Raw genomic sequence first — 57,671 nt, forward strand, 5'->3', positions numbered from 1 at the left:
TTAGTATTAGCTTTAGTATCATCAGTGCTAAGTGCTTGAGATATCGACATAACTAGGCTTCTCAAAAGAATTATAAGGAACGTAATTCTTTACGATAGCAATTAGCCTGTTAAGAAGACGTTAAGGTAGCTAAGCTAATAATATGACGAGTATTAGATTAAAATTATCTCGTGCTGTGCTGATAGTTAGCAAAAAGCCTTTGTATCGCTTGGCATACAAGGGCTTTTTTATATGTGAGGGGATCTGAACTTACGTTGATCTGACTTCGTATTGTCATATTTTTTTCATCGAAATGTCATAACTGACAGATACACTGCTGACCTATCCAAGATGAATAATTAGATTATTAATCATAAGCGATTAGGGAAATTGATATGTTAGAGCTAAGACAGGTTACGAAGAGATATGATGACAAGGTTATATTTGAGGATCTTTCACTTAAAATTAACAAGGGTGAGATAGTTTCAATCTTAGGGCCATCCGGCTGCGGCAAGACCACTTTACTGCATATGATTCTAGGTTTAACTGATATCAATGGTGGTCGAATTGCCTATAACGGGGAAGATATTACCCGTGTCTCTATGAGACAAAGAGGCTTTAATATTGTCTTTCAGGATTATGCCTTATTTCCCAATCTCAATGTCAAACAAAACATCGAATACGGTCTGCGTAACAATCCTAGTGTCAGTACACAACAAGAAGTCGATGAATTGATCGATTTACTCGATATTAAGGCGCATCTAAATAAGCGCATTCATCAGCTATCAGGCGGTCAAAAGCAACGTGTCGCGCTGGCTCGTACGCTAGTCATGAAACCCAAAATACTACTGTTAGATGAGCCTTTATCTGCATTAGATGGGGTAATTAAGGAAACCGTCAAAGAGCGCATTCGTGAGATTGCCGTGCGCTATCAGCTCACTACCTTAATTGTCACCCATGACCCAGAAGAGGCGATGACGTTATCTGATCGCATCCTACTGCTATCAGATGGCAAAGTGGCGCAATTCGCTGAACCCGCTGAAATCATACACAACCCTGCCAATGATTTCGTCACCAACTTCATTCTAAATCAGCTCAATATTAAACGTCGCAATATCTTAAGCTTATTTGCCAACGGTATATCTGAAGCTGATCCGCTAAGTAAATACACTCAAGCCCAAAACTATGGACAGTATGAGGCCGATATTAGCCCCCGTCATGCTGATTCTAAAGCCATCACTGTCTATGATAAGCAAAAGTCAAAAAATACTGTGAAAGGCTGATGTTGTAGAAGCTTACAGTGGCTGAATCGGCAACTGAGATACTGACTATAGATGTCTTTCAGTAAAAACCTGACCATTTGATTGTTTTGGACGTTTATGAAGCTTAGTAATCCACCCCAAGCGAAAGCCATTTGGCTATTTGTGACGATTTTATTCATCGCCTTTCTATTTATACCTTTAGGTAAAATGCTGGCGTTATCATTAAATGTCGGCAATGGCATTGGCTTAGATAACTACACCAGTATCGCAAATAGTGATAGCTTTAAACAGGTGATGTTTAATAGTTTTTTTGTCGCGACGGTGAGTGCTCTGAGCGCCACCATGCTCGCTTTCATCTTAGCTTATACCGTGCACTGGACCAACTTACCGAAGGGCTTTAAAAAGGTTATTAAAGTTGCCGCCTTATTGCCCATGTTATTGCCAACGGTGACCTATGGCTTTGCCATTATTTATACCTTTGGTAAGCAAGGTTTATTGACTCAAATACTCGGCTTTCAGCTGTTTGAAAATATATACGGCTTTCAAGGAATGTGGCTTGGCTATACCATTTACACCTTACCCATTGCCTTTTTATTACTCAATAATACCTTTCAGTATTTAGACAAAAAGTTCGTGATCGTCTCAGAATTAATGGGCGACTCGTCTCTGCGCCAGTTTGATATGACGGTCATTCGTCCGTTAATTGGCACCTTTGCCGCGGCAATGATTCAATGTTTCTTTTTAGCCTTTACTGATTTTGGTATCCCAGCGTCCATTGGTGGGCAATATAAAGTCATCGCCATTGAACTTTATACGCAAATACTAGGTGCGTCGCCTTCGTTTGAAAAAGGTGCAGTGGTCGCACTGTTTATGCTCATTCCATCGTTATTGAGCATTGCCATACTATGGTATGTCGCGCGCTTTAATATCCGCTACGATTCGGTTGAAAATATCGACTTGCCTTCTTCCAATATCAAAGACCGAGTATTAGCCGTATTATCGAGCGCTATCTTGTTCTGCTTACTGATGGTTTTTGCGGTGATATTTATCATTCCGTGGATAAAAATATGGCCTTATCAAATGCAGTTCAGTACGGAAACCGTCAGCAAGGTTTTAGAATCTGCCAATTTAATGCGGGTCTATAAAAACTCACTCATCGTAGCAGTATTGACGGCTATCTTTGGCACCTTAATTACTTACTTTTCAGCGTTATTGTGCGAGCGCTCAAGTTTATTCAGAATCGGTAAATTCAGTATCCAGAGTTCAGCATTGGTCACTAACACGGTGCCAGGTATGGTTGTGGGTATTGCCTATCTTATGATTTTTTCAGGCTCTGCTGTCGCTAATACTATTTTTATTATCGTGATAAGTAACATCATTCACTACTTCGCTACCCCTTATCTGATGAGTAAAAATGCACTGGCTAAAATGAACTTAGGCTGGGAGACGACGGCTAGCTTATTAGGTGATTCATGGTTTACGACACTGCGACGCATTGTGATTCCCAATTCATTCTTTACCTTAATTGAAGTGGCATCCTTCTACTTTATCAGTGCCATGGTAACGATTAGCGCGGTTATCTTTATCTCTGGTGCCAAAACCATGGTGCTCACCACCAAGATTGTTGAACTACAGCATTTTGCGCGCTTTGATGAGATTTTTATCTTATCGCTCATGATATTGCTGACCAATATCTGCGCCTTGATACTGTTTGCCATCATTCGTCATATACATAGCAGACGACTCTACGGGACACCGAAAGAACAAGACAGGACGCTTGTTGCGCCAACGACTGCTTAACCATAGTTATAGTCAGTTCAAAATAAAAGGGATACGTTAAAAATTGCGTTCTGCTGGTATAAATTTTTCTCGCTTGCTGTGCGCTTTGCACTCCAGAGGCTTCAAAAAATTCATCCCAGCAGTACTATGTTCTTTTTAAATTGAAACGACTATAGCTATTTAGCTATCGAAAATATACCCAAACTTTAATAATTAAAACTCAACAAAATCTATAGGATAAAAAATGTTTTCATTTAAAACGTTAATAATAGGTCTCACGTGCGGAATTATTTTGAGCGGTTGTAGCTCAGCTTCTTCAGAGGGAAATAACGCAGAAGAAGTCATTATCTATAGCAATGCCGACGAAGAAGCGGTAGAGGTTATTCAGGAAGTATTAGATAAAGCTGGGTATGAAGGTCAATATATATTTCAATCGTTTGGTACGGGTGAGCTTGGTGGGCGTTTATTGGCCGAAGGTAAGAATATAGAGGCAGATTTAGTCACGATGAGCTCGTTTTATCTAGAGAGCGCGCAGGCAAAACATTCAATGTTTAAGGATATCAGCTTTGAGGTCAATCCTCAAGTAGCAGTTCCTAGTTACTATGCACCCATTCTAAGCTTTACTGGCGCGATTATTTTAAATACCAAAGAGATGGCCGCGCAAAACCTGCCTAGACCAACCAGTGCCAAAGATTTGGCAAAACCCATCTATAAAAATAAACTTGCCATGGTAGATCCCAATGGCTCATCGACCGGTTGGTTGTTTGTGCAGAATATCACTGCTACGTATGGCATGGGTGCCGAGGGGCAAACCATCATGAATAATATTCGTGACAATGCCGGACCAAATCTAGAATTATCAGGTTCAGGTCCATTAAAAAAGGTCATGGCAGGTGAAGTGCCTATTGGGTTTGGCATGCGTCATCAAGCAGTCGTTAATAAAGCAGAAGAACTGCCTATTGATTACATCGATCCTAGCGAAGGTAACTATACGCTGAGTGAGTCGGTGGCTGTCATCGATAAAGGCGATAAAACCAATAAAAATGCGATGAAAATGGCCGAAATCATCGTCAAAAATGCGCGACCGCAACTGTTAGAAATATATCCAAATATCATCTATGACGGTGAAACTGTTGCATCTGAGAATAAAATCAAAAATGTAAAAACGTATGCTGAGCCGCTTACCGCTGAGTTATTAGATAAGCACAGGGCATTTTTCCACGGTCAAAAGCTATAAGCGTTGCAACCAGTGCGAGCTAAATTTGAAATATAAGTTCTAAGCTTCCTAAAAAAATAGCATTTAAAAGTAAATAAAATTAAGGAACATCAAAGTGCAGTTAACAAGCAAATTGTCTGAAAAAAAATACGATGTAGTGATAGTTGGTGGTGGCATTGTCGGTCTTGCCAGCGCTTATGCCGCGGTTAAAAAAGGGCTGAGTGTGGCACTGGTTGAGCGTGAGTCACAAAATAAAGATGCGTCAGTACGTAACTTTGGTTTTGTCACCGTGAGTGGGCAGCAAAGTGGCGAGCATTGGCAGCGAGCCATGCATACGCGTAATATCTGGGCAGATATAGCACCCAAAGCAGGTATCGAGGTGGAGCATAGCGGCTTGCATATGCTCATTCAGCGCCCAGAAGCGATGGATGTCGCTGAAGCATTTTTACAAACAGAGATGGGCGCGTCTTGTCGATTGCTGACGCAAGCTGAGATAACAGAAAATACGCCTTATCTTAAAAACAGTTTGGGTGTGTTATATAGTCCTCATGAGCTTAGAGTCGAATCAAAAACCGCCATTGGTAAATTAGCAAATTGGTTACATCAAGCGCACGGGGTAGATTTTTATAATAAAACCACTGTGCATTCCATCGAGCTACCTATGGTTCATACCAGTCGTGGTACGCTGCAAGCAGAGCATTGTGTCGTCTGTCCCGGTATAGATTTGCATAGCTTATATCCAGAGACTTTGGCGCAGGCTAAGGCCAAACTTTGCACGCTCAATATGATGCGTGTGATGCCGAAAAAAGCATTTAAGCTAAATGCTGCGGTGATGTCGGATTTAAGCTTTGCTCGTTATGATGGATTTGCCCAATTACCTGAAGCCCAAAGGTTAATCTCATTGCTGGATAGTATTCAGTCAGCTGAGCGCAAAGCAGGCGTTCATCTGATTGTGGTGCAATCTGCTGATGGCTCTCTCATCATTGGTGATAGCCATGATTATAGCGATAAGGAGTTGCCGTTTAGAGATGTGCGAGTTGATGATTTAATCATTAACGAGTTCCATCAAGTGATGGATATTGGCGAGATTGATATCGTCCAGCATTGGTTAGGTGTTTACCCCAGCGGTGATAACGTAGTTTTTAAAGCCTCCCCAGAAAAAGGTGTGGTCGTCGGCTCTGTCACTAGCGGCACTGGCGCATCAACAGGCTTTGCATTTGGTGAAGAGTTAATTCATTTAGTATTGGAGTCAAAATAATGAGTACAGATATTAATAGTATTAAAGAACCATTCAATCATATTCAGCTATGTGTTTTTGATATGGCAGGCACGACTGTCAATGAAGACAATCTCGTTTATAAAACGGTACGTGATGCGATCAATCAAGCGCTTAGCGATGACGATAAAGTGGATAAAGAAGTTGAGCTAGATATCTGCTTAGAATTTGGCGCTGGCAAGGAAAAACGTCAAGCGATCAGCGATATACTGAATGAATTGGATATCGCTGAGGATGAGGTTGAACCACTTGCCGATACAGCATTTACGATTTTTAAAACCAGTTTAGCGAAGGCTTATACCGAGGACACTTTGGCTACCTTTGATGGCATGCTGGAGCTGTTTAATAAGCTAAAAGCCAGTGGTAGAACAGTGGTGTTAAATACGGGCTATGACGCAAAGACTGCCAATAAGATATTAACTATTTTAGGGTGGTCAGTAGGTCGCGAGATTGATGCACTAATTACTGCTGATGATGTGGTGAATGGTCGCCCTGCGCCAGATATGATTACGCTCGCGATGGATAAGTTTGGTATTGAAAATGCAAAACAAGTGTTAAAAGCAGGGGATAGTGGCATCGATATTGAAGAAGGGAAAAATGCCAATTGTGGCTTATGTATAGGCGTGTTGACCGGCGCGCAAACCAAAGCACAGCTTGAAAAGTCTTCTCCAGATATAGTATTGGATAAATTAACTGATTTGGCTCAGTTGATTTAAAAATCAATCTATAAGGCAAGTCTATAAAGTAATACTCTGCTTAAAGCCCTTTACGTTATATACAAAATAGCGAAGAGGGCTTTTTACGATTTTAACGAACGAATAGTTGATAACTATAGTCAGGTCAATATAAAAGAGATACAGCGTGGCTGGGATGCTTAGTTTTTTAATGTTGGTTTTGCAGCCTCTATCGGTGTAGGTACAGCAAGCAAGGAAAATTTGTACCAGTCACGCATCATAGTGTCGTGTATCCATTTTATTCAGTATCGACTATATAAAGAAACGCTATTACGCTTGCTGGTCTAAAGTAATAACCGCCTGCTTTAACCACGTGCCTGCCTTACCTAACGGTTTTTCTTTATGCCAAATCAGCTCAACCGCAACGGGCCAACTGTGCTTATCAAAATCCAGTTTTGGCGATACCAAAGAGCCATCCTTTAACGCATCAACGATAATATGCTCAGGCACCAACGCCCAACCAAGGTTACGTTGCACCAGCTCAATAATCACCCACTGACTCTCAACCCACCATACATCGGCGGCAACCCGTAGGCGTGATTTTTCTTTACTCTCGTTGCGCGTTGCAACAATGAGCTGACGGTATCTTTTTAAGTCCTCCCAGCTGACCACTCGGTTTGCTATTTCATGCTCAGGCGCACAAACCATTTTAAGTGGAATCCAGCCTAAGGTATGAAAACTAATAGCCGATGGCAAATCCTCTTGGCTCCACATAATGCCCAAATCCGCGCGCTTTTCTAAAATCAAACGACTGACATCTTCCATGATGGGCAGCAGCAATTCTAACTCCACAGTAGGAAACAAGTTATCAAACTCATCGAGCAATCGCGCCAGCCACTCTGATGGATAGAGATCATCGACTGCAAGCACCAAACGGCTTTCGACACCTTCACTTAAGCTTTTGGCCACCCCGAAGAAATGCTCGCAGCGCTCCAGTATTAAATACGCTTCAGCTAGTAGCCGTTTACCTTCCTCCGTCAATTCAGGATAGCGACTATTTCGAGTAAATAACACGTTGTCCAAGTCGATTTCTAAATTTGCCACCGCCGCACTAACCGATGACTGTGCTTTGCCAAGCCGCCGTCCTGCTGCTGAAAACGAGCCCGTCTCTACCGTTGCCACAAATGCTTGTAGTTGCTCTAAAGAAAAGTTCATGTATCGGTTTTTCCTATAGACAGTAACTTTGATCTATTATTTTAACAGATACAATAGAGTCAACTAAGTAATATGAATGTATATTCTATAAGGATTAATGATGCGAACTCATAGAGATCGTATACGTCACGCTGTTGGATTTGAAATAATTGCATTAATACTATCTATTCCCATTATGAGCTTCTTTTTTGATTTTGACATAAAAGATATCGGTGTTATTGCCATCGTAGGCTCTATCATAGCGACTATATGGAACTACGGTTTCAATATTGCCTTTGATAAAGGGATGGTAAGGTTTAAACGCAGTACATTTAAGACCCCAGCGATTCGAGTGCTTCATGTACTGCTATTTGAGGGTGGTCTGCTGCTTCTATATCTGCCCATGGTCTCATGGTATCTTGGTATTAGTTTATGGCAAGCATTTATTATGGACGCGTCATTGGTTGGATTTTATCTGGCTTATACCTTCTCTTATAACTGGGCTTATGACAAGATTTTCCCGATACAATATTTTAAATATGTAAAAAATAGAGCGGTTTCTATATAAGTCGAGCTAACAATACTTTAAGTTATATCTGATGTTGATGGGTGCTAGAATAGACTCTAAATTTAAATTTTTCACCTAGATAAAATCGGTGATTAAGCCTTTTAGACTATAAAATGTATGGTTTAAAAGGCTTTACTGTATTTTAAGGCTGATAAAACACTTCTGTATTTAGAATTAATTTTGAGATTCTTAGAAACTTATTAAGGAAAGGTTATGCATATCACTGCTAATTTCGATGCAGGTAATATTGACGTTATTAATTTAGACGATAAAAAGGATATCCAGTTGGCTATTCGTCCAGACGTTGGCGGCGAGTTTTTCCAATGGTTTAACTTTCGCCTATCAGGTCAGGTTGGCGAGCAATATGTCCTCAATATTTTCAATGCAGGGGAGGCGTCATACACTGCAGGGTGGGAGAATTACCAAGCGGTTGCTTCGTACGATCGGGAATATTGGTTTCGTCTGCCTACCACTTATAAAGACGGGAAGTTAACTATCGTGGCAGATTTAGAATGTGACACCATTCAAATTGCTTATTTTGCCCCTTACAGTTATGAGCGTCATCAAGATTTATTAGCCGCCGTACAAACGCATCCGTTAGTGACTCTAGAACATCTAGGTGAAACGCTTGATAAGCGTGACTTAACCTTAGTAAAAATCAGTAATGGCGATAGCAATAGTGATGCGAATAAACGCAACATTTGGATCACTGCGCGTCAGCATCCTGGTGAGACGATGGCTGAATGGTTGGTTGAAGGATTGTTATATAGCCTATTAGATAGTGACAACGCCACTGCTAGGTTGTTGTTAGAGAAAGCGAACTTCTACATTGTGCCGAATATGAACCCCGACGGTAGTGTGCGCGGACATCTGCGTACCAATGCTGTCGGTACTAACTTGAACCGTGAATGGTCAAATCCAAGCTTAGAAAAAAGCCCTGAAGTGTTCCATGTGATTAACAAAATGGAGGCGACAGGCGTTGACCTGTTTTATGATGTGCACGGCGATGAAGCGCTGCCTTATGTGTTTCTTGCTGGCTCTCAAGGGACGCCAAGTTATAACGATCGCCTCGCACGTCTGCGTGATAAATTTTCAGACGTGTTGAAATTAGCCAGCGCTGATTTTCAGTCACAATTTGGTTATGACGTTGATGCGCCAGGTACAGCAAACATGACTGTCGCAACTAACTGGGTGGCAGAACGTTTTGATTGCCTTGCCAATACCTTAGAGATGCCTTTTAAAGATAACGATAATCTACCTGATGCAGACATGGGCTGGTCACCAGAGCGTTCTATCAAACTAGGAGAGGCATCGTTGATTGCGATGTTGGCGGTGGTTGATAATTTGCGTTAGTGAATGATTCAGACCGATGTGTAAAGCTAATAACCAGTTTATGTTGGTTTTATGGTGAATATGTATCACTTTCCTGCTTACACATTCGCAAAATAAATACTTTCTTTCAATGTTCTTATCGATAGCAATCGGCAAACACAATTTTTCTCGCTCTAATCTAATGAGCACTATAACCATAGGAATGAGATTTAAATATCTAAAACCACAAAGTTTTATTATTCTCAAAGGAGCAGCTGCTATCAATAATTGACGTTAATGCTTACGATATCGGAGTAGTTATCAGGTTTAAAATCGGCACTGGGGACAGTAACATAGACAGTCTTTAGTTGAGAGGTTCCATCGCCAGTACCTACTACACCGTTCCCTACGTTATTCGAGGTGGCGGTGTTTCCCCATATATTTCCACTTGCACCATCAGTTGAACGCAGTTGATAAGGTATCTTATCGGTATTGCCGCCCGTACCGCTCATGACACCAGCACCATCTATACTGTTATTGGAGGGCATCAAGCCAATATTATAGGGTGCACCATTTGTGCAAGTCACGCCAAGCGCGCTAGAGTTATTGCCCATGATATTGTTTCTATTTGCAGAATGAGAACCTAAATTGACATCAGTGGTAGAGGTAACTAAACAGCTTGGAATTACGGTCGCTTGAACGGTAAATGGGAATTGATCTACTCCTAAATTACCTGTTGAGCAGTCAAGGCCAGATGATATTTCGTTAGCCCTAAACGTTAATGCGGTATGACTGCCATTGAAATCGTTGATGTAGGTTCCGGATGTTGCGAGAGCGTTGTCATAGTTTGAGAGCAGAGAGATATCAATAGCCACGTTGCCTGAGATAAATGAGTTTTCGGCAATAGCGAGTGAGCCTGAGTTGAATTCAGAACCACTAGAATTGCGGGTGCCCCAATTAATACTTCCTGGCAATGTCATGGTAAAAGCCAAGCTTGAATCGACAGCCCCATTCTTCATGTAACGCGGAGGGTAAGTGCTGTTATTGTTGCCACCATCTACCGCAAGGCAGACCGATACATATCCTGCGGAGCCGCTATTGGTGCATCTGTAGTTCAATGTAGCACTAATCCTTGCGTCATCGGCGTTGGCGGGGGTGACACCATCGCTAATGTTCACGTTACCGGTACTTCCCACTGCTGTATTCATACCTGCTTCACAAGTAACATTGGGTGCGGCATAAGCATTCCCTGATGGTAACCACCATGCACCTACTATCAAAAATAGACTATATTTCCATCTTAACAATTTCATTATTCTTCTACCTTTTGACAGATGAGAGGACCGATTAGTGGAATATCGTCGCCTTGTTTATGATAATCAAAGCTGACCGTACAACTATCATTAGAGGGCATTATCACTGTTAGGATATTGTGCTCATCTAAGGTATCCAAATAGACTTCGCCATCAAATCCAATAACTGCTGAAAGTGCATCCTTGTTCGTAAGTAACTGTACTTGACTGCCTAACGGTAGTGGCTGGTTATCACTGTCTGTGAGGATAACAGAGGCAGAGCGCACTGGTGTGATGCCAAAGCTTACTAATACTCCTGCGCGGTCAGTCGGCGTGGCTTCAATATTCACCTTGTCAATCCGCAGGTCAGCGGGCAAATCCATAGGGTCAATAGCTATCTTATTGTCTTGATAAGCGTTCAATGGTGTTACCAATAATAGACCCCGTTTATTCGTTGTACCGATGGGGCTGTTTTGTAGCAGCACTGGTACATCGGCGATACCATCAGTGGAGACCACGGCAAAACCACTGTTGATTTGGCGTGCGGCAAACAATCCTCCACCCATCATAACTAGCGCGCCTGTACCGCTAGCATAGGTAGAATAGTTATCGTTGTTACTACTGATACCAGCTTGTAGTCGTCCGTATGGACCAAGATAATTCAATTCGGCTAAGCCATCGGTACTGCTGTTATTACCCGTACTATTATTACTTGTACTGTGCCTTGCTTGCGCGCGCCAGCCTATGCCGCCCGCACTTGGTGTTGATTGCGATATATCTGTTACCAAGTCATGACGATCGTTGGTGCTCTGCACACTACTATTCAGCGAGATATTACGATCTAAGGATAGCGAGGCGCCAAAAGAGACACTATTATTATCAGAGTTATGGATATCATGATTGTAGTTAGCGTTCAGGCTGAGCCGTCGCCCAAAGGACTTTCGCCAAGAGGCGCTGGCAAACTGTGAGGTCTCTTGCTGCGCAAAAGCGATCTGGCTATAACTCACACTAAAACTGCCCAGAGATTGTGTGCTATAACCTGTTGAGAGTTGTTCACTTCGGCGGTTGGGAGCATCTCCGTAACGTGTGGCGACGTCACGGTAGTCACCATGAGTACCAGTGGCATTGAGACCGATATGGAAGCGACTGTTATTCCAAGAGTAGTCTGCACTGTATTGCAATCCACCTTCACCTTGGCTGTCGCTGCCCGCTAGCGAGGCAAATAAGACACCACCTTTACTACCCAATAACCAAGTGCCACCGACACCAACATTACTAAGACCTTCAGTCACTTCAGCATGGGTTTCGGCAGTAAAGCGATCACTGACCCCATAACGCCAAGTGCCAAAGCCCGCAATATCGCTGCCGTAATCAAAAGATTTAACACCATAATTTTCGCGCACGGCACCAAGCTCTACTGACCAATCAGACAGCCCTGGTTGCAGTAAACGATGGGCATCATAAAGTGAAAAATTAAGCGTGGTATTTTGTCCTAATGCATCGGTCAATACGAGTTGGGCATTGCCCGCACCACTGAAGCTAGGCGCTGTATGAAGCTCAAACGGACCGGCAGGTACGTCACCGCTGTATTGCTTGAGACCATTCACATACAGCTCGACCGCCGAAGGCAGGGTAGCGGAACCAAAAAATGACGGCAAAGGCGTGGTGGTCATATAGGGTTGTAGGTCAAAATTAGTGCCGAATTGCAGTCCGCCTAAGCGCGTCGACCTTGTCCATGATAGTGCCCCTGTGAGTATGTCGCCAGCTCTAACAGTGAGCAACTTATCAGGAAATGATTTGCTCCAACTGCTATCCAAACGTACCGTGCGGCTGTCCCAATCATTGCTATTAGTATTGCTACCAGCAAAGCGATTGCCAGTCGTCAGGGCAGTAGAGCTTAATACACCGAGGTCATTAAACGCACGCAGTTCTGTATAAGCACTTAGGCTGGTCGCGTTGTCCTCTGTTTGCGTGCCATAAAGGTTATAATTTAACAGAAAACCAGGCGAGGCGGTCGGTTGTGGGCGTTTACTATTGCGGGTATTAACGACGGTCGTGGCAAGGTTGAGCATGTTTAGCGGTGCAATAATATCGACCGTTTGCTGGCGGGCGTCATAATCGATCTTGATATCAGGTAGGGTGTTTAGCGGTATTGGTTCGAGGGTGTCAGGCGGCACTATAAAGCCAAGTTGCTGCAATACGTTTTTACTTGCCCATAACTGGTCATTATAATATTCGAAGGACGCTAAACCCTTGTCTGCGCCGTTAAGCTTAACCTCTAAATAGAGATCAAGCTTGTCTGGATGGTCATTTTCGTCACGATTGTTACGGTTTAAATCAAGCTGTGCGAGACTGTCGCTGGGAAGGTTGGTAGAAGTAGACGTGATATCATTTAATCCGATGGCATGACTGATAGGTATCATTAAGCTTTGCAGTAAAGCTATTTTAGCGATCGGAAGTGTCCAGCGTAACGTCTTGTATTGTCTCAGTTCCATTGATCATTGCCTTGAATTTACCACCTGTCGTTAGTGCCGAGGGCGGTGTTTTCAGTGTCCAATACATGGTAGCGCCTGGCAAAACATAACCCAGCAAACCTTTATGGACATCAATGCTAGTACCAGCAGCATCTACAAAGCTTAAGCTTGCCAGTTGGGCATGACCATTGCCGCTATTGTGGACCCGTAACTTTATCTGCTTACCCTCTGGCTGCACATGCGTGCTCCATTGCAGTTTTGGGGCGGTCTTGACAACTCCAACAGGTTGTACAAATACGGGTAGGGAATAGCTCAATGCAAACTGTAAGCCACTTTTTTGGTCAGGGGATTTAATCGGTAACTCATTAACCAAAATCCGGTAGCTATCTTCTACAGCGCCACTGCCTTGCGGCGGTGCTTTGGCACGGATAATTCGAATTAATTGCTTGTCGTTTGGGTCAAGCTCAATCATTGGCGGACTGGCCAATAATCCTCGTGATAGTGTGAGCTGATCTCCTGTTTCATCCTGCGACCAGTGGTACACACGCACTTGCGCATGCACCACATTGTCACCAGTATTACTTAGGGTCAGACCACTGGCATTTTCTCGAGCTTGTATGCTTAAGGAGATGGGAGAGACCTGTAGGCCACTCGCCATCGCCCAATTGCTACACAGTAGCAAGCTTGAGATCACACTATATTTTGCAACACGGTGTAACCAGAGAGTTAACATAGCTGGCTAGTAAACGACAGAAACGCTAACCAGATCAGTATAGTCACCTACGGTAACGTCGGTGCTACCGGTCACTGAGGCATATACAGGATGTTCGAGAGGAACTTCCATGCCTTCTCCGACGCTACTAACACTATTACCGGCTTCGCCATTTAATACTCCGGTATTACCCCAAGCATTCAAGCCAGCTGAATCAGAGTGTAACTGGTAAGTAATAAGATCTGTTGGCGCTGGTCCTGTCATAACACCAGCACCACTAGCATTATCGTTCGATGGGGTTAATTTAACCACATAAGGCGCACCTGTAGAGCACATCACGGAGAGGGTGGTAGCGTTGGTTTGGTTAGCAGCCGCTGTGCCGCCCGCAGCAACTTCACCGAAAGTAATATCTTGAGTGAGAGGAGCAGCTGATAAGGTGCAAGCAGACACCACAGTCATATTGACGTTAAAATTACCTGACTCTGTACCAGCAGCATTCGCACTAGATATAGCAGCGAATCCGCCAATAGTAACTAATGTAGCGGTCATTAAGGATTTTTTAAATTGCATGGTAAATCTCCAAAGGTTTAGATCTTTTAGGGTTTCAGTAATGGAATGCACCGTAATCAGTTGAATACGATGTGCTTGCCGAGCTAGATAGCAGAAATCACGTCTTTTTGGCAATCTAGAACCCACTGGCATAAGATAGTTACCTGAGGCGAACTGACTCTTTTGGTTACAGTAACTACGACTATCGTCAATATTTGTTACTAAAGCATGACAGGGTTGCTATAGAAGTTTGTGACTAACATGTATCCACGCTAATATCCAATTTTCCACATATATTATTGACCAATGAGTCACTGCAAAAAATCTAATCCAACATGCAAATTTTTTTTTGGATAAAACTTCACAAATTAATATACCTAGCACCATCTGAACGGGTAGCTAAGTCCGCAATAGACTCACCTTTAATATGTATCAAAACTTAGTGGTGTTAGATGCAATTCAACAAGCCTCAGTTGAATATAATAAGTTCAAAAATGAGAGTAATCGAAATGATAAATGATAAATGATAAAGGAGTTCAATACTTATCTATTCACTACACGGAGAGAATGACAGAGTCGGAGGTTAAAGGTTCTTTGGTTTAATAAGATCCGTTTAAATAGTGCGGTTGGTTATGTTTAATGTTTTGAATATGAAAGACGAAATGATGATAATTTCAAAATATTAGGTTTAGCTGGCTGACTTAAGCAAGTCAACCTCCGATAAAGCGGGGCAGTTCAAGCAGAGTTATGAGTATATAACACACCCTAATACCTCCTAATTTTTTTAAAGATTTGAAAGCACTCATCGTATAAAAAAATTGAATAACCTAGAGAAAATTTTGGTAGTTTATACTCAAGTATCTGTTTTTATTTTAGATTTATAGTGTTTTGACAGGTGTTAAAAAATAGTGCTCAATATCCGACTCAGTTAGATCTTCTAGTTCGCTCGGAGCCCATTTTGGAGAACCATCTTTATCAACTAAAACGGCACGAATACCTTCATAAAAATCAGCTGTATCCATGAAATGAATGGCCATGTCCTTTTCCATCTCAAGACATTCGTTAAGCGATTTGTCTTTTCCATGTATTAATTGCTGCAAGGTGACTTTTAATGAAGTAGGCGATTTTGAAAGAATATTATTTAATTCTTGCGTTGCCCATTCATTACCATTAATTGACTCACTTCGCAGGGACTCTACTATTTTTTCTACTGTATTATATTGAAAATGATGGTTTATTAATTCTTGGTTCACTTTCAGCTCTGAAACATCTGATGAAGTTGTACCGGTTGCGGTAAGTAATTCATCTAAATCTTTATGGACTGAGGCAGATGACCAATCTTTAGTGAGTAATCTTGTTTGTAGAGTTTCCCATTCATTGCTTTCGATATAGTAATCAGCGGTACCAATATAGATAGTGTCGATTGCTTTTATAACCTTTGCAGTTAATGCAAGATAACGACCTATGTATCCCGGTAGTTGATTGAGGAAAAAGCTTGCGCCAACATCTGGGAAAAACCCAATGTTCATTTCAGGCATCGCCCATTTTGTTTTTTCTGTTACGATTCGGTGAGATGCTCCGACGGAAAGTCCGACTCCACCTCCCATAACAATGCCATTCATATAGGCCAAAATAGGTTTTGAATAGTTATGTATAAGTGCATCTAGGCAGTATTCTGTTGAAAAGAACTTCTCTGCATAAGGTATGATATCTTCAGCTTCCAAATCATAGAATTTTCGCATGTCTCCTCCTGCACAAAATCCTTTTTGACCCTCACCGTACAAACAAACAAACACTACGTTAGAGTCTTTTTCCCATTTTTCTAAAGCATTCGTTAACAGTTCAACTACTTCAGTATTAATAGCGTTTAGGACTTCAGGTCGATTTATTTTTAGCCAGCCAATACCGTTTTTTACTTCTGACGTAACAACCATTGATGTGAACTCCTAAATTTTGTAATTTAAAATTATATAAGTTTATGGATTTTTTATAAAAATATGAGTGATTGCGGTTAACTATCATAAGTAACAGCTTGATAGTAAGTTCCAAAAAATAAATTTAATAAAATTATTAGAGGGTAGTATAAGTATGAATATAGTCGTTTAATAAAAAATATGACTATATTCATGCTGTTCTCATGTATTATGCTATGAAAGTTAATCTTTAAAAGTAGGTTTGCGTTTTTCCATAAAAGCATTAACGCCTTCGATCATGTTTTCTGTCTTAAATAATTGAGCCCATTGTTCTGATTCTATTTCTAAACCTTTTTCTAAGGTTGTTGCCATACCTTCATTAACAGCTGTAATAGTTGCTTTGATAGATTCTGAGCTTTTATTGAGAGCAATTGATTCAGCCAGTTTTTTCGTTTCATTCATTAATTCTGTAAGTGGCACTGATTTATTAACGAGACCTATTTTTTCTGCCTCTTCTCCACTTAAAAACTGTCCAGTTAATATAAGTTCTAATGCTTTTGCTTTATTTGTTATACGCGGAAGTCTTTGAGTCCCGCCGAACCCAGGTATCAAACCTAAATTTAACTCTGGTTGACCCAATTTAGCTTCATTGGCTGCAATCCGTAAATGACAGCTCATGGCAAGCTCTAACCCTCCACCTAAACAAGCGCCATTAATTGATGCAATAACGAGTTTTTTAGAAGACTCAATTGTATTCATAACGGCTTGTGCATCTTGGGATAACTTCTTTCCTTTTTCTTCATCATGAAAGGCGTCAGTAAACTCTTTTATATCTGCCCCAGCAACGAACATTTTCCCTTTACCGGTTATAACAATTACCTTGATACTTTGATCTGCTTCCACATAGTTAAAACATTCAGATAATCCGCTGATTGTTGTAGTACTTAATGTATTAGCAGGCGGGCTATCAATAGTTATGTAGCCAATTCCGTTTTCTGTACTTAAATTTATGTTAGAAAATTCTTTAGTTTCCATTGCTCTTTCTACTCCGTTCAGATTATTTTTAATAGCGTGTCTATTAATAAGTATCAATTGTGAATATAACTCAAATTATCGTATCTTAATAAAATTAAAGCTTTAGCTAAATTAGATATTCTAATTATTGTAATTAAAATATTTGTTTACAGTATGAGTGTAATGTCTTTAGTTCTCAGCGTCAATAAAAATCTGACCGGATAGAATAATTTTTTCGTTTGTCATGATATACGAGTTGCAGAAATGATGTTTTTCATCACGTGGTAGCTGATTTAGCTAAGATGTATGGTGTAAGATACGATGATATTGATAATTCAACGAAATAGCTGAAATACCTATGGAAGTTACTGATACTTTTATATTCTTAAAAAAGGAGTAGATGCTTTCCCTCGGGTCATAGTCGGTTTTCATCCAATCTTTCATTATTAATTAATGTGTTTTAATGCTATGATTTTAGGGGAGATTGAATGGTTTCTATAGCATAGTGACCGTTCAAAGAGGACCTTTTTAGCATTTTACTTAACTATCTTGCTTTCAGTGAGAAATAGTAAGCAGCTATTAAGCAATATTTTGGAGTGGAACAACTGGTAGGTGGATTTAGTGACTAAGAGAGCAGAAGAAAGAAGAAAACAGGTGTTACGTGCAACACTTAGAGCAATCAATGATAAAGGGTTTAGCGAAGTTACGCTTCAAGATATTGCAGATTACACTGACTTTAGTAAAGGTGTTATCAGCTATTATTTCAAAAACAAGGAAGATGTCTTCTATCATTTACTTGAATGGATGACCGATCGCATTTTCCAAAATGAGTATGTCGCTATCCAAAAAGAAACGACGGCTATCGATATGATGCGCGCGTATGTTGATACTGTGTTTAAGAGTCCTAAAGATAACAAAATATTTTATAGTGTTTATCTCGAATTTTTGGCTCAAACGAAAAAAAATGAGAGCTTTCGTGAAGTGAACAATAACTTCTATAAGAATTGTTGGTTCTTAGGTAGTGAAATTATTGAAAAAGGAAAATCAGAAGGGATTTTTAAAAATGTAGATACGGTAGCTGGAAGCCATATGATTCGTGCTTTGATTGATGGTTGTCTTTTACAGTGGTTGATGCGCGATGACGAAACGCTGCACGCTTATTACCGTGAAACTTGTTATGAGACGATTATTACTTATCTAAACCATAAAGCTCCCTAGAAGATATAATTTCTCCTTTTTAACAATTTTTTCTACTCAATGTAAATTTCAATCGTAAAGAATCCACTAAGATTTTGTGAATTAATCACTATTCTATAAGTTTATCCAAATGGTTCGATAGGGGTCAGTTGTTATGCGACCTAGACGTAAAAGATAACAGTTATTACCTGTTATCTTTTACATATAAAACTACCTATTATTATATTTTGGTCGTTAGATACTTATTTCCCTTTTAAAAAAGCGCTTAATCCTTCTTCACGAATGATTCGTCCTGCCTCTGCAAACTCTTGTTCTTGACTTAAGAAAAACATAGAAATCGCCGTTTCAATATTATAGTCAAGTGACTGTTTCAAGTTCATCATCTCGTACGTTTTATTGATTGTCATCTTTGTTATTTTAAGTGCTGAAGCAGGCACACTGACCATTTTTTCAGCCATCTTTATCGCTTCTTCCATTAATTGCTCTTGTGGCACCACTTTATTAAAAATACCTAGACGATAAGCTTCTTCTGCATCAACAGAATCACCCGTATAAAGTAGTTCTTTTGCTTTTCTCAAGCCTACAATCCACGGCATCATTAATGTAGCTGGAGCAGCACCAAAGCGGATCTCTGGTTCCCCAATACTTGCTTTATCAGATGCGATAGCAAGATCGGCAGAAAACACCCAATCTGCTGCTACGCCATAAGCGTAACCATCCACTGCTGCAATTACGGGTTTTTTTAGATCCCATAATTTTAATCCTACCCGTAAAAAGGTTTCTAATTGTGCACGGTATACTTCTGATGGCTCATCGCCAATGGGGGAAGGCAGATCCATAGACTCTTTTAAATCTGCACCTGCAGAGAAATTCCCCCCAGATCCTGTAAGTATAACTACTCTTACATTCGAGTCCTTTTCAGCTTGATCCAATGCTTCCCATATATCTGCGGTCATTTGTTCTGTTACTGCATTTAATTTTTTGGGACGATTGAGAGAAATCGTAGCAATATTATTAGTAACTTCATATATAACTGTCTGATATTCTTGCATATTTTCCATCCTTTCAAAACTTGAGTGTAGTATTAATTGCTATAGCTCATATACTTCTTCTTTAATCTCAACAGCTGTTTTTTGCTTTTCTTTGTGCAAACTCATACTAGCCAAGTCAATAGGTTCTTCTTGCCATTGAGGATCGAGATGTGCTTCTGTTTTTAACATCTTCATTAATGAGATGACCAGTAATAGAATTACGAATATAAAAGGTATCGCTGTCAATATTGAAGCGGTTTGTAAAGTCTTTAAATCCCCACCTAAGACCATTAAAGTGCCAGGCAAGATAAATAAGGTTAATGCCCAAAATAGTCTATTCCATTTAGCAGGCTCTTCATTAATACCAATATTTGGTGTTGTTGCTGAAGCCATCATATAAGCTGCTGAGTCAAAGGTAGTGGCTAAGAATATTAAGGCGATGAAACTAAATACAGCGACTACTAAGGTCCCAAAGGGAAGGGTGCCAATGACTTGAATAATCGTTGCAGGGGCACCGACTTCTTCTAGTAATCCAGTAACTGACAATACATTTGTTAATTCCAAATGCATGGCATAATTTCCTAATATTGAGAAATAAGCGGTGCAACCTAACGTACCCCAAGCTACTCCTCCCAAAATCACTTGCCTAATAGTTCTTCCTCTAGAGATTTTAGCAATGAATAAGCCCATGAATGGCGTATAAACAATCCACCATGCCCAGTAGAATATAGTCCAACTCTCTACAAACCCTGACCCACTTACTGGGTCTGTATATGTATTCCAGCGCACAAAATTACTGAATAACATGCCAATACTATTGGTGCCCATTTTTAAAATAAACTCGCTTGGCCCGACTAATAAAATGTAGCTCAAAAGTATAATAGAGCAGATAATTGCTAAATCGCTTAACAATTTTAGACCGCGTTTTAGGCCCGAGTAGGCACTCCATGTAAATAAAGCGGTACATAGTACGAGTACAAATATGGTCATTGACATTGAAGCTTCTATTCCTGTTAGGCTGCTTAGTCCCGCTGCTACTAGCGGTGTACCAAGTCCCAAGGAAGTACCTGCAGCTCCCAAGATCCCAAACATAAATATAACATCAATCGCTTTTCCTAGTGCTCCGTCTGCATGTTTTCCTATCACAATACGGCAAATCTCACTTAATCTCAAAATAGGTACTTTTAAAATATAATAGGAGTAAGCAATAGGTATAGCGGGTAAGACAAAGAATCCCCAAGCTGAGGGACCCCAGTGAAAAATACCATATGCGGCCGCTATTTCAGCAGCTGCTATCGATTTTGGTTCAATTCCGTAAGGTGGCGCCATATAATAATAAGCCCACTCAATTGTTCCCCAGTAAACCAATCCTGAAGCCACACCCGCACAAAAAACCATGGCACCCCAACTGAAGTTTGAAAACTCAGGCTTTTCATCTTTGGTGCCGAATTTAATTTTTCCATGTTTACTAAAAAATAGATAGATTAAAAAGGCGAATCCTCCGGTCCCAGCCCACAAAAACATCATTCCAAAGTTTGAAGTCACAAATCCATTTGCTTGACTGACAATCTCACTACCTCTTTCTGGATATAGAACCAAAGGAAGACAGATAGCCACAATCAAAACAAATGTGGATACGAATATGAACCAATCAATTTTATTCTCTTTCAATTTAATACTCCTTCCTTAGAGTTAAATATCCTATGTGTCTTTTACCTTTTATCAGTGAAACGAACTAATTAGCAGGCTATAGACGGTGTACAAATAGTTAGTTCGCTAGCTCAGCATATTTTTTAACAGATGGATTCTCAACATTGATATTTTTTGCTGATGCAAGTACATCTAGGGCAACAACACCTTTAACGCGTACAGATAAAGGGTTTATCTCGAACTCGACAATTTCCTCATAGTTTTCCATCGCAGTCTTACCCATCTGTACAATAGAACCAGTGAGTGCTTCTAAATCTAGTGGTGTACTACCTCTAAAACCTTGTACACTTTTCCAAAGCATAGGTATACTTCGAACCATTTGCTCAGCTTTCTTATGGGAGATAGGTGGTACTGCTAAAACAACTTCATTGAACAGTTCGGTATAAATACCTCCTAAGCCAAATATAACTACTGGACCATAGTTTACGTCTGTTCTGTAAGCAAGAATGGTTTCAAAACCATCTGTGACCATCTCTTGAATCAGATAAAACGGAGAGTTAAGGTGCTCCATTTTTGCCCAAGCTTTCTTCAATTTCGCGTCATTTTTAATATTTAATGCAACGCCTCCCACATCGGTTTTATGAGCCAATCCTTGTGCTTTTAGAACGATTGGATACCCAATCTCATTTGCATATTCAATCCCTTCTTGAAGAGACATCACTACTTTCTCTCTTGGAGATAAGAATCCATTTTTTTCTAATAATTCTCGCCCTTCATCATCATGAAGAAGATGTAGCTCTTGAAGAGCTGCAGACTCTTCTACCGGATATATTGGTGTATGATTCGTTTTTTCTAAAAACTCTTTGTACTGAAACATTGCTCGACAAGCAACCAGTGCGTTGCGACTACCTTGTATGACAGGAATGCCAGCCTTTTCTAAGATAGACAGAACTCTAGGATCAAACTCTGTTTGAATATGGCTAAAATATAAAAATGGTTTGTCAGAATTTTCTCTTAATGCAGCAAGATCTTTGGCAGGCGTACTGGTGAAATCAAATTCATGGTCACCTTGGCCAATTGGTGCATCTATTGCTACGGTTACAATCCCAATATTAGTATCGTTTACTAAAGTGGATAGACAAACATTTGATACTTCAGAAAAATCTTTACTACTCTTATCCCAAATATCTAAAGGATTAGATATTTCACCTAATTCAGTAAACTCACTCTTTAGCTTTTGATTGGTAGCATCTGAAAAATCAGGAAAATCAACACTATAGTCTTCAGCTAAATCGAGCAATATTCCTGCTTGTCCTCCTGATACCGTTACTGCAGATACTGTGTTTTGAGTGGGTAGGTATGGATATGATAATAATTGCGCTACTGCTACTGCTTGATCAATATCTTCCACAAAAAGCACACCATGTTCTTCGAGAACAAGTTTCTCAATCACATAGTCTCCAGCTAATGCTCCTGAGTGTGCATTAGCAGCCGCTGCTGATTTTACGGTTCTGCCAACTTTAATCGCAACAACAGGCTTTTTGTTGACGCCACATAAGTCCAATGCTTCTAAAAAACCTTTGTAATTGCGTATCGCTTCTATATATAAAATAATGACAGAGGTGTCAGTATCTTCCGCTAGTAAACTCAAATAATCATGCATTTGAACATCTGCTTCATTACCTGTTGAATAAATCTTGCTGATTCCAAGTTTAGAGGCAATAAAGGCGTCGTTGACTGAACCGCTTTGAGAGATAATAGAAACAGGTCCTTTTTTTATGGGACGCAGCGGTCTATGTAAAGTACCAATGTATGGGGTGAACTGATTATGCATGTTAAAATAACCCATACAATTGGGTCCAACTATTCGCATGCCTGAACTTGAAGCATGTTCAAGAATAGCTTTCTGTATTTTTTGCCCCTCTAAGCCGCTTTCCCCATAGCCACCTCCAGGAATTACCAGAGCTTTAGCATTTATTTGGCTAGCGTTACTAGCGACTTGAATCATTAGTTTCGGATTGACAAGTCCGATCACCACATCAATCGACTCTCCAATATCTAAAAGAGTTGGGTAGCATTTTGTCCCATCAATATCTTCATATCTTGGATTTACCAGATAAACGCTTCCTTTGAATCCCATCTGGCTTAAGTTTTCTAAAAGTACACGTGTTGCAAAGCGATGATTAGCGCCAACTATAGCTACAGTGTGAGCTTCATTAGTTAATATCTGCAGATTGTCCTTTTTCATGCATATACCTCTCTCAATAATTACTTAAAAACAGCTTATTTTTTACTAAAATTATCAGTATCAGAATAGCCTATATTTTCATCGTATACTTAATTATCTGACCAGTCAATATAAAAAAATATTAGCAAGGATTTGTATTCCTACATTATCATTAAACTATCTATAACGTCATAAAATAACAAATATATCAATAGTTTAGGTGATAGGTCTTTTAAATAGTGATCACATCTAAAACTGTTAGCCAAACCTATAAGCAATATCTTAAATAATTACTTGCTCTATATAATAAAGAAGATATTGCTTACATAGGATTAACAATTAATCTTATTTAAATTTGATTGTTAGGTGGGCATAGAAAACTGCTTTTCTTCTCGTAGCACTGCACTAGGCCAACGTTGAGTAATCGTTTTACGTCGAGTAAAAAATCGTACGCCATCTGGTCCATACATAGCTAGGTCACCGAATAATGAACGTTTCCAACCTCCAAAGCTTTGAGATGCTACGGGTACTGGTAACGGAATATTTACGCCAACCATGCCTACTTGAATATTATCAATAAAATGACGAGCAGCTTCACCATCTCGGGTATAAATGCAGGTGCCATTACCATATTCATGATCATTTATAAGCTGTACGGCCTCGCTCATGGTTTGCACACGCATAACTTGTAAGACAGGACCAAAAATTTCTGCTTCATAACTGTGCATCTCTTTAGTGACGCGATCAATTAGAGTAGGGCCAACGAAAAATCCTTTTTCATGACCTTCTGGTGCAGCGTTAGAGCCATCAATGACCAAGTCTGCACCTTGATCAGCCGCACTCTTGATATAATCTAAAATTTTAGATTTATGAGCTTGAGTAATGACAGGGCCAAAGTCGTTACTCTTATCTGAGTGAACGCCAAGTTTTAGCTCTCGTATAGCGGGCTGCAATGCAGCAATCATTTTGTCAGCAGTATCATCTCCTACCGCTACTGCAACAGATAAAGCCATACAACGTTCACCCGATGAGCCAAAAGCTGCGCCTAATAATGAAGTGACTACATTGTCTAAGTCAGCATCTGGCATTACAATCGCATGATTTTTTGCACCACCTAAAGCTTGGCAGCGTTTACCTTGTGCGGCCGCTGTCGTATAGATATATTCAGCAATAGGGGTGGAGCCTACGAAGCTAACAGCTTTGACATCTGGATGATGTAAAATTGCGTCGACTGCTTCTTTACCACCGTTCACCACATTGATGACACCATCAGGTAATCCTGCTTCTTGCAAAAGCTTTGCAATAAAAAGTGTGGCACTGGGGTCACGTTCAGAGGGTTTTAGGATGAAAGTATTACCACAAACAATAGCCATAGGAAACATCCACAATGGCACCATGACAGGAAAGTTAAATGGGGTGATACCAGCGACTACTCCTAATGGATGAAACTCACTCCAAGAATCTATATCGGTACCAACATTGCGACTATGTTCACCTTTTAGCAGTTCTGGTGCTCCACAAGCATATTCGACATTTTCAATGCCACGTTGTAGCTCGCCAGCTGCATCATGAATAATTTTTCCATGCTCCTCGCCGACCAGTCTGCATATTTCATCAGCATTTTGCTCTAACAACTCTTTGAATTTGAACATGACTCGAGCGCGTTTTAATGGTGGCGTTTTGCTCCACGCTGGAAAAGCAGCTTTAGCAGCAGCCACTGCCTCACCGATAGTTTTTTCACCACCCAAAGCTACCTGCTTGCTAACCTCACCAGTAGAGGGATTGTAAATAGGTTGAGTTTCGTTCTCATCATTAACCATATTGCCATTAATAAAATGTCCGATAGTTTGCATGATATTGTTTCCTTTAAACGTTTGAATTATAAGTAGGTTAAAATTAAATGACGACTGTCTCAGTTAGGTGAACCGTCAGCTGCGTTACTGTCATTCCATAGCAAGGTATAAAGCTGAATCATTTCTTCTAGGCTGGGTATTCGAGGATTGTTATTAGGCGAACCTGATGCGAATGCTTGTTCACACATAGTGTTTATTAGCTCATCAAAATCAGCCTTTTGAACACCAAATTGTGCCAATGTAGGGACTTGAAGCTCATTATTTAGGCTTTTTAGGTAGTCAACCAAACTGACATTAGCTTGATCATCCGTTTCACTATGCTTAGCAATGCCTAATGCACGGGCGCAATCTGCATAACGATCGGGCGCGCTCGATATGCCAAACTCTGTAATAGTTGGTAGCAACATCGCATTTGATAAACCATGAGGCACATGAAAAAAAGCACCAATCGGTCGGCTCATACCATGCACCAAGGCTACTGAGGAGTTGCAAAATGCAATACCTGCTAAGGTAGAACCTAGCATCATTGCCTCACGTGCCGTCTCATCTTTGCCATTATGATAAGCTTTTTGTATGTTTGGCCCGATTAAGCGTAAGGCTGCTAATGCTTGCTGATCGCTATAGGCATTACGTTTAGGACTGATATACGCTTCAATAGCATGAGTCATGGCATCGATACCTGTGTCCGCTGTCGTACGAGGCGGTACGCTTATAGTCAGACTGTAATCAATAATTGCCGCTACGGGCATAAACCCCATACCAACACATAACAGCTTTTCGTTATTAGCTTCATCGGTAATGATTGTAAAGCGTGTGACCTCTGACCCTGTGCCTGCCGTAGTAGGTATGGCAACAATAGGTAAGCCTGCTTCATTCACTTGACGAGGAAACTTATAATCGCGAATCACCCCACCAAATTTTCCTAGAATCGAAATTGCTTTTGCACTATCGATAGGGCTACCGCCTCCTAAGGCAATCAGTCCATCATAGTCTTTCGCTTTTACCTGAGAAACACCCGCCTCGATAGAGCTTTCAGTAGGTTCTGGCACGGTATCTGAGAATACATCAGCAGTAATATTCACATCTTTTAAAATTGCTTGCACATTATCTACATAGCCTAGTTTGACCATCATATCGTCAGTAATGATAAGTGGCTTTTTTATACCTAAGCTATCTAATATTGCTGGTAGATTTTGACAAGCATCACGGCCAATTTCCATTGTTCTTGGTAGAAGAATACTGTGTGACATATTTACTCATCCTTGTATTAATAACTATAAATAGAAGCTAAATAGGTAATAAATTTATAGTACGCACTACTTACGCTATATTAACTATGTCTGATTTGTATTTTACATAACGATAAAAATCTTATCGATATGTAAATGTATCAGAATGTTTTTATAATAACAAGACGCAATGACATAAATATTATCGTTATAATGAATAAATTTATTCGCAGCTACATAGCTAGAGATATAAGGTAAGAGATGAGTAATACGAAAAAAAAGGGTTCAAGCGTTGAGCGCGTTTTACAGATAGTAGAAGTTTTAGCAAGCTCACAAAGACCGATGAGTGTTAGCGATCTAGCAGAAACGCTAGAGGTGCCTATACCAAGTATGTACCGATTATTAGATCAATTGCAGAGCCTTGGGTTTGTTCAATTAGATTTACCAGGGAAAGTAATGTGTGGGAAACGGACGTATAAGCTGGCCATGGACTTATGGCAGAACAGTCATTTTAAGACAGAAAGGTTGGCAATATTGCAGCAGCTTTCGGCGCAAATAGGGGAGACCGTAGGTATTGCAATCTTGCAAGATCTAGATGTGGTTTATGTGGATCGAGTATTGTCCGACTGGCCACTTCAAATATATTTACCAGTGGGAACTCATGTACCGGCTTGGGCAAGTGCCAGTGGCAAATTACTCCTTACACAGCTATCGGACGAAAAATGTGAACGTATTATTGAGAAAATGTCGATACATGCCCTCACTACCAATACTCAAACGAATAAAAAGCAGCTTATGCAAACGATTGCAAAAACACGTGATACTCAAGTTGGAATAGATAATGAAGAATTCATTCCAGGTATGGTAGCGTGCGCTGTAATGGTTCCAAACAATGAACAGCAAGCATTTGCTACCGTGTTTACTCATGGTCCGACAGTTAGAAAAACTTTAGAAGAATTATTAAGCTACGTGCCTCTTATGCGGGAAGCTGCTAATGAGCTATCAATTATTTTCAATCAAGACTATAGATAAAGTTGTTGACGATAGAATAGGGTGATAGGGTAAGAAAAATTATAAGTTACTCTTTATTAAATAAGATGAAATACGTTTCATGTGGCTTTAGCTAACGGGTAGTCTTTTCTTTTCATTATGGCTTGGACTTGAAGGCGTGAAGAGGTTTTAACAAGAAAGTGCGATTTTCTTGAACATTTAACAGCCGTGTAGTGCTGCTACTAGATAGCAAAAAACCCTTGTAGCGCGTGGCATACAAAGGTTTTTGGTATATGTGATGGTGCGCCCACCACGCAACGACTATTTACCTGTAGTTCCTTATTTATATAGGTCTTTTAAATTTACTTAATTATTTTAACAACATATTTAACAACTTTGTTAGACCTGTCCATTTACCATCCTATCAATATTGGCTTTTACATCATGCATAACTTGGTTTGATAATTCTTTCTCAATATCGTAGTTGTTAATAATCTTCAGAAAACCTTTGGCCACAGCTGTTACCTGCTCAATAATAGCAGTTGCTTTATTCTGCTTAATATCAGCAAGTTTGGCAAGTTTAAGTAGGTGCAGTGCAGTAGGATGCCGAGCTTCACCTGCTACATCCATTTGATGATAACCGTTCATACCTGAATTATAGGCGATATCATAAACGGGCGATAACGACCACCTGCCAGTCTCGTCCATCATAAAAGAAAAGTTCTTACTATGATCGTCTTTATTGTTAAAAATGACATTAAATACGGCATGCCTAAAACCCTCTTCTACAGCAGCTTGTGACTGGGTTAGCATACGCACACAGCGTAAATACTGCAAATAATCCAATGATGGAATCCGAAAATCGATATCTAATAAGCCAGCAAGTGTATGAATATGGACGCGCTGATTGCCCATGAGGTCAAAACGCTCAACCCCGAAAGCAGCATATTTTTCATCAATATCAAAATAATGATGCGCTGGCATGTTAAGGCCTGCTTTTTTTGCCATATCAGCATAAAGCGATTCTAATAGACAAACGGTTTTATGCTCCGACTGAGCAGGGAACTTAATAAGCCACGGAATTGCGGATGTATGTTCGCTTGTTAAGTCAGTAGTAATAAACTCAGTTGCTTCATCGTATAGGATAAGTGCTTTTGGTCTTGCGCCTTGTGGTGAGCCACCGATGACGATAAGCTCAGCCAGTATGTCACTATCTTGTCCGGATAAAATGGTTTGATTGGCAGCGGCTAGTTTGGCTAAAGTGAAATCAGTGATGTCGATATCGGCGCCTGATAGGTCTTGTTGTGGCTCAAAACTCAGCGCTCCCATGGCTGAATTACCAATATACGCAAGGCAATCTAAGACATTAACGGGCGTAGCATGAGTCATTGTTTTTCGAAAGAACCTATCCATTAGCAACATTCCCCAACCATCAGGTAAGCTGTCTGACAATAATCCACATAGGTAATGGCTCGACGCATGAGTACCATAATAAGGTGCTGCTCGTAATGGCATCTCAATTGGTGACAGCTCCAGTCCATCAGCCAGCCACGCTGCATCATAGCCAAAGGCAGGGCGTCGTCCGTCCATCGTTAATTTGCCGATAAGACGTTTGGCTCCAAATCCTTGATAGTAAATGTTAACAATTGATATCGGTTGATACATTAAAATGGCTACCTTATGTCAGCTTTTATTTGAGGCACGCAAGCGTGGATTTTGCTTAGCGATAACATCTTCTATGTTGGTAGGTGCCATATTGAACAATTCAGCAAAACTATTGACCATACCAAGGGCTAAAGCGAGCCTGATTATATTATCTAGTGTACCGCCTTGCCCTGATTCAATACGAGCTACGGTGCTGACACCGATTCCAGACCTCTCAGCTAAAGTTGCTTGAGTTAAGTTTAATGACAACCGCTGCGTTTTTAAGCGTTCACCTAAAATCTTGGCAATCTCACTTGGCGTATAAAAATCAAACCTTACATTCATAGTTTAATCAATCATATAAGAGTGTTAGATCAATATCTTAGCATTTAGTGATTCAAATATGAATGCTTATTTTTTATAATGAATAGCTAGAAAAGAATACTTGCTTTAAATAGTGAAAAGTATGAAGCATTAGATCAACCCCAGTATCAATTAAGTCATCTGAGTATTTCTAAAAACAGTAAGAACCCGCTAAGACATACCAGAAAATGCTTAGAGAGTTTTATATATATATAACCAAGCCTAGAAAAACCATAATATTGCTACCTGAGAAGTAAGGATTATGTTGTCAAGACACTTGTTCTTTATGAGTAAAAATTGAGTTTTACACGCTGACCAAAATGATTACCGTAACACTAGCTTCTAGTTCTAAATATGCTGCGCACATTCAATTAAATATTCCTTTACCGCTTGAAGGGTCAATTAATCGTCGTTCAGGACAGATCAAACCCCAATTTTGAAAACATCACCTGAGTAAAATGCTCAACTAGAAAAAGGTTGCTAACGCTATGTATAGTATAGTTTTAGCAACCTTTCTTATTGGTATTAAGATTTAATTTCTGCATACATTTGTTTATTGTATTAATATTCAAAACTACTTGTTAACGAGGTCATTAGCATCTACAAAATTGCGAGTTAGTAAATAGAAACAGTTTTCTTTAGCCACATGATCGCCATAGGAGCTAAGACTTGGGCTAGATGATGAGGTTGGTCTCAGTGATATCGTTATGAGTCACTACTGCTTGTCTAAGCTACATCAACGAGATCTGAAGTTGCAAGAAGATAGTGTGGATTCGCTAAAATCTGGCAATGGCAGTGTTTGTAAGGCTAAAAACAAAAAAGAGGACTGACTATCGAAAATAGTCGTGCGATTGAATGAGTTGTTTGATACTGAGAGCTTGACTGATAGCGACCTTACCAACACACTACTCAAGGTTTGTCATCGCCGGTTAACTGGCTAACTAGAGCAACCGAGCTGAGAACTCTTTGGACCTTGCACTCGGTCTCAGTATTCATTCAGGCAATCTCATGTACGCAAAAACTCCGCCCACCAAGACCGTAAGGACGGCGTTATTAAAGCCAAGTTATCAATCAGTTACAGTAAGCTCATTGGAACTATTTTAGCAACGTCTAACCAATTTTCATAAACAATAAGATGAGGTGATGAGAAATCCATCTCGTTGCTTACGTTGGTGTTGCCTTTTTTAGAACACAAAAGTTTGTTTGTTATGCTTCTTCTTAATAGCTTATTAGTCATAATAAAAGTGATAGAAAGCACCAAAACAAGGAGGTAGGCATGACTACAAAAACTATAGGTATCGTCGGGTTAGGCCGTATGGGTAACGGTATGGCTCAGTCTTTGCTTCGCAAAGGTTTTAAAGTGTTCGGCACGGACATTGGGGAAGCACAAAGCCAAGCTGCCAGGGAAATCGGCGTAAATGTTGTTGCAGATATTAAAACTCTGTGTGCTGAATCTAGTGTCATCATTCTATCTTTGCCAATGGCAAAGCATGTACAAGCAGTTGTTAAAGGCAAAGATGGCATTATTGACTCTGCTCAGCCTAAAACTCTGATTATTGATACTTCTACCTCAGAACCAGAGGTGACGCGGGCACTCTCGATAGAGCTGGATCAGTTAGGCCATCAGTTATTAGACTGTCCTGTCAGTGGCGGTCCGGCGGGTGCTGAAGCTGGTACTATGGTAATGGTTGTTGGAGGTGAACGTAGTTCCCTTGAACGTGCACAGGTGTATCTGGATGCCTTGAGCTCAAAAGTGGTCTACATGGGAAAGTCTGGCAATGGACATGCAGCTAAACTGATCAACAATCTACTATGTGCTGCACATTTAGTAACCACTGCCGAAGCAGTAGCTTTGGGTACCAAGGCAGGACTTGATCCTGAAGACCTTATTGCCGGTTTGAATGCTGGTTCAGGCCGTAGTGCGATCAGTGAAGTTAATTTCCCTCGTTGGATTCTTAATAAAGGTTTTGACTCCGGTTTCACTATGCAGCTGATGCGTAAAGATGTGCGTCTGGCAGAAAATATGATCGGTGAGATGGGATTAGAGTTACCTTTGGCTAAACAGGTAGCCGAAATTTGGTCGCAGAGCGAAGAAAACATACCTGATCAGGATGATTTTAATTGCATTATCAAAAATGCTGGCTTGGGAGAATAAATTATGAGTTTTGAAGTAGAAGGAAATGGTGAGCAACAAGTTGAAATACTGCTTAATGAACTGCTGGGTACTTCAAAGTTTGGCAGCTTGATTGATGGAGAATTGGTTGCAGGTAATGGTGACGATATCGAGCTGATTAACCCAGCAACCGGTCAGGTATTTTTAATCTATCGTGATGCGGGGGAATGTATTGTTTCTGCAGCAGCCGATGCGGCTGTAAAAGCTCAAAAAGTGTGGTGGTCAATGACCGCCAGTGCTAGAGGTCAGTTAATGTGGAAGTGCGGCATGAAAATCCGCAAAGCCGCGGAATCTCTGGCACGTCTAGAATGTATATCTGCAGGTAAGCCTATTCGCGATTGCCGAGTTGAGGTAGCAAAAGTTGCAGATATGTTTGAATACTATGCTGGTTGGTGTGACAAAATTATGGGACAAGTTATTCCCGTACCAACAAGTCACTTAAACTACACTCGTCATGAGCCTTATGGTGTGGTGACTCAAATCACACCCTGGAACGCACCTGTATTTACGGGAGGCTGGCAGATCGCGCCGGCCATCTGTGCAGGAAATGCAGTCTTACTGAAGCCATCTGAATTAACCCCACTAAGCTCAACAGTACTCGCTAAAATTCTTGAGCAAACCGGTATTCCACGTGGTTTGGTGAATGTAATTAATGGGCTGGGGCACACTACAGGCACTGCCGCAATTGCTAATCCGGCAACTAAAAAAGTGGTTTTTGTAGGTTCGCCACAGACCGGTGCTCTCATTGCTTCGGCATCTGCGCAACGTGTAATCCCTTGCGTATTGGAGCTGGGTGGAAAGTCAGCCAATATCATTTTTCCAGATGCTGATCTTGATCGTGCGGTAGTGGGTGCGCAAGCTGCCGTGTTTTCTGCCGCTGGACAGAGCTGTGTATCGGGTGCTCGGTTATTGGTTCATCGGGATGTCTATAAAGAAGTCGTGGAACGTGTTGCCTCGGCAGCCAGTAAGTTGCCCGTGGGTTTGCCATGGGATGAAGGCACGATGGTGGGGCCGATTAATAACCAGAAACAGTTTAATCACGTGCGTTCGTTAGTTACTGATGGTATTGCTGCAGGTGCTGTTGTTGCCGCAGGCGGAAAGCCAGGTGAAATTCGTGGAGGTGAAAATGGTTATTTTTATCAGCCAACCGTTTTGGCCAACGTGAAGAATGATATGCGAGTAGCACAGGAAGAAATTTTTGGACCTGTGGTTTCTGTTATTTCATTCGATGAAGAAGAAGAAGCGGTAGCGATAGCAAACGACAGTCGTTTTGGTTTAGCGGGCGCTGTTTGGACTGCTGATGTAGGTCGTGCTCATCGGATGGCCGCTCAAGTAAATGCAGGAACGTTCTGGGTAAATAGCTATAAAGCAATCAATGTAATGTCGCCGTTTGGTGGCTTTGGTGAGAGCGGCTATGGCCGATCTAGTGGCTACGAAGGTTTACTCGAATATACACAGACTAAAAGTGTATGGATCGAAACAGCAAAAGATTCGGCTATTCAATTTGGTTATTCGATACAATAGTACTTTTGATTAATAGCATTTTAAGGTCGCGAATTAGGCTTTTTTAAATAGATTATTCAAGATGTACTACATCACCGTATTACCCATCTACATCAAAGGAGAAAATAAATGTTAATTAACGAAACTCTACTAAGTGAAGTAAAGCAGTGGCGTAAGCAGATCCATAGTCAACCAGAGCTCGGTTTTAAAGAGTTCAAGACGTCATCATTTATTGTCGACAAGTTAAAGTCCTTTGGTATTGACGTCCATCAAGGTTTGGGTGGTACTGGTGTTGTCGGTACTCTAAAAAACGGCTCAGGCCCTACTATCGGCATACGAGCAGATATCGATGCTTTACCAATAAAAGAGCAAAACGACATTGATTATAAATCCACTCATGAAAACTGCATGCACGCCTGTGGTCATGATGGTCACACTTCAGTTCTGCTTGGTACGGCAAAGCATCTTAGCAAACACAAAGATTTTAGTGGAACGATTTATTTTATATTTCAACCTGCTGAAGAGGTCTTAGGCGGTGCCAAGGCAATGATTGACGATGGGTTGTTTGATAAGTTTCCTATGGACGCCGTCTACGGATTACATAACTGGCCAGGGCTTCCTGTAGGACAAGTTGCCGTTAATGATGGACCTATGATGGCGTCTTTTGATACCTTTGAGATTACTTTGACTGGTAAAGGCACTCATGCAGCCATGCCACATTTAGGGGCTGATCCTATAGCAGCAGGAGCGGCATTGATCACTAATATTCAATCTATTGTCTCTCGTCGAATATCTCCCCTCAAGTCAGGCGTTATTAGCGTAACGCAGATGAATAGTGGTGATACTACCAACGTCATCCCTGATTACGCCATTCTAAAAGGAACCGTTCGTAGCTTTGATATGGACGTACGCCAGTCTATGCAGGATATGCTTACAGAAATGGTTAAAACACTACCGCCTCTATATGGTGTCACAGGCGAGATGGATTACCATATTCGCTATCCAGTAACCACTAATGACACTCAAGCTTATCTTGAAATCAAAGAGGCTGCTACTAAAGTGCTCGGAGCTGATAGTGTAAATACCGATGTAGAACCTTCAATGGCCTCTGAAGACTTCTCTTTTATGAGTCAAGTGGTTAAAGGCGCTTATTTCTGGTTAGGTGTTGATGGTAGTACCCCTTCTAAACCATTACATAATGCATCGTATGATTTTAATGATGATGCTATTGAGACGGGTATTAAAGTATGGGTATCTTTAGTTGAGTCTGAATTACCAAAAAATGCTGCATAAACCAAATAATAAAGAAATGTAGGAATTATAAAATGCAAAAGGAATTGCTATGAATAATACCAGTGTGCTCTCAAGTACAATGACGAAGCACTTATTTGATTGGAAGCTGCATTTACTAGTGATTATTACATCGCTACTTGCAGAATGGATAGGGATCATTAAGATTCCAATTGGTATTGGTACACTAGTCTTACTGCCTTTACTATACGCATTCATATTTACAATATTGTTGAACCCTAACGTTATACCCTCAATGAAAGCCGTAATCTCCAAAGACCGAGCAAAATTTGCAAGCTATGCTGTTCTCTTAAGTATCATGCCTTTTATTGCAAAGTTTGGTGTTGGGGTCGGTCCTAAAGTAGAAGAAATAATAGCCGCAGGTCCCGCCCTTTTACTACAAGAATTGGGCAATGTAATGACTGCTCTTATCGCCTTACCCGTTGCGGTATTGGTATTTGGAATGGGGAGGGAGGCTATTGGTGCCACTCACTCAATTGCTCGTGAACCTAATATTGCGCTAATTGCTGACAAGTATGGACTTCAGAGCGCCGAAGGTATTGGTGTAATGGGTGTCTATGTAATGGGTACCTTGTTTGGCGCAATTTACTTCTCATTAATGGCGGGTATTATTGCTTCTATGGATATCATGGATATTCGTGCGTTGGCAATGGCTTGTGGTATTGGTAGTGGTAGTATGATGGGTGCCTGTTCGGCAGCGCTCGCAGAAACTGTACCTGCTCAAGCGGAAACTATTACTGCGTTTGCAGCGACCTCTAATCTACTAACTTACGCCACAGGGCTATTCGTCAGTTTGTTTGTTGCCCTACCATTCACAGAGTTCTTATATAAAGTTATTAACAAATTTAAGAAAAACAATGATGTTAGTGCTGCACAAACAGATTTTGGTGCAAAGATACCAGAGCAATCTATTTTATCAGTATGGCAGTCTTTATCTCTGTTAGCGGTTATCTGTATCGTTCTATTACTAAGTAATTGGGTAGGACAAGGCATCAATCCAATCGCGGCTCTACCTGCCATGTTAATTCTGTTCGCTTGTTGTATCGTTGGAGTCCTATTAAAGGAAGTTATTCCTGTAAATATCCCCGCTATTGCTTGGATATCAATCGTGGCTATTTTGATATCTTTGCCACAGTTTCCAATGAGCGAGTATGTCTTAGTAGAAACAGAGAAGTTAGGGGTATTACAACTCATTACTCCTGTACTTGCTTATGCAGGGTTTGCAATCTCACAAATGGAGGTGAATCTGTTTAAAAAATCCGGATTCAAAATTGCAGTAGTTGCCTTGCTGACCTTTACTGGTACCTTCTTGGGTTCTGCCATGATAGCCCAAGCCCTGCTGTAAAAGGCGCGAAGTTGTTCAGTTCGACGTTCACAGTTGCGAGCATCGGGTACTTTGGGCAAGGCGTTTGACCTGATCATGGACTCAAGCGCTTTGCGCCACCAAGTACTCTCTAGTCATGAAGTCGCTTTCACAGAGCGCAGTCACCGTCTTCAGTCTGGCATTGACAACATATTCGGTGTCGAGGTCGCTCTGTAGCATCTCCGGCAACGACAAAGACAGGCGTAAATATTGGTGGCGCATCACAGATGTCTCAAAATAGCGCCCAGCAACTCGATGTTGCTGGCGTGCAGCCCGCTTACAAAGCTTTCATCCATAACTTTAGATGTTGTAGTAATTCATACGGGGCTTGAGATAGATGACGACCCAACCGAGTTACGACATGAGCTTCACCGCTTGCCAGTAGCGTATTGTCTATAGGGATTGCTATCAAATGTCCATCTTTCACTTCTTTGGACACTACAAAATACGGTAGAAAGGTAAACCCCATATTTGAGCGGGCAAAATTCTTTAGTACAGCGAATGAGTCAGTGGTTAGAATGGGGTTAAATCGAATCTTTTGTTGAAATTCGGCCATCGCTAGTAACTGACGTACGCCAAAACGACTTTCAGCCAGCCCCACTGGATACTTTAGAAGCTCCTTCAACTGCATCGGTTTATCTCGATCGGCTAAAGGGTGGTCGGGCGAAATAATAATATACATTGGCTGACAACTTACAACCTGTGAGCGGATGCGCGGATGACTGCTGGGATGGAACACTAGCCCGATATGTGCTTCATCTTCCTCAACCTGACGAATCACTTCGTTTGATCCACCAGTACTGATTGAAAGTGTCAGCGCCGGATATAGACGGGCGAATTCAGATAATGGGCCCAACATCAAATCCCCAACGAAACCATCACCCATAGCTAATTTTATATGACCCCGTTGCAATCCCAACAACGCCTGTAATTTGGAAACACAATTCTCTTCAGCGGAGAGTGATTCCCGATAAAACTGTAAGAGAATACTACCAGCTTCTGTCGGCGTTACTCCTTTACGATGCCGTTCAATAAGAATGCATGCTAATTCTTCCTCTAACAGAGATATTTGCCGGCTAATAGCCGAGGGAGCAATATTGAGCTTATCTGCTGCAGCCCGGATCGTACCCATAGTTACAGCCTCATAAAGATAGGATAACCGCTTTCCATTAATCTCTGTCATTGCTTCCTCTTGCTCTGTTCTTGGTTTTATTGAATAAGTGTAACACTTTGACCCAAGGATGGAGTAATGAGGACCAGTGTCGGTATACTATCTAGTCGGCTCTGTAACAGTACTGGTAGTGTATCAAACCCCAATATTAATAAAGCCACCTGACTACTTCTAAAAACAATAAGAATCCGCTAAGACATGGCAGTAGATGCCTAGTGGTTTTATTTATATATATAAAAGAAGTCCATCGCTTTGATTTTGACAACGCTTTTATTAATTGTTCTATAACCTCAAAAATCATGGTATTGCTACCTAAGAAGTAATGATTGCCTTATCAAATTACTTTCTCTTCATGAGTAAGAATTAAATTTTATAATCTGATTTAATCAATGTAAGTACATTCTAAGCTCTGAAGAAATAACTTTAAACTTCACTCTTTCAAAGTTTTTCATTATTTTGCTTATCTAGGACAGATCCTAGCAGTCTACTTTAAGGGGTTTATGAATATAATCAAAGAGTGCAAATTTCTGGTGCCATTGGGCTATCTTTAGAACTACCTTTAATAATATCTGCCACTTAATAATGGCATAAGCCCATGTATATTAAAGATATCGATAGGTTTAAAGTATAAATAAAATGGCTTTTTGAAGTATAAGCATGGATGTATTTTATGGTAGAAACACGGAAAACAGAAACTAGTAAATATAGGTCGTTATGCTTATATCTAAAGGGTTTAAGGTATGTTTAGGGTGGTATAGGATAAGATAGAAAAACAGGGATAACTAAGATTAATGGTAAATGAGGAAGGAAATAAATATATAAGTTGTTGATAAATATAGTTTATTTTTTTCAATCAAAAGTATTAAAAGGTTGTTTTGTGTGCTAACTTTATAGGTGAACCAAGTAGACTTAATTCTGTATTAAGAGATACTTTAAGAAATTGCTCATTTTGAGCTGAGCTGCTCTTAAAGTTATACGAGGTGATTTATGCCTGACTTTAAAGAGACAACTTCATCCTCTGTAGACAATGGTGGAGCCGATAACGCACAAGGAACCGATCAGCGGCAAGGCTCTGCTCCTACGATCTCACTTCCTAAAGGTGGCGGTGCGATTCAGAGTATTGGAGAGAAGTTTGCTACTAACCCAGTGACAGGTACAGGTTCTATGTCTGTGCCAATCGCGACCAGCCCTGGTCGCTCTGGCTTTGGTCCTCAGCTCGCTCTTTCTTATGATTCTGGCTCTGGTAATGGAGTTTATGGTTTCGGCTGGACGCTTCCATTACCGTCAATCACGCGCAAAACAGCAAAAGGCTTACCGCGATACCATGACGCCGAAGAATCTGATATTTTCCTGCTCTCTGGTGCAGAAGATCTAGTACCGCTATTGGAATCAGATGGTAAGCGCTTTGAAGCATCTGTGTCAGGTTATCTCATTCATAGGTATCGTCCTCGCATTGAAGGTTTATTTGCACGCATCGAACGTTGGACTCGGCTGAGTGACGAAGATGTGCACTGGCGCTCGATATCCAAAGACAATATTTTGACCCTATATGGCAAGGATACCAACTCCCGAATAGCTGATCCTGAGGATGCTGGCCGTACTTTTAGCTGGCTGATCTGCGAAACTCGCGACGATAAAGGCAATGCCATTCAGTACGGGTACAAATCGGAAGATGGAGTCGGGGTCGATTTAACCCAAGCGCACGAAAGCAACCGAGGCGATCATAATGATCCTCGACGCACAGCCAACCGTTATCTAAAACGTATTCATTACGGCAATCGGACATCGTTGTTGGATGATACAGGATCTCGGCCGCTATTTTTGAGTGAGGCACAGATCCAGAATGCTGGTTGGATGTTTGAGGTGGTTTTCGATTATGGAGAACACGATACTGACATACCCACGCCAAAAGGTATTAAGCCGTGGGTCTTTCGCGACGATCCTTTCTCAACCTATCGCGCCGGCTTTGAGGTACGCACCACGCGACTGTGTCAGCGGGTGCTGATGTTTCATCATTTTGAAGACGAGGAGAGCGTGGGTAATAATTGCCTAGTACGTTCCACCGACTTCACTTACTCCCACGAGCAAGATCCGTCCAGCGCCTCTAATCCTATTTATACCTTTCTGCGCACCTTTACACAAACAGGGTATAAGCGCGAGGGTAACGGCTACAAAAAGCGTAGCTTACCACCGGTAGAGTTTGAATACACCAAGCCCATCGTGCAGGACACGATAGAGGAAGTCGATTCTAAAAGTCTTGAAAATATTCCAATGGGTCTGGATGGCACAAGCTACCAATGGACAGATCTGCACGGTGAAGGTCTCCCTGGTATTCTGGCTGAGCAAGCTAATGCTTGGTATTACAAGCGTAATATCAGCCCGATCAGCGCTCGATCAGTTGAGTTCGCACCACTTGAGCGTGTCGCTTTAAAGCCTAACCTCGCCCTGGCTAGTGGCGCACAATTCATGGATCTCGCCGGAAACGGTGAGCCGGACCTAGTGATGCTGGGTGGTCCAATGCAGGGCTTTTATAAGCACGACGTCGCTGAGAGCTGGCAACCTTTTCGGCCGTTCACATCTCGCCTTAATCGTGCCATGCGTGATCCTAACCTAAAATTTATCGACCTTAACGGTGACGGTCATGCTGATGTGCTTATTACTGAAAATGATGCTTTCGTTTGGCATTCGTCGCTAGCGGAGGAAGGGTTTGGTCCAGCCATGCGTGTTGCTCAAGTGCTGGATGAGAACAAAGGTCCTCGTATCGTTTTTGCCGATGGCACGCAGTCCATCTACTTGGCTGATTTGAGCGGCGATGATCTTACTGATCTAGTGCGTATCCGTAACGGTGAAGTTTGCTACTGGCCGAATTTGGGCTACGGCCGTTTTGGCGCTAAAATTATCATGGATCAGGCACCATGGTTCGATCATAGCGATCAGTTTGATCAAGCACGCATCCGGCTGGCTGATATTGACGGCAGTGGCACCATCGACATCATCTATCTGCACCGCGATGGCATACGCTTGTACTTTAATCAGTCGGGCAATAGCTGGAGCACAGTGCAGGTGCTGCGTGTTTTCCCGCGTATAGACGACTTGGTCAATATCGTGCCTATCGATCTGCTCGGCAATGGCACTGCTTGTCTAGTCTGGTCGTCGCCGCTGCCCGGAGATGCAGGTCAGCCGATGCGTTATATCAATTTGATGGGTGAACAAAAACCCCATCTGCTCATTAAGACTGTCAACAACCTCGGCGCGGAGACTCGCATCCAGTACGTGCCTTCTACGAAATTCTATCTACAAGACAAGTACGCTAGCAGACCCTGGATCAGCCGATTGCCATTTCCGGTGCACGTAGTTGAGCGCGTCGAGACGTATGACCACATCAGCCACAACCGCTTCGTCACACGCTACGCCTATCATCACGGCTATTTTGACGGTGAGGAACGTGAGTTTCGCGGTTTTGGGATGGTTGAGCAGTTTGATACGGAGGAGCTCGCCGCCCTGACAACAGACGGTACATTGTCCGCAGCAACCAACATAGATGGCGCTTCTCAAGTGCCTCCGGTGCACACCAAAACCTGGTTCCATACCGGTGTCTATCTAGGCCGTGAGCATTTATCTGACTTTTTTGCGGGTCTTCTCGATACACATGATACCGGCGAGTACTACCGCGAACCGGGGCTGACCGATGCGCAAGCTAAGGCACTGCTGCTCCCAGATACTATATTGCCCTCGGGTTTGACTCTTGAAGAAGAGCGCGAGGCCAGCCGCTCGCTCAAGGGGGTCATGCTGCGTCAGGAGGTCTACGCTCTCGATAACACGCCCGAGGATATACATCCTTACACAGTCATCGAGCAGAACTTTACCATTCACCCTTTGCAATCTCGCCATGACAACCGCCACGCGGTCTTCTTTACTCATCCACGTGAGGTCATCAGCTACCACTACGAGCGTAATCCGGCTGATCCTCGTATCCAGCACGCACTTACACTAGAAGTAGATGATTTTGGCAATGTGCTCAAGCAAGCCGCTATCGGTTATGGCCGCCGTGAAATTATCCGCATTGTCGATGAGCATGGGCAGGTGACGACGGTCCCAAATCCTAGCCTGGCAAAACTTGATTTGGACGATCGCAAGAAGCAGACGCAAACGCTCATCAATTATACCGAAAATCGTGTTACTAATACCATCGATGCCGTCAATGTGTTCGATAACTACCGTACGCCGCTTCCAGCTGAAGTGCGTAGCTATGAATTGACCGGTTTCAAGCCGCAAAATAACGGTGTACGCTTCAGCTTTGACGAGTGGACACGCAATGATTTCACTGTGTTGTTATCTGCTGCACAAATCCCTTATGAGCAGCAAGCAGATCATAGCAGTCAACAAAAACGGCTTATTGAACACGTTCGCACCCTCTATCGCAAAGATGATCTGACGGTGCTGCTACCGCTTGGTGAAGTTGAACTGTTGGCCCTGCCTGGCGAGAGTTATCAGCTTGCCTTTACGCCAGGGCTGTTAGCACAAGTTTTCCGACGTGACGGCCAACCACTACTTTCAAATCCTGCTGATGTACTTGGTGGTCAAGGCACCGACCGTGGCGGCTACGTCGATCTAGATGCTGATGGGCATTGCTGGATACCTTCGGGACGTGTATTTTTGTCACCGAACAGTACAGATACACCAGTTCAAGAGTTGACCTATGCTCGCCAGCACTTTTTCCTACCGCATCGCTCCCGCGATCCGTTTCATACTAGTGAAGTCAGCACCGAGAGTGTCATTATTTATGACGACTATGACCTGTTGATGCTGGAAACCCGCGACGCTTTAGGTAACTGCGTTACCGTGGGTGAGCGTTTGCCTAGCGGCGATCTTGATCTCACTAACCTTGGTAACGACTATCGAGTACTGCAACCACGGCTAGTAATGGACCCTAACCGTAACCGTACCGAAGTAACCTTCGATATTCTCGGTATGGTGGTAGGCACGGCAGTGATGGGCAAGCCAGAGGAAAGCTTGGGTGACTCGCTGGATGGTTTCATCACCGATCTAACGGATGCTGAAATTCACGATCACATTGCTAATCCGCTCGCCGATCCACACGCTATTCTGGGACGAGCTACGACGCGGCTGACTTATGATTTGTTCGCTTATCAGCGCAGCAAGGAGCAGGCCGAGCCGCAACCTGCTGTGGTCTATACAATGGCAAGGGAGACCCACGATGCTGATCTACAAATCGGTGAGCAGACGAGGATCCAGCATAGTTTCTCCTACTCTGATGGCTTTAGCCGTGAGATCCAAGGGAAAATTCAGGCTGAGTCCGAGAAAGTTAACGGAATCGCTGGCCCACCACGCTGGGTTGGTAGTGGCTGGACTATCTTTAACAATAAAGGTAAGCCAGTTCGTCAGTACGAGCCGTTCTTCACCGACACCCATCATTTCGAATTTGGGGTACAGGTTGGCGTCAGCCCAATTCTATTCTACGATCCGGTTGAACGCGTTGTGGCCACGCTACATCCTAATCACACTTACGAGAAAGTGGTGTTCGATCCGTGGCAGCAAATGACCTGGGATGTTAATGACACCGTGCTTAGCGATCCGCGCGTCGACGCCGATATTCGGGGCTACACTACTAGTTATTTTGATAGCGCACAGCAGTGGCAGACTTGGCACGCGCAGCGTGAAAGTGGCGCACTTGGGCAGCAAGAGCAGGCAGCTGCGCGTAAGGCAGCGGCTCATGCCGATACTCCGGCGAGGGCTTTTCTCGACACGCTGGGACGACCCTTCCTCACTACTAGTCACAACAAAGTGGCGGCTCCAGGCCATGACCTTGATGACATGGAAGATAAATTTCACAATCGTGTCGAGCTGGACATCGAAGGCAACCAACGTGCTGTGCGCGACGCGATTGTGCAGGACGGCGACGGTCAAGGCCGTATCGTTATGCGCTATAGCTACGATATGCTCGGTACCGTTATTTACCAAGCCAGTATGGAAGCGGGTGAACGCTGGATGCTGGGCGATGTGGCCGGGCAACCGATTCGCGCTTGGGATAGTCGAGATCATGAATTTCGCTCCACCTACGATGCGCTGCGGCGGCCTGTCGGGTCATACTTGGTCGAGGGCACAGAGCCAGAGATACTGGTGGGGCGCACGGTTTATGGCGAGAACCAACCTGACGCGGAAACCAATAACCTGCGAGGGCAGGTTGTTCAAATTTTTGACCAAGCGGGTGTCGTTACTAATTCTCGATTCGATTTCAAAGGCAACCCACTACATAATCAGCGTCAACTCGCCCAAGAATACAAAAAAGCACTCGATTGGTCGACTGCTGTGCCGTTGGAAGCAGATATCTTCAACAGCAGCAGCAAGTACGATGCACTGAATCGCTCAACGGAAACGACTGCGCCTGACAATAGTGTTATTCGCCACATCTATAATGAAGCCAATCTGCTAGAACGGGTCGACGCTAACTTGGGTGGCAACACCATTGCCACCCCGTTCGTGACTAATATCAACTACGACGCCAAGGGCCAACGCCAGCGTATCGACTATGGCAACGGCACCAGTACCACGTATGAGTACGACCCGCTGACATTTCGCTTAACCAGTCTACGAACGCGACGCGGTGCCGAATCGCTTCAGGACTTGAATTACACCTACGATCCGGTCGGTAACATCACCCAAATTCGTGACGATGCTCAGCAGACAATTTTCTTTCGCAACCAGCGCGTTGAGCCCAGCAATGAGTATACCTACGATGCACTTTACCGTCTGATCGAGGCCACTGGGCGTGAGCATCTGGGCCAGGGTGGCACGCCGATCCCGCATTCCCAAAACGACAGCCCACGCACGGGCCTGAAGAGCGGCAATGTGCCGAGCCAGTTCGGACCCAACGAGGTGTCGGCCATGGGCACCTATATTGAGCGCTACGTTTACGACGCCGTAGGCAATTTCCTCGAGATGCAACACCGCGGCAGCGCCCCGATGCATGCTGGCTGGACGCGGGGCTACCGATATGCCGAAGCCAGCCAGCTGGAGCCCGGCAAGCAAAGCAACCGGCTGTCGGCCACAACACTGGGCAACGGTAATCCGCTCACCGAGACCTACAGCGACGATGGCGACGGCTACGACGTCCACGGTAGTATGCTGCGCATGCCCCACCTCACCCTGATGCGATGGGACTACCGCGACCAGCTGCAGGCTACGGCACGGCAGGTCAACAACGGCGGTGCGGTCGAAACGACCTGGTACGTCTACGACGCTACCGGGCAGCGTGTGCGCAAGCTGACTGAGCTAGCCAATGGGCAGCTCAAGCAGGAGCGGATCTACCTCGGCGGCTTTGAGATATTTCGTGACTACAAGGCCGATGGCAGCGTCAAGCTGGAGCGCGAGACACTGCATGTGATGGACGACCAGCAGCGGATTGCTCTGGTGGAGACGCGTACGCGGGGCGACGATGGTTCAGATACACAACTGACTCGGTATCAGTTTAGCAATCATCTGGGATCGGCCAGTTTGGAGTTGGATCATGAGGCGAAGATTATTTCCTACGAGGAATACACGCCGTATGGCAGTACGTCCTATCAGGCGGGGCGTTCGCTGGCAGAAGTAAAAAGAAAACAATATCGGTATACGGGGATGAAGCGCGATGAGGAGAGTGGGTTTAGTTATCATTCGGCGCGCTATTATCTGCCTTGGTTAGGTAGATGGGCTAGCGCTGATCCGGCTGGGTTGGTGGATGGTGGGAATTTGTATTTATACGCAAGGAATAGCCCAACTGCTCTAGTGGATCTGTCAGGTACTCAGTCGGTAAATTTTGCCGACCCAGGGCTTCCACAAATATCAGATCGAGAAGTTTACGCAGATTTGAATAAAATACATGAACAAGAATCCGAGAGAAGAAAGCGAGTAGCTAGAGTACCGAGATTGTCGTTTGCTAAAAGATTACAAAAAGCTAGGATCCGTACACCAGAGGGTCGTGGTAGAGATGCAAGTGCTGTATGGGACTCTCAAGATAACAAGTATTTCTATGCGCATGAGAAAGAAAAGGTGTTTGCCTTCTTTGAGCAACGAACTAAGCAGAACATGAAAAAAAACAAGACTATTACCGACCAGGATGCCTACAGCAACTGGGTCGCAAGCGGTCGAAATCGTATTTTCGAACTCAATGCCTCGGCTATCGGAATTGGCTTATCTGGTGCTCGTAGAGGGCTATTGCTAGGCCTGGAACTTGGTAGTCAAATAGGAGTGGCTGGCAATGACATAAGAGGATGCGTTGGTGAAATGGACGGCTCCTGCCTTTCGGCAGCAGTGAATGTGGGCTTTCTCGCTATGGAGGCACCTCTGCTCAGACGAAGTAGAGACGTAGGCCCAGTCGTCGGAGGCCCGACGCAGAAGGCAATTGGTGCGGAAGACCTATTTTCTAACCCCGAAACCCATCTCAGTGGAAAAGGTGTAAGAGAAATTCAGGAGATTCTCGGAACGAACTGGGACTTTACAAAGGAATATGGCAAGAGTAAGTCGAGACCCGGGCGGTCAGCGGCACTAATCTTCGTAGATAGAGAAACAAACGCACAGATAATCGTCAACTACGGTGGCGGTAGGCATACTTCTGGCGTTCTTCCATATCCGCAGTACTACAAGTTGACTGCAAGCAACTACCCGAGCACAAAGCTGATCGGAAGAGGCGTAGCTGTTGAAAGAAATGAAAAGAAGCGAATTCTCTATTTCTATTGAATCCTACCAGGCGATGAGCTGTCGAACCTCGAAGTCAGGATATCTATCGATCAGTCGCGGCTACAAGACCCATCGTTCACGATAGAGAGAAAAATGAAGAGGTGGGGCGAACTCAATTGATTTATTGGAAGGTGAATAGCTAAGCAAATACGCGTTATTAGACATGCGAACCAGGATTCACTTTTGGGACAGCAGGACCAGTAAGTAAAGAGCAGGAATTCAGAAAATCAACCAGAGGATCCAGGCCATGAACGCAATCACTTTTCCACTAAAGCTACAAATGAAGCGCCCAGAAGTGGGTGACCTACAAGACGCGCTACGACTGCTGCTGGAACGTAGCGTCCTGCTAGCCAACGATGAGACGGCTAGACACAAACTGTCCGAGACGCTCAAGAGCGAGCGCACGGCGCAGCGCTATGGTAAAGCCACACGCCAGCTCGTCAGTCATTTTCAGGAAGAGCAGAAGATTCGGCCAACCGGGGAGGTGGATGAGCTCACGGCCAACGCACTTAATGCATTGTTAGTTAAATTGGACCCTGAGGTACGCGGCCGGGTCACGCAACCCAATGGCAACCCTATCCCACGTGCTCGCGTGCAGGTCATTTACAAAAGACTTTTGGCTAAGGATGATGTGATTCTGGGCGAAACGAATACGGATACTTCAGGGCAATACGAAGTACGCTACGTGCCGAGACCGAAAGGCGCTCCTGATCTCCTTGTGCGTGTCATAGATGCAGCCGACGAGGTAGTTGCTGAATCGCCGCTGATCATCGAAGCTGAAGATAAACTAACCGTCGATATCATCGTTGATCATGAATCCTACTCCGATCTGCCGGAGTTTGAGCAGCTGCAACAGCGGCTTGCTCCTTTCTTAGACGGTACCGATTCCGCTGAATTGGATCAAAAGTCCATCATGTATCTGGCTGGCAAAAGCCGGGTCAATCCGGTTTTCATTGCCTATCTAGTGAAAGCAAACCGTTTGTCGAAAGCGACGAAGATCGAGCCGGAAGCCTTTTACGGCTTACTAAGAGCGAACCAGCCCATGAGCCTTTCTGCCCTGGTCGCTCAGGATGAGAGCGTCCTGCGGCAGGCTCTCGAAGAAGCGTCAAAGGCCAATGTCATCAGCAAGAAAGTTGCCGATAAATTGGAACACGTTCTGAAATCCCTGATGAAGCAACGGGTTGATCTGCTCCTGCAGCAACCTGAATTGCCGGTTGGTTCCACCTCCTTGGGTGGCATTCTTACAGTTGCCGACATTGATGACAGGCAGAAGCGTGCCTTCGCTCAAAGGTTCGCCGCTACCCATAGCACGAGCCAGGCCTTCTGGGATGAGCTGGCCACGGATCACAGATTCGACGAAACCGCGATCGACTCGGTCAAACTGGCTATCAAGTTGGGCACCCTCACGCGAAACAATTCCGCTATTATGAAAAGCTTGCACCGGCAGTTGAGCGAGGATCGGCAGGGCTTGCGAGGACTTATCGGCCGCAACCAAGAGGAATGGTTGCGCGAGATCCGGTTGCACACCGATCAGGAGGGCAAAGTAATGCTGCCACCAGACCTGCCTAAGATCGATGGCGAAACGTCGGAAATGACCTACGCACGGACAATGGCCGATCTGATCGAAGCAACTTATCCAACACCATCGGTTGCAGCAGTTTTGGGTCGCAGTGATTTTGACGGTGCGGATGAGGTCAAGACATTTTTAAGCCGACACCACAACATCGAGTTGCGCGACCAGAACGTGCGGGTCTTCTTGGACGCCAACGACATCCAAGTCGCCGATAGCCTGCGCGACCGGCTATTTGACTTCAAACGGGTTTTCGATTTGGCGCCAGCGGTCGGTCGCTATGAGGCTATGCGTGCGCTACTCAAAAATGGAGACACTTCCGCATACAGAATCCGCAAAATGGGGAAGACGGCATTCTACGCCCGTTATGGGCCCGTAATGGGCGAAGACGTTGCCAAGCGCGTTTATCAGGCCGCCAGCCAGAAATCGGCCATGGCCACAGCGTTGTTTGCCGCTTACTCTCCGCTACTCAACAACTTGGGAATGAAGGTACTACCCGAAGGTAATCTTAGGATTTTCTCAGGCGAGGGCGGCGCAAGTGCTGGGAGAGCTGATGCCAATCCAGAAGTAGATCTTCCGACCTGGGAGAAGCTCTTCGGCAGTATCAGTTTTTGCGCATGCGAGCACTGCCGGTCGGTCTACAGTCCGGCAGCTTATCTAGTCGATCTCTTGGCCTTTCTCCGAGATCGCAAGAAGGACGGGAGGACCGCGCTCGAGGTGTTATTCTTGCGCCGCGGCGACATTGGTAAGATTGAGTTGAACTGTCACAATACCAATACTACCTTGCCTTATGTGGATCTGGTGATCGAGGTGATGGAGCACTTTTTAGCCAGCGCCGCCGTAAATACAAATGCCAATTGGTGGGATGAAAACGAGGTTCCCCAAACCTTTGGCGAGAGGGAAGATTTGCGGGTCCACCCTGAGAACATTGTTGCGGCGGCCTATGGGTTACTCCAGAACAGGGACTACCCATGGACGTTGCCTTTTAATCTGTGGGCGGCGGAGATGCGCTCCTATTTGGAGCCATTGGGCGTCAAGCGTACCGAGATCATGGGTATATTAAATCCCCATTCCCAAGGTTCTTTCCCTGCAACGCTTCGCACCGACATCGCTGCAGAAGCGCTGGGTCTGATTCCCCGTGAATGGAGCATCATCATTGGTTCGCAGGCCGAAGGCCTGGCTGGGTGGGGTAGCGAACTCGCTCCCGCCACCATCGAGGAGTTGCGAAATGTCAAGTCGCTGATGCGCAAGGGAAGCCTCGCCTACTTGGAGGTGCGGCGTTTGCTGGATACCAAATTTGTCAATGCCAATGGGGATTTGGAGATCGAGTTTGCTAGCGACCATTGCGATCTCGACCATGCTACTATTCCGATGATGATGGAGGAACCGCACGCCGACAGTATACACCGTTTCATGCGCCTCCAACGTAAGCTGGGCTGGAACATCCTCGATTTAGACGCAGCGATCCATGTTCTGGGAACAGATACCCTCGACGATATGCTTCTACGGCGTCTGGCAGTGCTCCGGGAACTGCACGACACCTTCGGAATGCCGCTCCTGACTCTACTGAGCTGGTGGGGTCCTATCGATACGACCCAGCGCAAGAACGACGAGGGAGAGGAACAGCCTTCGCTCTACGACCGGCTATTTCTCAACAAGTCGATCGGCGACCAGGACGACATGGAGGTCTTTACCCTTAACAATGGTTTGGACGAATTGGCCAATACCAATTCGACCCTTGAAGATGAGGAATCGGCAATCCTGGCGGCACTCGGGCTAACTTCGGCCTCGGAACTGGACTTGATCATTCAGAAACGTGGAATCGACGGGGCACTGAATCTAGCGAATCTGAGCGAGCTTTATCGAGTGGTCACCATGGCCAAAGCCCTGAGGCTGCCGGTGGCCGATCTGCTCCACTTTATCGATCTGACCGGTTTGAATCCGTTTGCCTTGGAAAATCTAGAGGGCCTTTCACATGGATTTCTGGATGTTCTGGCGGTAGTCAGCGCTTCCGATTCCACACTGTCTGAACTGGCCTATATCCTGAACCACGATTCTAAAGAAGATAGCTTGTTCGCCAGAGGGAGCGAGGCCATTGGCGACTTCCTGTTCCGCTTGCGCACAGGGCTGAAAAAACTCGAAGCGGACTATCTTCTTGTCAAAGACCCAGTCTTGCCGGGATTGATGACGACGGCTCCCGATCCAGTGGGCAAACGTACCCGCCTTCGGCTGGCCAAGCTGGTGCCCGAATCAATGCTGGATCGGGTAATGGGGATCATTGTCGGGACGCCGGATACGCAGCTTCCTGAAGGAACACTTGATCGAAACGCTATCATCGATCAGTACTTCGACGTCTTCATCGACGATCTCGTGGCATTCAAGGATCAATTCATCAATGATGGGTCGGCTACTTACTTGGATCCCAGCATTCAGCTTGCAGAAAGATTCCATACTGTTCTGGACCCGCTCACCCGCTTTCTTCTCAAGACCGACAGCATCGCTCTGGTGCAACAGTCGTTTGCCGATCTGCTGGACATTGACCTCCGGGCCAGTGTACAACTATTGGGTAGTTCCATCAAAGCCATAACTGATGCTACTCAATCAGCCAGTGCGATATTCCTGGATGACACCTTTGTTGGTAGCACTCATGCACCCCTAGCTGAGACCGCCTTCGCGGACCAGTATCAGATGGTGCGACGATTGCAAAAGATCGCCCTGATTCTCAACCAACTTGATATTCCTTCCGACGAAGTGCGTTGGCTGGTCGAAGAGGCCCCTCAGTTGGGCTGGTTAGATCTCAATACTCTCCCTATTGATGCCAGTGAACCTGACCCGGAACGCTTCCAGTCATGGTTGCGTATGGCCCAGTTTGCTTGGCTGAGAACACAAATCCCAATCGGAGAGACATCGCTGTTCACGCTTCTGCGCACCGCTCATTCCGGCCAGGATGAGAATGGAAATGCAATCGAGTTTGGTCAATTTATCACTGGTTTACACGCCGCTACCGGTTGGAATCAGACTGATATCGAGACCTTACTGGACGTCGATCACCTTAACCTCTCCTTCAACAATCACTTCACCGGTCAACAGGCTCTGGAACATCTTCTCAGGCTTTATCGGGCGATTGAGCTTCTGCAACGGCTAGGCGTCTCCGCCAAACTAGCCTGGACCTGGGCAGCACCAGAAGTCACTCGCGAGACCACCAACGAAGTTAAGCAGGCCGCCCGGGCTAAGTTCAGTGTCGAGAAATGGCCGTCCGTCGCCAAGCTGATCCGCGATGGGTTGCGTCTGCACCAGCGGAATACCTTGGTCGATGCTGCCCTGACAATCGCCGGCAATGATGATATTTCGGAAATCGCACATATCTACGCTTACTTCCTGATGGATGCAGAGATGAATCCCTGCATGTTGACTTCACGCATCAAACTGGCAATCAGCTCGGTTCAGCTCTTTGTGCAGCGCTGCCTGATGAACCTGGAGCCAGGCGTGACCCTTGACGATGAAGCTGCCAGCCAATGGCAATGGATGAAAAACTATCGGGTCTGGGAAGCGAACCGTAAGATTTTTCTCTATCCCGAAAATTGGATTGAGCCGGAATTACGGCTGGAAAAGTCATCCTTCTTTGAGGATTTGGAAAACGAACTGCTGCAAAACGACGTCACCTCTGAAACAGCTGAAACAGCCTTTCTAAATTATCTGGAGAAACTAGACGAGGTTGCCAGACTGGAAGTCTCCAGTGTATACAACGATGAGGAAGAAGCCGGCACGTTATACGTATTAGGACGCACCAAAAATATCCCTCGCAAGTACTTTTACCGCCGCTGGAAAAACCGCCGCCGCTGGACTCCGTGGGAATCTGTGCCAGTCGATATCGAAGGTGAAAACGTCTCTATTACCCGCCACAACCGCCGCCTTTATCTTTTCTGGTTTATGACGACGGAAAGGGCGGACACGAGTAAAAATGGACAAGTCAAGGTGCCAGAGGTCGGGGATAAACAATATTCGATAGATAGACCGTATAGGTATCTGGAAATAAAACTAGCCTGGAGTCAATACGATCATGGAAGTTGGTCTCCAAAAAAACTTTCCAATTCTTCCATAGACACAGAGTCAACAACTTTCTCTGGGCTAAAAGGAATAAAGAATCCCAAATGGTTGTCGGTCTGGTTTCGGCCTCGCCCTCTTAAAAACGAAAAAGGCCAACTGAAAATAGCGGTAGAACAAATTGAGTTTAAGGTTGATAGCGATACTCCGGTTTCTGAGCCCCAGTTGAACAGTTCTTGGCTTCAATCGGGTCGTTGTTTTCTATTTGAAGATAGTGGTCGCTTGGAGATTGAAGAAAAGAACGAGGAAGTAGTGGACTCCTATCTAGAAGAGTACCGGTCGGATGCCCTGCTCGCACTTAAAAACCCTCAGGAAGCACTTGTCCCCGTATTACTTGGAAGTCGCGCAGACTTGATTGTACCGCCGCTTCAGTATACGCAATATACTTCCCAATCACCGTTATTCTACGAGAATGGCAACCGGATTTACGTAATCGTCCCTATTGGTGCTATTCATCCGAAATTACCTGATTTTACTCTGCCAACTGCTGATGCTCCGGTCCTTGTAGCTTTAGCCCATTCAGAGCGAAGAGTTCCTAATCGATTTCCTTTCAGAAGCGTTGATTTGTCGTTCGCGGAGAGGTCAAACTCATTATTTGCAACAGGAGCGTTCACTGTAAGTGGTCTGAGTGTGGTCCGAAAGCCTTTGACCGCGACGAATTCAATACTTGCCGTCAACTTCTTTGGTAAAGATAGCTCAACGCACTCAACGCCAACGGAGGAAGATGATGACACAGCCTTCGGCATCGGGGAAAACATACTCACCGCGTTTGGATTAGGCTTTCTCGGCGAGCCGCTGAAGGTCAAGGAAGTGACCAGCGTCACTCCGAAGTATCGTTTCCATATCCACTATCACCCGTACGTAAGCGACATCATCAAACAGATCTATTCTCGAGGAATCGAAGGGTTGTTGAATCCGGCAGAGAATGGTGGCGGTGACGATTTGCGACGCCAGCTCAAGCGAGAGTTGCCTGGGACAGAGTTTGGCGAGATATTCCAGCTGAAGCCTTCGGTTGACCAGTCCAATCCGCCCGTTGAAGAGTTCGACTTCTCCTATACAGGTGCTTACGCACTTTACAATTGGGAGTTGTTCTTCCATGCTCCGCTTCTGATCGCGTCACGGTTGAGCGCCAACCAGCAGTTCGAAGCCGCCCAGAAATGGTTCCACTACCTTTTCGACCCCACTGACGTTTCAAACCTGTCTTCAGCCGATACCCCCTACCGCTACTGGAAGATCAAACCCTTTTTTGAGAACCGAGGCCTAGAGAATATTCGTGCGTTGCTTGGGATTCTAAGCTCGAATGACGCACAGGATCAGGCGAAAAGGGGCGCGCTTGAAGCCCAGGTCGCTGACTGGCGTGACAATGCCTTCCAGCCCCATCGTATAGCCGAACAGCGTCTGGTTGCCTACCAGAAGACCATCGTGATGAAGTATCTCGATAATCTCATCAATTGGGGCGATTCCCTTTTTCGACGCGATAGCATTGAGTCGATCAATGAAGCGACTCAGCTTTACATTCTGGCATCTCAGATTTTGGGCGACCGCCCAGAAACCTTGCCGGAACTACGAGGCGATCAAAAGATCGACGGGCAAATCATCAAGACCTTTGATGACCTTGAAGAGTATCTTGATCAATTTGGCAATGTCGTCGTCCAGATTGAAAACGAGTTGCCTGCTCCTATGGATGTCTCAGATTCGCCTATGAGCGAGGTTGCCACGGTCGATATCCTTGGCTCATCATTCTTCTTCTGCGTGCCTAGGAACGAGAAGCACCTGCGCTACTGGGACATCATCGCAGATCGCCTGTTCAAGGTTCGCAACTGCATGAATACAAAGGGGGACGTTCGCCAGCTCAGCTTGTTTGAGCTGCCCATTGATCGAGACCTGCTGACTAGGGCAACTGCGGCGGGCATCGATATTGGCAGCGTGCTGAAGGACATGAAAGCCCCGCGTCTGCAGTATCGTTACAGTATCTTGGTGCAGAAAGCTATTGAGTTTTGCAACGATGTCAAACAGCTTGGCGGTGCTTTGTTGGCGGCGCTCGAAAAGCGTGATGCCGAGAAATTGGCACTGCTACGCTCTAGTCACGAGGAACGACTCTTAAGTGCAATGCGCGATGTGCGACGTCTGCAACTCGAGGATGCGGATGCCGCTTTAGCAGGGCTGGAGAAGAATCTGGCGGCAAGTAGAGAGAGGCATCGCTTTTATGCGGAGCGAGTTCGTCGAATATCCGAAGAGACTGCTCAATTCGACCGGCTTGAAGAGGCGAATCATCTGGAACTGGGAGTAGCAGCAATTTCACTGGTAAAACAGGGAATGGCGGGCATTGTACCGAATGTCGAGATTGGAACTTCCGGCTTTGGGGGTTCGCCCGTCATAACCACTAAGGGTGGGCTAATGAATCTGGTCCATGGACTGGATGCAACCAGTCTCAATACTTCAGCCTTGGCACAGTGGGCAAATCGAGCGTCGAATATGTCTTCCATCACCGCTGGCTTTAAACGGCGCGATGAAGAGTGGGATTTCCAAGCTAATCAAGCAGCGACAGAAATTGAAGCCCTTGAAAAGCAACTGGAAGGGGCACGTCTGCGCATCGCAATTGCGGAACATGAACTGAAGAACCAGGAACGGCAAATTGCGCAGAACCGCGAAATGGATGATCTTATGCGATCGAAATTCACCAACGAAGAGCTCTACGGCTGGATGGTGGATCAGATCCGCTCTGTGTACTTCCAGAGCTATCAACTGGCCTATGAGATGGCCAATCGCGCTCAGCGGGCGTTCCAGTATGAACTGGCTGACTACGATGCCTCCTTCATAAATTTTGGTTATTGGGACAATCTGAAAAAGGGGCTTCTGGCCGGCGACCAGCTTCACTACGACCTGCGTCGCATGGAGACAGCCTACTTGGAGACCAACCGCCGAGAGTACGAGCTTACTAGGCACGTAAGCTTGCTCCAGGTGGACCCACTGGCGCTGATTCAACTGCGCACCACCGGTCGCTGCACCGTACGGCTTCCTGAGTCGCTATTCGATATGGATGGCCCAGGCCATTACTTCCGACGCATCAAGACCGTGGCGGTGAGCATCCCCTGCGTTACTGGCCCTTATGCCAGCGTCAACTGTACCCTGACGTTACTGAAGAGCAGCATCCGCAAGACACAAGTCCTGCGCGATGGTGTGTATGCCCGTGAGGGTGCGGAAGACGACCGTTTCAACGATAACTTCGGCAGCCTACAATCGATCGTCACCAGCTCCGCTCAGAACGACAGCGGGCTGTTCGAGACCAACCTGCGCGACGAGCGCTACTTGCCATTCGAGAACTCGGGTGTTGTTAGCGAATGGCAACTGCAATTGCCTGCTGATCCGAGTAAAGAAGACCCTGCGCAGTTTGATTATCAAACAATTAGCGATGTTATCTTACATATTCGCTATACAGCTCGAGAGGGTGGGAGCTTGTTGCGCAGCGGATCTATTGCATATATCAAGGAGCGCATCAGCGAAGCGCAAGCTGCTGGTTCGGTACGCCTGTTCTCTGTGCGTCATGAGTTCCCGACCGAGTGGGCTAGGTTTCAGAGCCAACCGGCGGATGCTGATCGCCACGAACTGACGCTCAATCTGCTTGCAGAACACTACCCGTTCTGGAGTCAGGGTCGGTTGAATAGTGTGAAGGAAGTGAAAATTCTGGCCAATACAAAAGCTAATGTAAAAGTGTCGAGCAACGATGGTGAGGGGACCACGCTAGATACGAGTGCTGCTCTAGGTAACTTGTTTGTTGGTAATCTGAAAGAAATAGGATTACCTGATAAGCCAGATAGCGAGTTGAAGCTCTTTTTTGACACCAACGTAATGTCAGATCTGTGGGTTGCAGTAACGTGGAGTGACCAGGAGTAACCTGCAGTTAATAGGCTCTTTCGCTTTAGGTGATTGATTATGATGGCTACTTTGAGGTTTATAAAGGACAAGTATTGGCGGGTAGCTAGGTAGTGAACTAGATTATAGCCTGTTTTTCACCGTCTTGAAGTTTACGTAGCTCTGTTAAATTATGGCGGAAGACACTTTGACGTAAAAGCTGAGTGTATTGAGTAGATTTTTTATACATAACAAAGCTCATCGCTTTAATATTTATAAAGTTTTTATTGATAATGCTGTACCCTGAAAAGCCATGATATTGCTACCTAAGAAGTAAGAGCTGTGTTATCAAACTACTTATTCTTCATGAGTGAAAGTTAAGCTTTATACTCTGATTTAATTAAAGTAGGTATATTCTAATCTCCTAAGAAGTGACTTTTGACTTCATTATGACGGTATATTGTTTTAGTGGTTAGCTCTATACCGTCATTCAACAAATACATAAAAGCAGATAAAGACTGATAAGCAACAAAAATTCCTGTAACCAAAGGGCTACAGGATTCCAAAGTGAGTTGAGAATATATTTTAAAGTGCGGCCTGTCAGAATTCAAAATATGACCTTAAGTCGTCAATAAATAAAGGTTTTATTGATTTGATCAATGAAAATACTGCAAGTAGAAAAATTCATGAATTGGATTTCACCTTTTGAAACCTTTGCAAAAGCTCTGTAAATGTAACTATTTCCTAAAATAATACAATGAGCGATAAATTGGATAACAACATCTGGTTCTGAGCCTTTAACGTGGTTGATGACTATAACCGTGAAGTGCTGGGTATTCATATTAGTATGAATATACTGTTGTTAAGAGCGATTCGTTACCTTAATCAGACTCCAATATTAATCAAGCCACCTGAGTATTTCTAAAAATGGTAGGAACCCGCTAAGACGTGCCAGCAAATGCCTAGTAGGTTTTTTTATGTATAACCAGGCCAATCGCTTTGATTTTCATAAAACTCTTATTGATAATGCTATACCTTGAAAACCATAATATTGCTACCTGAGAGGTAAGGGTTTTGTTATCAGGATACTTGCTCTACATGAGTAAAAGCTAGGTTTAATACTACGATTCAGTTGAAACGTTTCCATTCTAAGCCCTTAAAAAGTAACGTTAAATGTTGTTTCTTAAGGGCTTATCTTCTTATTATTTATCGGTCTGGTGGGATGTTGAGCTATGCTGAAGAAACCGTATAAGTAAACTTGGTAAACTAACGACTCGATGAGGAGTTTACCATGACTAAGAAAATTAGAACTTACAGCACGGAATTCAAAGCAGAAGCGGTTAAAAAAATTGCAGACAACAATGGTAATTTGAGTGCAACTGCTCGGCAGCTAGGCATCGCCATACAAACATTATCTAACTGGCATAATAAAGCCAATCAAGGCAAGCTTGCAGGAACTGTGCAGTATGATCCTGAGCTAATAGCTGTATTAGAAGAGAATAAACTTCTTAAACGTCAACTTACAGTGGCCGAAGAAGAACAAGAGATATTAAATGAGAAGGGATAAAGCGAAGCACTGCTTCGCCCCGACGCAAGATGAGAGCTATGCTCGAATGAGGCCACCGCGTACTTTGCAAATGAGGAACGTTAAGAAACAGTCTAGTAGCCTGTTTTAGTGACGCAAGACGTAGGGTTATGCCCGCAGTGACAGCTCGTGACGTACGCTTTTATAAAAAATAATAGACAGCTCTTTACTATCGCAAGCATATGTAAGGTCTTAGCTATTAAGTCATCAAGCTACTACGACTGGAACCGTCGTGATATCAGTGACCGGCAGATACACCGTAATCACTGTGAGCTATTGGTTAAAGCGGCACACAGTGAAGCTCATGAGCGCTATGGCATAGACCGACTACACGTTCATTTAAACGAACAAGGGCATAACATCAGCCAATACATGGTCAGAAGTATCAAAGGAGAGTGCGACATCAAATGCCGTCGTCACAAGTGCTTTAAAGTCATTACCAACTCCAACCATAATAAGCTTGTCTATCCAAACGTGCTGGATCAGAAGTTTGATGCTAAGCATCCTAATGAAGCGTGAGTCAGCGATATTACTTATATATGGACAAGCGAGGGCTAGCTGTACTTAGCTGGAGTTAAAGACTTATATACCAAAGATCTAGTTGGCTACGCTATCAATAAATGCATGACAGCAGATTTAGTATGCCGTGCACTCAGCATAGCCATCAAAAACAAACGATCCAGCCAAGGACTGATTGTGCACTCTGACAGAGGCATTCAGTATTGTAGCAATGAGTATCATAAGATCATCAAACAGTATAAGTTTACAGGCTCAATGAGTGGTAAAGACAACCACTACGGGCACAGTCCTCCGCCTTGTACTCGGGTAAGTGTCTCCCAGACACTTACTTTTCCTCGCTCATTTGAAAACCTGCCAATAGAGAATTTCTGGGGCATGTTGAAGAAT

The 57,671-nt window shown here is 43.9% G+C and carries 31 protein-coding genes and 2 pseudogenes (2 of these 33 cut by a window edge); 17 read left to right on the forward strand and 16 right to left on the reverse strand.

From position 1 onward, the window contains the following. Nucleotides 1–50: the 5' end (the start) of a phosphoethanolamine--lipid A transferase gene (locus tag AK825_RS06985; protein ID WP_068035756.1), read on the reverse strand. It extends 1,648 nt beyond the left edge of the window; 50 of the gene's 1,698 nt are visible here — the first part of the coding sequence; its start codon is at nucleotides 48–50; the stop codon falls past the left edge of the window. A 324-nt stretch (nucleotides 51–374) separates the two neighbouring features. Here AK825_RS06985 and AK825_RS06990 point away from each other — a divergent pair, with 324 nt between their 5' ends. From AK825_RS06990 to AK825_RS07010, 5 genes are all read left to right on the forward strand, one after another. Then, nucleotides 375–1,262 (forward strand): ABC transporter ATP-binding protein, encoded by an 888-nt coding sequence (locus AK825_RS06990; RefSeq protein ID WP_082787192.1) that lies wholly within the window; start codon nucleotides 375–377, stop codon nucleotides 1,260–1,262. A gap of 96 nt (nucleotides 1,263–1,358) precedes the next feature. Then, the gene (locus tag AK825_RS06995; protein ID WP_068035757.1) at nucleotides 1,359–3,041 is read left to right on the forward strand and encodes an ABC transporter permease subunit; all 1,683 of its coding nucleotides are present in this window, start codon (nucleotides 1,359–1,361) and stop codon (nucleotides 3,039–3,041) included. Nucleotides 3,042–3,264: 223 nt separating this feature from the next. Beyond that, nucleotides 3,265–4,257 (forward strand): ABC transporter substrate-binding protein, encoded by a 993-nt coding sequence (locus AK825_RS07000; protein WP_068035759.1) that lies wholly within the window; start codon nucleotides 3,265–3,267, stop codon nucleotides 4,255–4,257. Between the two features lie 94 nt (nucleotides 4,258–4,351). Then, entirely contained in the window at nucleotides 4,352–5,494 is a 1,143-nt protein-coding gene (locus tag AK825_RS07005; protein WP_068035761.1) for a TIGR03364 family FAD-dependent oxidoreductase, read from the forward strand. Next, nucleotides 5,494–6,228, forward strand: coding sequence for an HAD family hydrolase (locus AK825_RS07010; protein WP_068035763.1), 735 nt, complete (start codon nucleotides 5,494–5,496; stop codon nucleotides 6,226–6,228). The genes AK825_RS07005 and AK825_RS07010 overlap by 1 nt, the downstream gene beginning before the upstream one ends. Before the next feature lie 288 nt (nucleotides 6,229–6,516). Here AK825_RS07010 and AK825_RS07015 read toward each other — a convergent pair whose 3' ends face one another. After that, a complete protein-coding gene (locus AK825_RS07015) occupies nucleotides 6,517–7,401 on the reverse strand; it encodes a LysR family transcriptional regulator (protein ID WP_068035765.1) in 885 nt (294 codons plus the stop codon). Nucleotides 7,402–7,501: 100 nt separating this feature from the next. On the opposite strand from AK825_RS07015, the gene AK825_RS07020 reads away from it, so the two are divergent. Next, nucleotides 7,502–7,948: a PACE efflux transporter gene (locus AK825_RS07020; protein ID WP_068035767.1), complete on the forward strand. Its 447-nt coding sequence runs from the start codon at nucleotides 7,502–7,504 to the stop codon at nucleotides 7,946–7,948. A 213-nt stretch (nucleotides 7,949–8,161) separates the two neighbouring features. After that, nucleotides 8,162–9,301, forward strand: coding sequence for a M14-type cytosolic carboxypeptidase (locus tag AK825_RS07025; protein WP_068035769.1), 1,140 nt, complete (start codon nucleotides 8,162–8,164; stop codon nucleotides 9,299–9,301). A gap of 239 nt (nucleotides 9,302–9,540) precedes the next feature. On the opposite strand, the gene AK825_RS07030 is transcribed toward AK825_RS07025, so the two are convergent. The 6 genes from AK825_RS07030 to AK825_RS07055 all read right to left on the reverse strand — a co-directional run bounded on the left by AK825_RS07030 (nucleotide 9,541) and on the right by AK825_RS07055 (nucleotide 17,234). Beyond that, nucleotides 9,541–10,572: a spore coat protein U domain-containing protein gene (locus AK825_RS07030; RefSeq protein ID WP_068035770.1), complete on the reverse strand. Its 1,032-nt coding sequence runs from the start codon at nucleotides 10,570–10,572 to the stop codon at nucleotides 9,541–9,543. Next, a complete protein-coding gene (locus AK825_RS07035) occupies nucleotides 10,572–13,046 on the reverse strand; it encodes a fimbria/pilus outer membrane usher protein (protein ID WP_068035771.1) in 2,475 nt (824 codons plus the stop codon). Before AK825_RS07035 ends, AK825_RS07030 begins: the two co-directional genes overlap by 1 nt. Beyond that, nucleotides 12,997–13,758 (reverse strand): molecular chaperone, encoded by a 762-nt coding sequence (locus AK825_RS07040; protein ID WP_068035772.1) that lies wholly within the window; start codon nucleotides 13,756–13,758, stop codon nucleotides 12,997–12,999. The genes AK825_RS07035 and AK825_RS07040 overlap by 50 nt, the downstream gene beginning before the upstream one ends. A gap of 6 nt (nucleotides 13,759–13,764) precedes the next feature. Beyond that, the gene (locus AK825_RS07045; RefSeq protein WP_082787194.1) at nucleotides 13,765–14,439 is read right to left on the reverse strand and encodes a spore coat U domain-containing protein; all 675 of its coding nucleotides are present in this window, start codon (nucleotides 14,437–14,439) and stop codon (nucleotides 13,765–13,767) included. Between the two features lie 725 nt (nucleotides 14,440–15,164). Then, nucleotides 15,165–16,220, reverse strand: a complete 1,056-nt coding sequence (locus tag AK825_RS07050) for an enoyl-CoA hydratase/isomerase family protein (protein WP_068035775.1) — start codon at nucleotides 16,218–16,220, stop codon at nucleotides 15,165–15,167. A 222-nt stretch (nucleotides 16,221–16,442) separates the two neighbouring features. After that, nucleotides 16,443–17,234 carry an enoyl-CoA hydratase-related protein gene (locus AK825_RS07055; protein ID WP_068035776.1) on the reverse strand — a complete coding sequence of 264 codons (792 nt, stop codon included), beginning with the start codon at nucleotides 17,232–17,234 and terminating at the stop codon, nucleotides 16,443–16,445. Nucleotides 17,235–17,834: 600 nt separating this feature from the next. Between AK825_RS07055 and AK825_RS07060 the strand changes: the two genes are divergently transcribed. After that, nucleotides 17,835–18,431, forward strand: a complete 597-nt coding sequence (locus tag AK825_RS07060; RefSeq protein ID WP_068035777.1) for a TetR/AcrR family transcriptional regulator — start codon at nucleotides 17,835–17,837, stop codon at nucleotides 18,429–18,431. Between the two features lie 221 nt (nucleotides 18,432–18,652). On the opposite strand, the gene AK825_RS07065 is transcribed toward AK825_RS07060, so the two are convergent. From AK825_RS07065 to AK825_RS07085, 5 genes are all read right to left on the reverse strand, one after another. After that, nucleotides 18,653–19,462: an enoyl-CoA hydratase/isomerase family protein gene (locus tag AK825_RS07065; RefSeq protein WP_068035779.1), complete on the reverse strand. Its 810-nt coding sequence runs from the start codon at nucleotides 19,460–19,462 to the stop codon at nucleotides 18,653–18,655. Nucleotides 19,463–19,501: 39 nt separating this feature from the next. Further along, nucleotides 19,502–21,112 (reverse strand): BCCT family transporter, encoded by a 1,611-nt coding sequence (locus AK825_RS07070; RefSeq protein ID WP_068035781.1) that lies wholly within the window; start codon nucleotides 21,110–21,112, stop codon nucleotides 19,502–19,504. A 97-nt stretch (nucleotides 21,113–21,209) separates the two neighbouring features. Continuing rightward, on the reverse strand, nucleotides 21,210–23,339 hold the full coding sequence (locus tag AK825_RS07075) for an acetate--CoA ligase family protein (RefSeq protein WP_068035783.1): 2,130 nt from the start codon (nucleotides 23,337–23,339) through the stop codon (nucleotides 21,210–21,212). A gap of 341 nt (nucleotides 23,340–23,680) precedes the next feature. Then, nucleotides 23,681–25,171: a CoA-acylating methylmalonate-semialdehyde dehydrogenase gene (locus AK825_RS07080; RefSeq protein ID WP_068035785.1), complete on the reverse strand. Its 1,491-nt coding sequence runs from the start codon at nucleotides 25,169–25,171 to the stop codon at nucleotides 23,681–23,683. A 59-nt stretch (nucleotides 25,172–25,230) separates the two neighbouring features. Next, nucleotides 25,231–26,421 carry an iron-containing alcohol dehydrogenase gene (locus AK825_RS07085; RefSeq protein WP_068035786.1) on the reverse strand — a complete coding sequence of 397 codons (1,191 nt, stop codon included), beginning with the start codon at nucleotides 26,419–26,421 and terminating at the stop codon, nucleotides 25,231–25,233. A 240-nt stretch (nucleotides 26,422–26,661) separates the two neighbouring features. Here AK825_RS07085 and AK825_RS07090 point away from each other — a divergent pair, with 240 nt between their 5' ends. Then, complete coding sequence (locus AK825_RS07090; protein WP_068035787.1) at nucleotides 26,662–27,432, forward strand: IclR family transcriptional regulator; 771 nt, start codon at nucleotides 26,662–26,664, stop codon at nucleotides 27,430–27,432. Between the two features lie 357 nt (nucleotides 27,433–27,789). On the opposite strand, the gene AK825_RS07095 is transcribed toward AK825_RS07090, so the two are convergent. Beyond that, complete coding sequence (locus tag AK825_RS07095) at nucleotides 27,790–29,055, reverse strand: type II toxin-antitoxin system HipA family toxin (RefSeq protein ID WP_068035788.1); 1,266 nt, start codon at nucleotides 29,053–29,055, stop codon at nucleotides 27,790–27,792. Nucleotides 29,056–29,073: 18 nt separating this feature from the next. Then, entirely contained in the window at nucleotides 29,074–29,379 is a 306-nt protein-coding gene (locus AK825_RS07100; protein WP_068035789.1) for a helix-turn-helix transcriptional regulator, read from the reverse strand. 1,246 nt (nucleotides 29,380–30,625) lie between these two features. On the opposite strand from AK825_RS07100, the gene AK825_RS07105 reads away from it, so the two are divergent. The 4 genes from AK825_RS07105 (at nucleotide 30,626) to AK825_RS07120 (ending at nucleotide 35,729) form a co-directional block, all read left to right on the forward strand. Then, nucleotides 30,626–31,552, forward strand: a complete 927-nt coding sequence (locus tag AK825_RS07105; RefSeq protein WP_227514150.1) for an NAD(P)-dependent oxidoreductase — start codon at nucleotides 30,626–30,628, stop codon at nucleotides 31,550–31,552. Nucleotides 31,553–31,555: 3 nt separating this feature from the next. Beyond that, nucleotides 31,556–33,094, forward strand: coding sequence for an aldehyde dehydrogenase family protein (locus tag AK825_RS07110; RefSeq protein WP_082787196.1), 1,539 nt, complete (start codon nucleotides 31,556–31,558; stop codon nucleotides 33,092–33,094). Nucleotides 33,095–33,202: 108 nt separating this feature from the next. Further along, nucleotides 33,203–34,366 carry a M20 aminoacylase family protein gene (locus AK825_RS07115; protein WP_068035792.1) on the forward strand — a complete coding sequence of 388 codons (1,164 nt, stop codon included), beginning with the start codon at nucleotides 33,203–33,205 and terminating at the stop codon, nucleotides 34,364–34,366. A gap of 49 nt (nucleotides 34,367–34,415) precedes the next feature. Then, on the forward strand, nucleotides 34,416–35,729 hold the full coding sequence (locus AK825_RS07120; protein WP_068035793.1) for a DUF3100 domain-containing protein: 1,314 nt from the start codon (nucleotides 34,416–34,418) through the stop codon (nucleotides 35,727–35,729). A 295-nt stretch (nucleotides 35,730–36,024) separates the two neighbouring features. Here the strand turns inward: AK825_RS07120 and AK825_RS07125 are convergent, their stop codons facing one another. After that, the gene (locus AK825_RS07125; RefSeq protein ID WP_227514151.1) at nucleotides 36,025–36,660 is read right to left on the reverse strand and encodes a LysR substrate-binding domain-containing protein; all 636 of its coding nucleotides are present in this window, start codon (nucleotides 36,658–36,660) and stop codon (nucleotides 36,025–36,027) included. A 1,245-nt stretch (nucleotides 36,661–37,905) separates the two neighbouring features. Here AK825_RS07125 and AK825_RS07130 point away from each other — a divergent pair. The 4 genes and pseudogenes from AK825_RS07130 to AK825_RS07145 form a co-directional block, all read left to right on the forward strand. Then, complete coding sequence (locus AK825_RS07130) at nucleotides 37,906–45,654, forward strand: SpvB/TcaC N-terminal domain-containing protein (protein ID WP_068035797.1); 7,749 nt, start codon at nucleotides 37,906–37,908, stop codon at nucleotides 45,652–45,654. A gap of 247 nt (nucleotides 45,655–45,901) precedes the next feature. After that, the gene (locus AK825_RS07135) at nucleotides 45,902–55,222 is read left to right on the forward strand and encodes a neuraminidase-like domain-containing protein (RefSeq protein ID WP_068035799.1); all 9,321 of its coding nucleotides are present in this window, start codon (nucleotides 45,902–45,904) and stop codon (nucleotides 55,220–55,222) included. Nucleotides 55,223–56,471: 1,249 nt separating this feature from the next. Then, a pseudogene (locus tag AK825_RS07140) lies at nucleotides 56,472–56,744 on the forward strand (IS3 family transposase); the annotation flags it as partial. Nucleotides 56,745–56,888: 144 nt separating this feature from the next. Further along, nucleotides 56,889–57,671, forward strand: a pseudogene (locus AK825_RS07145) (IS3 family transposase) (its annotated part continues 219 nt past the right edge of the window); the annotation flags it as partial.

The sequence above is a fragment of the Psychrobacter sp. P11G5 genome (genome assembly GCF_001593305.1).
In the GTDB taxonomy this organism is placed as follows: domain Bacteria; phylum Pseudomonadota; class Gammaproteobacteria; order Pseudomonadales; family Moraxellaceae; genus Psychrobacter.

Excerpts from the sequence above, each read along its gene's own strand:
- AK825_RS06990 (WP_082787192.1), top strand. The coding sequence starts at position 375 with ATGTTAGAGCTAAGACAGGTTACGAAGAGATATGATGACAAGGTTATA.
- AK825_RS06995 (WP_068035757.1), top strand. The coding sequence starts at position 1,359 with ATGAAGCTTAGTAATCCACCCCAAGCGAAAGCCATTTGGCTATTTGTG.
- AK825_RS07000 (WP_068035759.1), top strand. The coding sequence starts at position 3,265 with ATGTTTTCATTTAAAACGTTAATAATAGGTCTCACGTGCGGAATTATT.
- AK825_RS07010 (WP_068035763.1), top strand. The coding sequence starts at position 5,494 with ATGAGTACAGATATTAATAGTATTAAAGAACCATTCAATCATATTCAG.
- AK825_RS07015 (WP_068035765.1), bottom strand. The coding sequence starts at position 7,401 with ATGAACTTTTCTTTAGAGCAACTACAAGCATTTGTGGCAACGGTAGAG.
- AK825_RS07020 (WP_068035767.1), top strand. The coding sequence starts at position 7,502 with ATGCGAACTCATAGAGATCGTATACGTCACGCTGTTGGATTTGAAATA.
- AK825_RS07025 (WP_068035769.1), top strand. The coding sequence starts at position 8,162 with ATGCATATCACTGCTAATTTCGATGCAGGTAATATTGACGTTATTAAT.
- AK825_RS07030 (WP_068035770.1), bottom strand. The coding sequence starts at position 10,572 with ATGAAATTGTTAAGATGGAAATATAGTCTATTTTTGATAGTAGGTGCA.
- AK825_RS07035 (WP_068035771.1), bottom strand. The coding sequence starts at position 13,046 with ATGGAACTGAGACAATACAAGACGTTACGCTGGACACTTCCGATCGCT.
- AK825_RS07040 (WP_068035772.1), bottom strand. The coding sequence starts at position 13,758 with ATGTTAACTCTCTGGTTACACCGTGTTGCAAAATATAGTGTGATCTCA.
- AK825_RS07045 (WP_082787194.1), bottom strand. The coding sequence starts at position 14,439 with ATGCCAGTGGGTTCTAGATTGCCAAAAAGACGTGATTTCTGCTATCTA.
- AK825_RS07050 (WP_068035775.1), bottom strand. The coding sequence starts at position 16,220 with ATGGTTGTTACGTCAGAAGTAAAAAACGGTATTGGCTGGCTAAAAATA.
- AK825_RS07055 (WP_068035776.1), bottom strand. The coding sequence starts at position 17,234 with ATGGAAACTAAAGAATTTTCTAACATAAATTTAAGTACAGAAAACGGA.
- AK825_RS07065 (WP_068035779.1), bottom strand. The coding sequence starts at position 19,462 with ATGCAAGAATATCAGACAGTTATATATGAAGTTACTAATAATATTGCT.
- AK825_RS07075 (WP_068035783.1), bottom strand. The coding sequence starts at position 23,339 with ATGAAAAAGGACAATCTGCAGATATTAACTAATGAAGCTCACACTGTA.
- AK825_RS07080 (WP_068035785.1), bottom strand. The coding sequence starts at position 25,171 with ATGCAAACTATCGGACATTTTATTAATGGCAATATGGTTAATGATGAG.
- AK825_RS07085 (WP_068035786.1), bottom strand. The coding sequence starts at position 26,421 with ATGTCACACAGTATTCTTCTACCAAGAACAATGGAAATTGGCCGTGAT.
- AK825_RS07090 (WP_068035787.1), top strand. The coding sequence starts at position 26,662 with ATGAGTAATACGAAAAAAAAGGGTTCAAGCGTTGAGCGCGTTTTACAG.
- AK825_RS07095 (WP_068035788.1), bottom strand. The coding sequence starts at position 29,055 with ATGTATCAACCGATATCAATTGTTAACATTTACTATCAAGGATTTGGA.
- AK825_RS07100 (WP_068035789.1), bottom strand. The coding sequence starts at position 29,379 with ATGAATGTAAGGTTTGATTTTTATACGCCAAGTGAGATTGCCAAGATT.
- AK825_RS07110 (WP_082787196.1), top strand. The coding sequence starts at position 31,556 with ATGAGTTTTGAAGTAGAAGGAAATGGTGAGCAACAAGTTGAAATACTG.
- AK825_RS07115 (WP_068035792.1), top strand. The coding sequence starts at position 33,203 with ATGTTAATTAACGAAACTCTACTAAGTGAAGTAAAGCAGTGGCGTAAG.
- AK825_RS07120 (WP_068035793.1), top strand. The coding sequence starts at position 34,416 with ATGAATAATACCAGTGTGCTCTCAAGTACAATGACGAAGCACTTATTT.
- AK825_RS07130 (WP_068035797.1), top strand. The coding sequence starts at position 37,906 with ATGCCTGACTTTAAAGAGACAACTTCATCCTCTGTAGACAATGGTGGA.
- AK825_RS07135 (WP_068035799.1), top strand. The coding sequence starts at position 45,902 with ATGAACGCAATCACTTTTCCACTAAAGCTACAAATGAAGCGCCCAGAA.